Genomic DNA, 53,514 nt, shown 5'->3' on the forward strand with positions numbered 1-53,514 from the left:
AGACAAGGCGGGTGGCTATGGCATTCAGGGGCTAGGCGCGGTGTTCGTCGCCGGCCTAAATGGCAGCTACTCGGCGGTCGTCGGCTTGCCGGTGTGTGAAAGCGCAGAACTGCTCGGCCATTTCGGCATACCCTGTTGGCAAACCCTGAACGCGCAATGAGCGTCGAACGGACAAGATGCGGCCATTATCGTGAACATGCCTGAACGAGACCCTGCCATGAGTGAAGAGATTCTGATCAACATCACGCCGATGGAATCGCGCGTGGCGGTGGTCGAAAACGGTGTGCTGCAAGAAGTGCACGTCGAGCGTACGCAAAAACGCGGGATCGTCGGCAACATCTACAAAGGCAAGGTGGTCCGGGTGCTGCCGGGCATGCAGGCGGCGTTCGTCGACATCGGCCTGGATCGCGCAGCCTTCATTCATGCCTCGGAAATTTCCCTGCGCGAAGGCCCAGCGGTGGAAAGCATCAGTTCCCTCGTTCACGAAGGCCAGAGTCTCGTGGTGCAAGTCACCAAGGACCCCATCGGCTCCAAGGGCGCTCGCCTGACCACGCAACTGTCGATCCCGTCGCGCTATCTGGTGTACATGCCGCGCACGGCTCACGTCGGCATTTCTCTGAAGATCGAAGACGAAGCCGAGCGCGAACGCCTCAAGCAGGTGGTCAGCGATTGCGTGGCCAAAGAAGGTATCAAGGAGGCAGGCGGCTTCATTTTGCGTACCGCCGCCGAAGGTGCCGGGGCCGATGAGATCCTGATGGACATCCGCTATCTGCGCCGCCTGTGGGATCAGATCAACGAACAGATCAAGACCATCGGTGCACCGAGCGTCATCTACGAAGACCTCGGCCTGGCGCTGCGCACCCTGCGCGATCTGGTCAGCCCGAAGATCGAGAAGATCCGCATCGATTCCCGGGAAACCTTCCAGAAAACCACGCAGTTCGTCGCCGAACTGATGCCGGAAATCGCCGATCGTCTGGAACACTACCCCGGCGAACGACCGATCTTCGACCTGTACGGCGTCGAAGACGAAATCCAGAAAGCCCTGGAGCGCAAGGTGCCGCTGAAGTCCGGCGGTTATCTGGTGATCGATCCGGCGGAAGCCATGACCACCATCGACGTGAACACCGGGGCGTTCGTCGGTCATCGCAACCTCGAAGAAACCATCTTCAAGACCAACCTCGAAGCCGCGACCGCGATTGCCCGGCAGATGCGCCTGCGCAATCTGGGTGGGATCATCATCATCGACTTCATCGACATGGAAGATGAAGAGCACCAGCGTCAGGTGCTGCGTACCCTGGAGAAACAACTGGAGCGTGATCACGCCAAGACCAACATCATCGGCATCACCGAGTTGGGCCTGGTGCAGATGACGCGCAAGCGCACCCGCGAAAGCCTCGAACAAGTGCTGTGCGAACCGTGCAGCAGCTGTCAGGGCCGGGGCAAGCTGAAAACCCCGGAAACCATTTGCTACGAGATTTTCCGCGAGATCCTGCGCGAAGCCCGAGCCTATCAGGCCGAGGGTTATCGGGTGTTGGCGAACCAGAAAGTCGTGGATCGCTTGCTCGATGAAGAGTCCGGTAACGTTGCCGAACTTGAAGGTTTCATCGGGCGCACCATACGCTTCCAGGTAGAAACCATGTATTCCCAGGAACAATATGACGTGGTGCTGCTCTGAACCCCTGCGTCACCCTTTTCCTGAAACGGCTGGCCTCAGCTTTTTGCAGTATTTTTGCCATGGGAGCCAACTGACATGGAACGTCTGACACGCATTTTGGCCACACTGACCCGCTGGGGTTTGGGCCTGTGCGCGTTGGTTCTGGTATTGATGGCGTTGTACGTCAGTCTCGGCCGGGAACTGACGCCGCTGGTGGCCGAATACCGCGCCGACATTGAAGACAAGGCCGGTGCGGCTCTGGGAATGCCACTGCAGATCGGCGAACTGGAAGGCAACTGGAACGGATTCGCCCCGATCCTGCTGGCTCACGACGTGATGGTCGGTGATGGCGCCAATGCCTTGCGTCTGGATCGAGTGCGTGCGGTGCCGGATCTGTGGGCCAGTTTGCTGGCCCGTGAAGTGCGCATCGCCCATCTTGAACTCAACGGCCTGAAGATCAGCCTCAAGGAAGGGGAAGACGGAAAGTGGGCGCTGGAAGGGTTGCCGGTGCAACAGGATCAGCCCATGGATCCGGAGCAACTGTTCAACCGCATGCAAATGATTCAACAACTGTCGGTGCTCGACAGTCAGGTGACCTTGCAACCGCTGGAGCAGAAGCCGCTTACCCTCACGTATGTCGGCCTCAATCTCAAGACCGGCACCAGCCGCCAGCGCCTCGATGCACGGTTGACCCTGCCTGACGGCCAGCCCGTGGCGCTGAGCCTGCGCACGCGGATTCGCCCAAGTCAGTGGCAGGACAGCGAAGTGGAAGGTTATGTCAGCCTGCCGCAGAGCGACTGGTCGAAATGGCTGCCCGAGCGCCTGACGCAGCAATGGAATTTCTCCGAGATCAAGGCCGGTGGCGAGCTGTGGGTCAACTGGCGCGAGGGGGCGTTGCAGAGTGCTGCGATCCGTCTCAACGCGCCGCAATTGACCGGCGCCTACGCTGAACGCAAGCCGATCCAGATCAACAATCTGGCGCTCAACGGCTATTTCCAGCGCGGTCCCGAGGGGGCCACTGTCACCCTTGATTCGCTGGCGATGAATTTTGGCGAAACCCGCTGGGAATCGCATGTCCAGATCAAACAGACTGCCGCCACCGACAAGACCGAAGAGCTCTGGCATCTGCAGGCCGACCGGCTCGACCTGACCCCGATCACTCCCTTGCTCAATGCCCTCGGCCCGTTGCCCCAAGGCTTCGCCACCGTGGTCGAGCGCCTGAAAGTGACCGGCGGTCTGCGTAACGTGCTGCTGGATTTACGGCCGAACGCCACCGACGACAGCAAATTCAGCTTCGCCGCCAACCTCGATCAGGTCGGTTTCGACGCCTATCACGGCGCTCCGGCCGCGCGGAATGTCAGCGGCAGTCTCAGCGGCAACCTCGGCGGCGGCGAGCTGCGCATGGACAGCAAGGATTTCGTCCTGCACCTCGATCCGATTTTCGCCAAGCCGTGGCAATACATTCAGGCCAACGCCCGGTTGACCTGGAAGCTCGATAAAGAAGGTTTCACCCTGATCGCGCCGTACCTCAAGGTGCTCGGCGAGGAGGGCAAGATTGCTGGCGACTTCCTGATCCGCCTGCATTTCGATCACAGCCAGGAAGACTACATGGACCTGCGGGTCGGCCTGGTGGACGGCGACGGTCGCTACACCGCCAAGTACCTGCCGGAAGTCCTGAGCCCGGCCCTCGACGAATGGCTGCGCACGGCGATTCTCAAGGGCGCGGTGGATCAGGGCTTCTTCCAGTATCAGGGCTCCCTGAACAAGAACGCCGGGGAAGCGGATCGCAGCATCAGTCTGTTCTTCAAGGTGCACGACGCCGAGTTGGCGTTCCAGCCGGGCTGGCCGCACGTGAGCAAGGTCAGCGGTGACGTGTTCATCGAAGACAGCGGCGTGCGGATTCTCGCCAGCAAGGGTCAGTTGCTCGACACTCAGGTCAGCGATGTCTTCGTCAATATTCCTCATGTGCCGAGCGGTGAACACAGCCATATGTTCCTCGACGGCAGCTTTGCCGGCGGGCTGGGCGATGGCCTGAAGATTCTTCAGGAGGCGCCGATCGGCACCGCCGATACCTTTGCCGGCTGGGAAGGCGAGGGTGATCTGCAAGGCAAGCTCAAACTCGATGTGCCATTGGCCAAGGGCGATCAGCCGAAAATCCTCGTCGACTTCAAAACCGCCAATGCGCGATTGAAGCTGGCCGAGCCGAAACTCGAACTGAGCCAGCTCAAGGGTGATTTCCGCTTCGACAGCGCCAAGGGCCTGAGCGGGCAGAACATCAGTGCCCGGGCCTTCGATAAACCGGTCACCGCGCAGATCTTCGCTGATGGTGGCCCCGGCAAGCTCAAGACCCGAGTGGCGGCGTCAGGGCAGGTCGAGGTCAAGAAACTCACTGACTGGCTGGGTGTCACTCAGCCGTTGCCGGTGTCCGGGACCATTCCCTATCAGCTGCAGGTAAATCTGGACGGGGCCGACAGCCAATTGATGGTCAGTTCCAGCATGAAGGGCGTGGCGGTGGATCTGCCGGCGCCGTTCGGCATGGCGGCCGATGTCGGGCGTGATACGGTGTTCCGCATGACATTGCAGGGACAGGAGCGGCGTTACTGGGTCACTTACGATCAGCTGGCGAACTTCACTTTCGCCGCGCCGCCGACCAGTTTTGCCGAGGGGCGTGGAGAACTGTTCCTGGGTACGGGTGAGGCGGTTTTGCCCGGCACCAAGGGCCTGCGAGTACGCGGCGCACTGTCCGAGCTGGACGTCAAACCCTGGCAGGATCTGGTGGATAAGTACGCCGGCCAGGATCCGGGCGGCAACGCCAAACAGTTGCTCAGCAGTGCGGACGTCAAGGTCGGCAAGCTTACGGCATTCGGCACCACACTGGATCAGGCGGCGGTGCAACTCAATCGCAAGCCGGGGGCCTGGACACTGGCCCTCGACAGTCAGCAAGCCAAAGGGATCGTAGGGATTCCCGACGCCAAAGCTGCGCCAATAGCGGTCAACCTTCAATATGTGCGCCTGCCGGCGCCAGACCCGACGGTGCAGGCCGACGAAAACGCGCCCGATCCTCTGGCCTCGGTCGATCCGACGAAAATTCCGGCGCTGGATATCAGCATCAATCAATTGTTCCAGGGACAGGATCTGGTCGGTGGCTGGTCGCTCAAAGTGCGCCCGACCGCCAAGGGGATCGCCCTGAACAATCTCGATCTCGGCCTCAAGGGCATTCTCTTGCAGGGCAGTGGCGGTTGGGAAGGCACGCCGGGCGCCAGCAGCAGTTGGTACAAGGGGCGGATCGGCGGCAAGAATCTCGCTGATGTGCTCAAGGGCTGGGGGTTTGCTCCGAGCGTGACCAGCGAAGAGTTTCATATGGACGTGGATGGCCGCTGGCCCGGCTCGCCGGCATGGTTGGCGACCAAGCGCTTCTCCGGCACGCTTGATGCCTCGCTCAATAAAGGTCAGTTCGTCGAGGTCGAGGGTGGAGCTCAGGCGTTGCGGGTGTTCGGACTGCTCAACTTCAACTCTATAGGCCGGCGTCTGCGTCTGGACTTCTCGGACCTGTTTGGCAAAGGGCTGAGCTACGACCGGGTCAAAGGCTTGCTGGCAGCGACCAACGGCGTTTACGTGACGAAAGAACCGATCAAACTGACCGGACCGTCGAGCAATATCGAGCTGGACGGTACGTTGAATCTCGTCGGCGATCAGGTCGATGCGAAATTGCTGGTGACCTTGCCGGTGACCAACAACCTGCCGATTGCCGCGCTGATTGTCGGCGCGCCGGCGGTCGGCGGGGCGCTGTTCCTGATCGACAAGCTGATCGGCGATCGCGTGGCACGGTTCGCCAGCGTCAAATACACCGTCAAAGGGCCGTGGAAAGAGCCGAAAATCACCTTCGACAAGCCTTTTTGAACAGCCAGTCCCTGAACCGATGGAGTAGCATGGCCGCATACCTCTTGCGGAGTACGCCATGTCTTTAGCGGTGATTCAAATGGTCAGCCAGAGCGATGTGCTGGCCAACCTGCGCGATGCCCGACGCTTGCTCGAACAGGCGGCCAATGCCGGTGCGAAGCTGGCCGTGCTGCCGGAAAACTTCGCGGCCATGGGCCGTCGCGACATCGCCGATATAGGCCGCGCCGAAGCGCTCGGCGCAGGCCCGATCCTTCCGTGGTTGAAACAAACCGCCCGCGACCTCAAGTTATGGATTGTGGCCGGCACCTTGCCGTTGCCGCCGGTGGGGCAGCCTGAGGCCAAGTCCCATGCCTGCTCGCTGCTGGTGAGCGATCAGGGCGAAATCGTTGCACGCTATGACAAGTTGCACCTGTTCGATGTCGACGTAGCGGACAATCGCGGCCGTTACCGCGAATCCGATGACTATGCTTACGGCAGTGGTGTGGTGGTCGCGGACACCCCGGTCGGGCGATTGGGCCTGACGGTGTGCTACGACCTGCGCTTCCCGGAGCTGTACAGCGAATTGCGCGCTGCCGGGGCTGAACTGATTACCGCACCGTCGGCCTTCACCGCGGTGACGGGAGCGGCGCACTGGGATGTACTGATCCGCGCGCGGGCCATTGAAACCCAGTGCTACGTGTTGGCAGCAGCCCAGGGCGGGACGCATCCGGGACCGCGAGAAACTTTTGGCCACGGGGCGATTGTCGACCCGTGGGGCCGCGTGCTGGCGCAGCAGGAGCAAGGCGAAGCCGTGTTGCTGGCCGAGCGCGACAGCAAAGAACAGGCGTCCATCCGGGCGCGAATGCCGGTGACGGGTCATCGGCGGTTTTTTTCGCAGGGCGCACAGCGACCTGCTTCAGAACACGAATTTAAGGCGTAAAACCTATGAGCGAGTTGTTGTCCTCAGTCAGTGATCACCTGTTGGCGCCCGGCGGCGTGACGATCGAGAGCCTGCAAGGCGTGCTCGGTGATCTGGCGGGTCCAGGCATCGATGCGGCCGACCTGTATTTCCAGGGGCAGATTTCCGAGTCCTGGTCGCTGGAAGACGGCATCGTCAAGGAAGGCAGTTTCAACCTCGACCAGGGTGTCGGCGTGCGGGCGCAGTCCGGTGAGAAAACCGGTTTTGCCTACAGCAATGCGATCACCCTCGAAGCCCTTGGCGCAGCGGCCCGTGCGGCCCGTTCGATTTCCCGCGCCGGGCAGAACGGCACGGTGCAGGCGTTCAGCACCCAGGACGTCGCCCAGTTGTATGCGCCGGATAACCCGCTGGAAGTCCTGAGCCGCGCTGAAAAAGTCGAATTGCTCAAGCGCATCGACGTTGCCACTCGCGCCCTCGACCCGCGTATCCAGCAGGTCAGCGTGAGCATGGCCGGGGTATGGGAGCGGATTCTGGTGGCCTCGACCGACGGTGGCCTGGCTGCCGACGTGCGTCCTTTGGTGCGATTCAACGTCAGTGTGATCGTCGAGCAGAATGGCCGTCGCGAGCGCGGCGGTCACGGCGGAGGCGGGCGTACCGACTACCGTTATTTCCTCGCTGAAGACCGTGCCATGGGCTACGCCCGAGAGGCGCTGCGTCAGGCGCTGGTGAATCTGGAAGCGATTCCGGCACCGGCCGGCACCTTGCCGGTTGTTCTGGGTTCGGGTTGGTCCGGCGTGCTGCTGCACGAAGCGGTCGGCCACGGTCTGGAAGGCGACTTTAACCGCAAGGGCAGTTCGGCCTACAGCGGGCGCATGGGCGAAATGGTTGCATCGAAACTCTGCACCATCGTCGATGACGGCACCCTGAGCGGTCGTCGCGGTTCCCTGAGTGTCGACGACGAAGGTACCCCGACCGAGTGCACCACGCTGATCGAAAACGGCGTACTCAAGGGCTACATGCAGGACAAGCTCAATGCGCGTCTGATGGGCGTGGCCCGCACCGGCAACGGTCGTCGCGAATCCTACGCACACCTGCCGATGCCACGGATGACCAACACCTACATGCTTGGCGGCCAGAGCGATCCGGCGGAAATCATCGCGTCGGTGAAGAAGGGTATCTACTGCGCCAACCTCGGCGGCGGTCAGGTTGACATCACCAGCGGCAAGTTCGTGTTCTCCACCAGTGAGGCTTACCTGATCGAAGACGGCAAGATCACCGCGCCGGTCAAAGGCGCGACGTTGATCGGCAACGGTCCGGAGGCGATGAGCCGGGTGTCGATGGTCGGTAACGATCTGGCGCTGGACAGCGGTGTGGGGACTTGCGGCAAGGACGGGCAATCGGTGCCGGTGGGCGTGGGTCAGCCGACGCTGAAAATCGATGCGATCACCGTGGGTGGCACGGGCGCGTAAGAAGGGATGGAGCTTCGGGTGGCGCGCAGTGCGGCCACCCGGTGGCGAATATCAACGCAGACCGCGTTGAGTCTCGTCCAGCTCACGGATGTACTTGAAGATCTTCCGGCTCGAGGCAGGAGGCTTGTTTTGCGCAACCTCGTGCTGGGCCTGACGGATCAGAGAACGCAGTTGCTGGCGGTCGGCGTCCGGGTAGTCGACGACGAATTTTTCCAGCACGGCATCGTCACCGGCGATCAGCCGGTCACGCCAGCGTTCGAGGTTGTGGAAACGCTCGTTGTACTGACGGGTAGAGGCATCGAGTTGATCGAGCAGGGTGAGAATCGCGTCAGTGTCCTGATCGCGCATCAGTTTGCCGATGAACTGCAAATGCCGTTTACGCGCGATGTTCGCGGTGTGCTTGGGCGCATCGGCCAGGGCCCGGCGCAAAGCGTCGGTCAATGGCAGTTTTGCCTGCAAGTCGGGCTTGAGCGTTGTAAGGCGCTCGCCAAGGTCAACCAGAGCATGCAGCTCGCGTTTGACCTGGGATTTGCTTTTTTCTCCCGTATCGAGGGAGTCGTCGTAAGAATCAACCATGGTGGCAGTCCGCAAAGAAACGCCGCCATGATAACCAGTCGGGGGCCGCTTGTCCGGCCCGGTCGCTCGAAGGCCCCAGCCGAAAGCAGAATTTGAGTGGAGATGAGCATGAGTGCAGTTGAAAGCGTCGGCCCACAGGCATTGCCGGCACTGCAGGAACAGGTCGAGCAGATCATCGCCGAAGCCAAGCGTCAGGGTGCCAGTGCCTGCGAAGTAGCGGTGTCGCTGGAACAGGGCCTGTCTACGTCGGTGCGTCAACGTGAAGTCGAAACGGTCGAGTTCAACCGCGATCAGGGTTTTGGCATCACGTTGTATGTCGGCCAGCGCAAGGGTTCGGCCAGCACCTCTGCCACCGGACCGGATGCGATTCGCGAGACTGTCGCTGCGGCGCTGGCGATTGCCAAGCACACCTCTGAAGACGAAGCCTCGGGCTTGGCCGATGCCGCGCTGATGGCCCGGGATATTCAGGATTTCGACCTGTTCCACCAGTGGGACATCACTCCGGAGCAGGCCATTGAAAAGGCATTGCTCTGCGAAGCCGCCGCGTTCGATGCCGATGCCCGCATCAAGAATGCCGATGGCACCACGTTGAGCACCCATCAGGGTTGCCGCGTGTATGGCAACAGTCATGGTTTTATCGGGGGTTACGCTTCGACCCGGCACAGCCTGAGCTGCGTGATGATTGCCGAGGCTGATGGCCAGATGCAGCGCGATTACTGGTATGACGTCAACCGCCAGGGCAGCTTGCTGGCGGATCCGGTGAGCATCGGGCAGCGTGCCGCACAACGGGCGGCGAGCCGTCTGGGTGCGCGTCCGGTGCCGACCTGCGAAGTGCCAGTGCTGTTCTCGGCAGAGCTGGCGGGTGGGCTGTTCGGCAGTTTCCTGTCGGCGATTTCCGGCGGCAGTCTGTACCGCAAGTCGTCGTTCCTCGAAGGCACCCTGGGGCAGAAGCTGTTCCCGGAATGGCTGACCATCGACGAGCGTCCGCACCTGATGCGTGCCATGGGCAGTGCGTCGTATGACGGTGACGGTCTGGCGACCTATGCCAAACCGTTCGTCGAAAAGGGCGAGCTGGTTTCGTACATCCTCGGCACCTATTCCGGTCGCAAACTCGGCATGCCAAGCACCGCCAACGCGGGCGGCGTGCATAACCTGTTCGTCACTCATGGCGATGAAGACCAGGCTGCGTTGCTGCGGCGCATGGGGCGTGGCCTGTTGGTCACCGAGTTGATGGGCCATGGTCTGAACATGGTGACCGGTGATTACTCGCGCGGTGCGGCGGGTTTCTGGGTCGAGAACGGTGAAATCCAGTTCGCGGTGCAGGAAGTGACCATCGCCGGCAACATGCGCGACATGTTCAAGCAGATCGTCGCGGTGGGTAACGATCTGGAGCTGCGCAGCAACATTCGCACCGGTTCGGTGTTGATCGAGAAGATGACTGTCGCGGGCAGTTAAGCCTCCGTCAGGTAAACAAAGGCGCGCCACCCGATTGGGGTGGCGCGCTTTTTTTGTGTCCAAAATTTTTTGGCTGATCAGGTCAGCTAAAAAGCCGCCCTTGTTTTGGTTCTTATTATCATCTAATAATAAATCTCATTATCGGATGAGCCCAGGATCATGAGTTCTGCCTTGCACGAGCAGTCGTACCTCGAAAGCTGGCGCTGGATGAGTCGCCAGATCCGTTGCGCGATGGATCCCGACGAACCGCGCCTGATCGAGCATTACCTGGCTGAAGGTCGATACCTGGCCTGCTGCACGGCGACCTCGCCCTGGACGGTCGCCGAAACTTCTTTCCGTCTGCTGCTCGACACGGCCACCGACATCGCGTTGCCGTGGCACTGGCGCAGCCTCTGTCTCGATCAAGCCTGGCGCCCGCTGCGTGAAATGGAGCGCCTGTCACTGTGCAAATGCCGGCTCAAACGCTGGCAAAGCTACACCTGGCAATTGGCGACCCGCGAGTTGCTTCCCTCGATTCCTCTCATAGAACTGGTGCAAGGATTTTCAGATGACCAAGACACGTATTGAGCGCGACAGCATGGGCGAACTGCAGGTGCCGGTGGACGCTCTCTACGGCGCGCAGACCCAGCGTGCAGTGGATAACTTCCCGATCAGCGGCAAGCCGATGCCGACCCAGTTCATCCGCGCCCTGATTCTGGCGAAAGCGGCAGCCGCCCGCGCCAACGTCGAACTCAACCAGCTCAGCACCGCGCAAGGCAAAGCCATCAGCGATGCCGCCCAAGGTCTGCTGGAAGGCGACTTCATGCAGTATTTCCCGGTGGATATCTTCCAGACCGGTTCCGGCACCAGCTCCAACATGAACGCCAACGAAGTGATTGCCACCCTGGCCAGCCGCCTGCTCGAAGAACCGGTGAACCCCAACGATCACGTCAACTGCGGGCAGAGCAGCAACGACATCATCCCGACCACCATCCACGTCAGCGCCGCGCTGGCGCTACACGAACAATTGCTGCCGGCGCTGCTGCACCTGGTGCAAGTGATCGAGCGCAAGTCCGAACAAGTTCATCACCACGTCAAGACCGGCCGCACTCACTTGATGGATGCCATGCCGGTGCGCATGAGTCAGGTGCTCAACGGTTGGGCGCAGCAGCTCAAGGCCAATATCGGACACCTGCAGGATTTGCTGCCAAGCCTGCAATCCCTGGCTCAGGGCGGCACGGCGGTCGGCACCGGGATCAATGCACATCCGGAATTTGCTGCGCGTTTCAGTCGTCAGCTCAGTCAGTTGACCAACGTCCAGTTCACGCCGGGCAAGAATCTGTTCGCGCTGATCGGTTCGCAGGACACTGCCGTGGCCGTTTCCGGCCAGCTCAAGGCTACCGCCGTGTCGTTGATGAAAATCGCCAACGACCTGCGCTGGATGAACTCCGGCCCGCTCGCCGGCCTTGGTGAAATCGAACTGGAAGGCCTGCAACCTGGCTCGTCGATCATGCCGGGCAAGGTCAATCCGGTGATTCCGGAAGCCACCGCCATGGTGGCCGCGCAGGTGATCGGCAACGACTCTGTGATCACCATCGCCGGTCAGTCGGGCAATTTCGAACTGAACGTGATGTTGCCGATCATCGCCCAGAACCTGCTGAGCAGCATCGAGTTGCTGGCCAACTCCAGCCGTCTGCTGGGCGACAAGGCCATCGCCAGCTTCAAGGTCAACGAATCGAGGCTCAAGGAAGCGCTTTCGCGCAATCCGATTCTGGTGACCGCACTCAACCCGATCATCGGTTACCAGAAGGCCGCCGAGATCGCCAAACAGGCCTACAAACAGGGGCGCCCGGTGATCGACGTTGCGCTGGAGCACACCGACCTGTCGCGCAGCCAGCTGGAAGAGTTGCTCAATCCCGAGAAACTCACCGCCGGCGGCGTGTAAGCACCGCAACCGCTTTGGAGGTTCACCATGGAGCACTGGAAACGCACGATCGAACGGGCCAATCGCTGCTTCATCCTGGGCGAGCTGATCGATGCCCGCGAGGCCTACCTGCAAGCCCTGGCTTTGGCGCAGGTGTTGTTCGAGCGCTGGGCCGATGCCGACGAAGCGGTGGCGGCCTGCGTCATCTCCCACCACAACCTCGCGGATCTGCATCTGCGCCTGAATCAGCCGGAGGAGAGCGCCGAGTACCTGTGCGCGATCCATCAACGGCTGCTGCAGACCATGCAGGACGAGCGCCTGCGCCCGGCGCTGCGTGAAGCGGCGCTGCGACAGAGCAGCAAGACCTACGTCGAGCTGCTCAATTTCATCAGCGAACACGGCGAATACCCGCGCACCCAGCGTTTGCTGCACCCGGATACCGGCAATGCGCGCCGCGCGCCTGCCCCACATCACCATGGAGTTCATTGAAATGGCTTTTACCCTGCCAGCCTTGCCTTACGCCTACGACGCACTGGAACCGCACATCGATGCGCAAACCATGGAGATCCACTACACCAAGCATCATCAAACCTACATCAATAACCTGAACGCTGCGGTCGAGGGCACCGAATTTGCGGAATGGCCGGTGGAAAAACTGGTCGCCAGCGTCCAGCAACTGCCGGAAAAACTCCGTGCGGCAGTCATCAACCAGGGCGGCGGTCACGCCAACCATTCGCTGTTCTGGGAAGTGATGGTGCCCAACGGTGGCGGTAAGCCGGACGGTGCGCTGGCCAAGGCGATCGATGAGCAACTGGGTGGACTCGACAGTTTCAAGGAAGCCTTCACCAAAGCCGCGCTGACCCGTTTCGGCAGTGGCTGGGCGTGGCTCAGCGTGACGCCAGACAAGAAACTGGTGGTGGAAAGCAGCGGTAACCAGGACAGCCCGTTGATGAACGGCAACACGCCGATTCTCGGGCTCGACGTGTGGGAGCACGCTTACTACCTGCAGTATCAGAACCGTCGGCCGGAATACATCAGCGCGTTCTACAACGTGATCAACTGGCCGGAAGTTGCTGCGCGCTATCAGGCCGCGCTGGTTTAAGTCTCCTATAAAAACAATCCAAGGCTGACTATGGGCACTGAAACACTGGCGATCGGAAGTGGGCGTATGTTTCGTTACGCAATCGGTTCGCTGCTGCTGTTGGCGGGCATGACCTTGCTGGTCGCTCACGGCCTGGAATGGCTGAATCTGGAGCCGAGGCTGTCGCGGGCGTTGCAGGGCGGCGCGATCTGCGCCCTCGGCACCGCACTTGGAGCGGTTCCGGTGCTGGTGATCCGCAACATGCCTCAGGCGCTGGGCGATACGCTGCTGGGTTTTGGCGCGGGTGTGATGCTGGCGGCGACAGCTTTTTCACTGATCGTACCGGGGATTGCTTCCGCAGAAAGCCTGGGCCTGAGCCCGTGGGGTGCCAGCGGTCTGATCTGTTTCGGCATCATGCTTGGTGCATTCGGGCTGTATCTGGTTGATCGCCGGGTGTCGGGCGCCTCGCCGGAAATGCTCGTCGGCACTGTCGAGCATCCGGTGATTCCGCCACGGATCTGGTTGTTCGTGTTCGCCATCATTGCCCATAACATCCCGGAAGGCATGGCGGTCGGCGTATCTGCCGGTGGTGGAATGCAGGATGCAGACAGTTTGGCGATGGGCATTGCCTTGCAGGATGTGCCGGAAGGGCTGGTCATTGCTCTGGTGCTGGCTGGTGCGGGGATGTCGCGGGTCAAAGCGTTTTTGATTGGTGCAGCATCAGGTCTGGTCGAGCCGGTGTTCGCGCTGCTCTGCGCGTGGCTGGTCAGTCTTGCCGAATTGTTGCTGCCTTTGGGATTGGCGTTGGCGGCGGGCGCGATGCTGCTGGTGGTGACCCACGAAGTCATCCCTGAGTCGCGCCGCAATGGTCACGAGAAGCTGGCAAGTCTGGGATTGTTGATCGGCTTCTGTCTGATGATGGTGATGGATACGGCGTTGGGCTGAAGCGGGAGGAGGGAGCGCGCTCCCTCGCCTCGAGCGTTTTCAACCACCTTCGTCGAAGTAGTTATTGATCAGGGTCACCAGCGCGTCCATGGCTTCCTGCTCCTGGTGGCCTTCGGTACTCAGGTGGATTTTGGTGCCCTTGCCCGCAGCGAGCATCATCATCGCCATGATGCTTTTACCGTCAACCGTGGTTTCCGGGGTGCGGCCCACTCTGATCGTGCAATCGGGAAACTGACCCGCCACTCCGACGAATTTTGCTGATGCGCGGGCGTGCAGGCCCAGCTTGTTGATGATTTCGATTTCACGAGCAGGCATCGCGGTGTGAATCCTTTAGCTGAGGTCGCGGTGGCGAACCTGGACGTTCTTCAGGGTCTTCTGCAGCGCCTGGCCAAGACGTTCGGTCAGGTAAACGGAGCGGTGATGCCCGCCAGTGCAGCCGATGGCAATGGTGACGTAAGCGCGGTTGCTCGCCGCAAAGCGCGGCAACCATTTGTACAGATACGCATAAATATCCTGGTACATCTCCTCGACCTCAGGCTGCGCCGCGAGATACTCGGCGACCGGCTGATCGAGACCGGATTGCGCACGCAACTCCGGTTTCCAGTACGGGTTCGGCAGGCAGCGTACATCGAACACCAGATCCGCATCCACCGGCATGCCGCGTTTGAAACCGAACGACTCCACCAGAAACGCGGTGCCCGGCTCCGGCTGGTTCAGCAGGCGCAACTTGATCGTGTCGCGTAGCTGATACAGGTTGAGATTGGTGGTGTTGATTTTCAGGTCGGCCAGATCGGCGATCGGACCGAGCAGCGCGGTTTCATCCTGAATGGCTTCGGCCAGCGAGCGGTTGGCGTTGCTCAGCGGGTGACGACGGCGGGTTTCGGAAAAGCGCTTGAGCAGTGTTTCTTCGTCGGCGTCCAGGTAAAGAACGTCGCACTGGATGTGTTTGTTTCGGGCGTCCTCAAGCAGTTCTGGAAAACGTGACAGATGGCTTGGCAGGTTGCGTGCATCGATTGATACCGCCACCAACGGTTGCGCCAGCTCGGTGTGAATCAATGCGCGCTCGGCCAGTTCCGGCAGAAGGCCGGCAGGCAGGTTGTCGATGCAGTAGTAGCCGTTGTCTTCGAGGACATCCAGGGCGGTACTTTTACCCGAGCCGGAACGGCCACTGACGATGATCAAGCGCATGATTACGGCCTGTTCTGTTCTTCCAGTACAACCTGGTACAAGGCTTCGTTGCTTGGCGCGCTGCGCAGTCTATCGCGCACGTCCTTGCGGTCGAGCATGCTGGCGATCTGGCGTAACAGCTCCAGGTGCGCATCGGTGGCGGCTTCCGGCACCAGCAGGACGAACAGCAGGTCCACAGGCGCGCCGTCGATAGCGTCGAAATCGATAGGGGCATCAAGGTGCATCAGCGCACTGATCGGCGCTTCGCAGCCCTTGAGGCGGCAGTGAGGAATGGCGATGCCGTTGCCAAAACCGGTAGAGCCCAGTTTTTCACGGGCAATCAACGCCTCGAAGACATCTTGCATCTCCAGATCCGGGACTTCCCGGGCGATCAGGTTGGCAATTTGTTCGAGGGCTTTCTTTTTACTGCCGCCCGGCACGTTCACCAGGGAACGGCCGGGGGTCAGGATACTTTCAAGTCGGATCATGGGGGTGGGGGTTATCGACCGGTAGCGCCCTGAAGAAGGCTCTGGGTCTTTTCCTTATGCTTTTTGAGTTGTTTATCAAGCTTGTCGGTCAGCGCGTCGATCGCTGCGTACATATCGGTATGCTCCGCGTTTGCGACGACTTCGTTGCCGGGAATATGCAGCGTGGCTTCGATTTTCTGCTTCAGCTTTTCGACGCACATCGTGACTTGCACGTTGGTGATCTTGTCGAAATGTCCCTCAAGCCTCTTGAGCTTTTGCTCAACGTACTCACGGAGAGGTTGGGTAACTTCCAGTTGGTGTCCACTGATGTTGACTTGCATACAGCTTCTCCTTCGTTGCCAGTGCATAAAGCGGCAGGCCGAAGAGCCTGCCACTGGAACGCTGTAACGTGGCTTACATCAACCGCTTGCGTTCGCTCGAAGGCGCGATCCCGAGGGATTCACGGTACTTGGCGACGGTGCGGCGAGCCACCTGAATGCCTTGTGCCTCCAGTAAACCAGCGATCTTGCTGTCACTCAACGGCTTTTTCTGATTTTCCGCGGCAACCAGTTTCTTGATGATCGCGCGGATCGCCGTGGACGAGCATTCGCCGCCCTCGGAGGTGCTCACATGGCTGGAGAAAAAGTATTTCAGTTCATATATGCCCCGGGGGGTATGCATGAATTTTTGCGTGGTTACTCGGGAAATCGTCGACTCGTGCATGCCCACCGCTTCGGCGATGTCATGCAGGACCAGCGGCTTCATGGCTTCGTCGCCGTATTCCAGGAAGCCGCGCTGGTGCTCGACGATCTGGGTGGCCACTTTCATCAGGGTTTCGTTGCGGCTCTGCAGGCTCTTGATGAACCAGCGGGCTTCCTGCAACTGATTGCGCATGAAAGTGTTGTCGGCACTGGTGTCGGCGCGGCGCACGAAACCGGCGTACTGGGCGTTGACCCGCAGGCGCGGCACCGATTCCTGGTTCAGTTCGACCAGCCAGCGCTCGTTGTCCTTGCGCACGATCACGTCAGGCACCACGTATTCGGCTTCGGTAGATTCGATCTGCGAGCCGGGGCGCGGGTTGAGGCTCTGCACCAGTTCGATGACCTGGCGCAGTTCATCTTCCTTGAGCTTCATGCGGCGCATCAGCTGGCTGTAGTCGCGGCTGCCGAGCAAGTCGATGTAATCGGTGACCAGGCGCTTGGCCTCGGCCAGCCAAGGCGTTTTGGCCGAGAGCTGGCGCAATTGCAGCAGCAGGCATTCGCCCAGGTTGCGTGCACCGATGCCGGCGGGTTCGAACTGCTGGATGCGGTGCAGGACGGCTTCGATCTCGTCCAGCTCGATGTCAAGTTCCGGATCAAAGGCGTCGAGGATTTCTTCGAGGGTTTCGTCGAGATAGCCCTGATTGTTGATGCAATCGATCAGGGTGACGGCGATCAGGCGATCGGTGTCGGACATCGGTGCCAGGTTCAACTGCCAAAGCAAATGGCTTTGCAGGCTCTCGCCGGCGGAGGTGCGGGTGGTGAAGTCCCACTCGTCGTCATCGCTGCTTGGCAGGCTGCTGGCGCTGGTCTGGTAGACGTCTTCCCAGGCGGTGTCGACGGGTAGTTCGTTGGGGATTCGCTCGTTCCATTCGCCGTCTTCGAGGTTATCGACTGTCGGCGCGGTCTCCTGATAGGAGGGTTCCTGGATTTCGGTATTGGGCTTCTGTTCGGCGTTGTCGGCCATGGGATCGGAGTTGTCGAAGTCGTCGCCGTCTTCCTGGCGTTCGAGCATCGGATTGGATTCCAGAGCCTCCTGGATTTCCTGTTGCAGATCCAGGGTCGACAATTGGAGCAGGCGGATGGCCTGTTGCAGCTGCGGTGTCATCGTCAGCTGCTGGCCCATTCTCAAGACTAGCGATGGTTTCATGGCAGGGGCTTAACACCTTATTCGCCGGCGCTATGCGCCATCCACTACAGGGCGCCGAAGCGCCAAACTTAAGCAAATTATATGCCCGAAACTGAAGTGTTTGCCTAGAGCGCTGTAACAATAAAACCCTATAAAAAGCCGTTTCATCCACACAGCGCCCGGCGTCCGGCCATGCAGCACAATGCTTACAGGCGGAACTCGTGACCCAGATAGACTTCCTTCACCAGATTGTTGGCGAGGATGGTTTCCGAGTCGCCTTCTGCGATCAGTTGGCCGTCGTTGACGATGTAGGCAGTTTCGCAGATATCCAGCGTCTCGCGGACGTTGTGGTCGGTGATCAATACACCGATGCCCTTGGCCTTGAGGTGGTGGATGATCTGTTTGATGTCGCCCACGGAAATCGGGTCGACACCGGCGAACGGTTCGTCGAGCAGGATGAACTTCGGAGCGGTAGCCAGTGCGCGGGCGATTTCTACCCGGCGGCGCTCGCCACCGGACAGGCTCATGCCGAGGTTGTCGCGGATGTGGCTGATGTGGAATTCCTGCAGCAGGCTTTCCAGTTCCTTTTTGCGGCCGGCCTTGTCGAGTTCCTGGCGCGTTTCTAGGATGGCCATGATGTTGTCGGCCACCGACAGTTTGCGGAAGATCGACGCTTCTTGCGGCAAATAGCCGATACCGGCCTTGGCGCGACCGTGCATCGGCTGGTGGCTGACGTCCAGATCGTCGATCAGTACGCGGCCCTGATCCGCCTGAACCAGACCTACGATCATGTAGAAGCACGTAGTCTTGCCGGCGCCGTTCGGGCCGAGCAGGCCGACGATCTGGCCACTGTCGATCGACAGGCTGACGTCGCGCACAACCTGGCGGCTTTTATAGGCCTTGGCCAGGTGCTGAGCTTTCAGAGTTGCCATTACTGGGTTTTCTCGTCGGTTTTCTTCTTCGGCTGGATCACCATGTCGATGCGCGGACGCGACTCGGTGACCTTGTTGCCGGTAGCGCGACCGGCGCTGGCCAGTTTCTTCACCGTGTCATAGACGATTTTTTCGCCTTGAGTGGTGTTGTTGTCCTTGTCGACGACTTTTGCCTTGTCGATCAGCACAACGCGGTTTTGCTGCGCGTGGTACTGAATGGTCACGCCCCAGCCCTGCACGGGTTTGGCGTCACCCTGGGTTTGCAACTGTTCGAAATAGGCGAGGTTGCCCACCGAAGTCACAACGTCGATGTCGCCGTTCGGCGCCCGGGTCATGGTCACGGTGTTGCCTTTAACAATCATGGAGCCCTGGGTGATGATCACATCGCCCTTGTAGGTCGCCACGCCGTTCTTGTCGTCGAGCTGGGCATCGTCGGCCTGGATGCGGATCGGTTGCTGGCTATCGTTCGGCAGAGCCCAGGCGCTCACGCTTCCCAGTGCTGCGCCCAGACTGAGCAAAATAGGGAGGGTTTTAACGAGCCTCATACTGTCCTCTTACGTTCGATAGCAGGTGTATCCTGCTTTCCTTCAAATACGCTTTCATTCCTACGCCAGTCGATACACCGCCAGCGCCGTCGATTCTAACGGGTTGCTGGGTCTGCGCATATTGTTGCTGCGGGAATACTGTCATACGCGTGGAGGTGATCAGCGTATCGCGGTTCTTTTCATCAGTGCGTTTGACCCGAACCGAGTCGATCAGCTCGACTTCGGTGCCGCCTGAGTTCACTTCACCGCGCTCGCTGGTCACGTGCCACGGAAAATCGGTGCCGCGAAACATGTTCAGGTCAGGCTTGGTGACCAATGTGATGTCGGTCGCCTTGACGTGTTCCGCCTTGTCCGACGTCATTTCGTACTGCACTTTGCCGTCTTCGAGGTACTGGATCGTGTGGGTATTGGTCGCGTACCAGTCGATCGGGCTCTCTTCCGCCGAGACAGGCGGCTTGTCGAGAAAGCGCTCCGGGCTGATGTTCCAGTAACCGACAGCGCCGAAAATCGCCGCGATGCAGCCGAACAGCAGGATGTTGCGAAACTTTTTGCTAAACATGGTTTGACTCACAGGTACGCGTTGTTGGCGGCGTCGAGGCTGCCTTGGGCGCGCAGGATCAGTTCGCAGAATTCGCGGGCGGCACCTTCACCGCCACGGGCCTGGGTGACACCGTGAGCATGCTCGCGCACGAAAGCGGCGGCGTTGGCCACGGCCATGCCCAGTCCGACACGACGGATCACCGGCAGGTCCGGCAGGTCGTCACCCAGATACGCCACTTGTTCATAGCTTAGGCCCAGTTGCTCCAGAAGACCGTCGAGAACGACCAGTTTGTCTTCGCGGCCCTGAAACAGGTGCGGGATGCCCAGGTTTTTTGCCCGGCGCTCGACCACCGGGGTCTTGCGCCCGCTGATGATGGCGGTCTGTACGCCGGCGTTCATCAGCATCTTGATGCCTTGGCCATCGAGTGTGTTGAAAGTCTTGAACTCGCTGCCGTCTTCAAGGAAGTACAGGCGCCCGTCGGTGAGGACGCCGTCGACGTCGAAAACCGCCAGCTTGATGGCTTTGCCGCGTTGCAGCAGATCGGTGCTCATTTACATCACTCCTGCGCGCAGCAGGTCGGAGAGGTTGAAGGCGCCGATCGGGCGATCTTCTTCATCCACGACAACCAGTGCGTTGATTCGGTGGTCTTCCATGATTTTCAGGGCTTCGGCGGCGAGCATCTCGGCGCGGGCGGTCTTGCCGTGCACGGTCATCACCTGGTCGATGGTGGCGCTGTGGATATCAATGCTGCGATCCAGGGTGCGGCGCAGGTCACCGTCAGTGAAGATCCCGGCCAGTTTGCCATCGGCTTCAAGAATGACGGTCATGCCCAGACCCTTGCGAGTCATTTCCATCAACGCGTCCTTGAGCAGGGTGCCGCGCTGTACCTGCGGCAGTTCCTGGCCGGCGTGCATGACATTTTCCACTTTCAGCAGCAGGCGTCGGCCCAGTGCGCCGCCCGGGTGGGAAAAGGCGAAATCTTCGGCAGTAAAACCGCGCGCTTCCAGCAGCGCCACGGCCAGGGCGTCGCCCATGACCAGTGCGGCGGTGGTCGAGGAGGTCGGTGCCAGATTCAGCGGGCAGGCTTCGTGCTCGACGTGAACGTTGAGGTTGACCTCGGCGGCCTTGGCCAGCGGCGATTGCGGGTTGCCGGTGACGCTGATCAACTGGATGCCCAAGCGCTTGATCAGCGGCAGCAGGGTAACGATCTCGTTGGTGGAGCCGGAGTTCGACAGGGCCAGAATCACGTCGTCACGGGTGATCATGCCCATGTCACCGTGGCTCGCCTCGGCCGGGTGCACGAAAAACGCCGGAGTGCCGGTACTGGCCAGGGTCGCCGCAATCTTGTTGCCGATGTGCCCGGACTTGCCCATGCCGACCACGACAACACGGCCCTTGCTGGCCAGAATCATCTCGCAAGCGCGTACGAAATCGGCGTCGATATGGGGCAACAAGCCTTGTACGGCTTCCACTTCGAGGCGGATGGTGCGTTGTGCCGATTGAATCAGGTCGCTGGTTTGGCTCATGTCAGAAATCGTATAGCCCGATGAAAAGGCGGCGATTATAGCGGTTATGTTGAAAAGCCTCACGCAAGTTCGTCGTGCTTTGTCATTCCTCGTTACCAAAACCCTCCAAATAACCCGTGGAGCCCTTCATATCGCAGAATGCGGGGCGGTGCAGGCCTTGGGCGCTTGCCCTTTGCAGTGATATAGTTCGCCGCCAGTTCGGCCTGCCCGGGATGTAGGGGCTTTCCTCAGAAAGCCAGGCATCCGAGTGAGAGGCTGCATCGCAAGGAGTTTAGATGAGTGCCGATAACGCCTACGCGGTCGAGCTGAAGGGAGTCTCCTTCAAGCGCGGTGCGCGGAGCATTTTCAATAACGTCGATATCCGCATCCCGCGCGGCAAGGTCACCGGCATCATGGGGCCTTCCGGGTGTGGCAAGACCACGCTGTTGCGCCTGATGGGCGCCCAGTTGCGGCCATCGAAAGGCGAGGTCTGGGTCAACGGCCAGAACCTGCCGAAGCTGTCGCGCAGCGATCTGTTCGATGCGCGCAAGCACATGGGCGTGCTGTTTCAGAGCGGTGCGCTGTTCACCGATCTCGATGTGTTCGAGAACGTCGCCTTCCCGCTGCGTGTTCATACCGACCTGCCGGACGAGATGATCCGCGATATCGTCCTGATGAAATTACAGGCTGTCGGGCTGCGCGGAGCCATCGAATTGATGCCCGACGAGTTGTCCGGTGGCATGAAACGCCGTGTCGCCCTGGCCCGGGCCATTGCCCTCGATCCGCAGATTCTCATGTACGACGAACCGTTCGTCGGCCAGGATCCGATCGCGATGGGCGTTCTGGTTCGCCTGATCCGTCTGCTCAACGATGCCCTGGGAATCACCAGTATCGTGGTCTCCCACGATCTCGCCGAAACCGCGAGCATCGCCGACTACATCTATGTGGTCGGTGATGGCCAGGTATTGGGGCAGGGCACGCCGGACGAGCTGATGAACTCGGATGATCCGCGTATCCGTCAGTTCATGACCGGTGAGCCTGATGGCCCGGTGCCGTATCACTTTCCAGCGCCGGATTACCGCGCCGATCTTCTGGGGAAGCGCCGCTGATGCGCAGAATTACATTAATGGAGCGTGTGCGTCGTTTCGGCCTCGCCGGAATCGACAGCGTCGCAGTGTTCGGGCGTTCGACCCTGTTTCTGTTTCATGCCTTGCTCGGGCGTGGCGGTATCGGCGGCGGTTTTGGCCTGCTGGTCAAACAGCTGCATTCCGTCGGTGTGATGTCGCTGGTGATCATCGTGGTGTCCGGGATCTTCATCGGCATGGTGCTGGCGCTGCAGGGCTTCAACATCCTGTCGAGCTATGGCTCGGAGCAGGCTGTCGGGCAGATGGTGGCGCTGACCCTGTTGCGTGAGTTGGGGCCGGTGGTGACGGCGCTGTTGTTCGCCGGTCGTGCCGGTTCGGCGCTGACGGCGGAAATCGGCAACATGAAATCCACCGAACAGCTGTCCAGCCTGGAAATGATCGGGGTCGACCCGCTCAAGTACATCATCGCCCCGCGTCTGTGGGCCGGCTTCATTTCCCTGCCGGTGCTGGCGATGATCTTCAGCGTGGTCGGCATCTGGGGCGGTTCGTGGGTCGCTGTCGACTGGCTGGGCGTCTACGAAGGTTCCTACTGGTCGAACATGCAGAACAGCGTGAGCTTCGGTGACGATGTGCTCAACGGCATCATCAAAAGTGCAGTGTTCGCTTTTGTCGTCACCTGGATCGCCGTATTTCAAGGCTATGACTGCGAACCCACTTCCGAGGGGATCAGCCGTGCCACCACCAAGACCGTGGTTTATGCCTCGCTGGCAGTACTCGGCCTGGACTTTATTCTGACCGCTTTGATGTTTGGAGATTTCTGATGCAAAACCGCACCCTGGAAATCGGTGTCGGCCTGTTCCTGCTGGCAGGGATCCTGGCCTTGTTGCTGCTTGCCCTGCGGGTCAGTGGCCTGTCTCCGACTTCGACCACCGATACCTACAAGCTTTACGCATATTTCGACAATATCGCCGGTTTGACGGTCAGAGCCAAAGTGACCATGGCGGGTGTGACGATCGGCAAGGTCACCGCAATCGATCTGGATCGCGACAGCTTCACCGGTCGGGTGACCCTGCAAGTGGATAAAAGCGTCGACAATCTGCCGACCGACTCCACAGCATCTATCCTGACTGCGGGTCTGCTGGGCGAGAAATACATCGGTATCAGCGTGGGCGGGGAAGACACCCGGCTCAAGGATGGTGGAACCATCCACGACACGCAGTCGTCTCTGGTACTGGAAGATCTGATCGGTAAATTCCTGCTCAATACCGTTAGCAAAGACGCCAAATGAGGAGCTTTTGAATGATCTCTACCTTGCGACGTGGCCTGTTGGTGTTGCTTGCGGCACTGCCGCTGGTGGCTAACGCCGTGGCGGCACAATCGGCGCACGATCTGGTTCAGGACACCACGAACCGGATGCTCGCCGACCTGGCGGCCAATAAAGAGAAGTACAAGCAGGATCCGCAGGATTTCTATACGGCGCTGAACACCATCGTCGGCCCTGTGGTCGATGCCGAAGGTATTTCCAAGAGCATCATGACGGTCAAGTATTCGCGCAAGGCAACCCCGGCGCAGATGAAGACCTTCGAGGAAAACTTCAAGCGCGGTCTGTTCCAGTTCTACGGCAACGCCTTGCTCGAGTACAACAACCAGGGCATCACCGTCGATGCGCCCAAGGATGAGTCGGGCGACCGCACCAGTGTCGGAATGACCGTCAAAGGCAACAATGGCGCGATCTACCCTGTGCAGTACACCCTGGAGAAGATCAACGGCGAGTGGAAACTGCGCAATGTGATCATCAACGGCATCAACATCGGCAAGCTGTTCCGTGACCAGTTCGCCGACGCGATGCAGCGCAACGGCAACGACCTGGACAAGACCATCAACGGCTGGGCCGGTGAAGTCGCCAAGGCCAAACAGTCGGCCGAACAGAACGAGAAGCCAGCCCAATGACCGAGTCGGCCATTCGTCTGGACGAAGCCAGCGAGCTGCAGCTCAGCGGCGTGCTGGATTACCGCACCGGTCCCGACCTGCGCGAGCAGGGCCGGGCGCTGATCAAGTCGTGCAATGCCCCGGCATTGGTGATCGATTGTTCGGCGGTGGAGAAGTCCAGCAGCGTCGGTCTGTCGCTGCTGCTGTGCTTCATTCGCGATGCCAAGGCTGCCGGCAAGGCGGTCAGCATCCGCGGGATGCCCGAAGACATGCGCGAAATTGCTCAGGTCAGCGAGCTGACCGAGCTGTTGGCGCAACCCTGAACCCGCATCAATAGAGAAGCCCCCCGTCAGAGTCCTGCGCAGCGGGGTTCGCAGGCGCGGGGCTTTTTTGTATGATGTCCGACCCGTGCGCACAGGGCGCCGATTGAGGTTGAGCATGCAGGCCGTAGAAGTGAAGAGCTTCCTTGAAGGAAAGCTGCCAGGAACGCTGGTGGAAGTTGAAGGCGAAGGCTGCAACTTTCAGCTGAACGTGATTAGTGATGAACTGGCGGCGTTGAGCCCGGTCAAGCGTCAGCAAAGCATCTATGCCCATTTGAACCCTTGGATCGCCGATGGCAGCATCCACGCGGTCACTATGAAATTTTTCAGCAGCGCGGCCTGGGCCGAGCGCACCTGAGCCCTAGGGCGTCGAGATTCTTATGGATAAATTGATTATTACCGGTGGCGCTCGTCTTGATGGCGAGATCCGCATCTCCGGGGCGAAGAACTCCGCCCTGCCGATCCTGGCCGCCACCCTGCTGTGCGATGGCCCGGTTACCGTCGGCAACCTGCCGCACCTGCACGACATCACCACCATGATCGAGCTGTTCGGTCGCATGGGCATCGAGCCTGTGATCGACGAGAAGCTCAGCGTCGAAATCGACCCGCGCACCATCAAGACTCTGGTCGCTCCGTACGAACTGGTGAAAACCATGCGTGCCTCGATCCTGGTACTGGGCCCGATGGTTGCGCGTTTCGGCGAGGCCGAAGTCGCGTTGCCTGGTGGTTGCGCCATCGGTTCGCGTCCGGTCGACCTGCACATCCGTGGCCTGGAAGCCATGGGCGCAGTGATCGACGTCGAGGGCGGCTACATCAAGGCCAAGGCGCCAGAAGGCGGCCTGCGTGGCGCGCACTTCTTCTTCGATACCGTCAGCGTGACCGGCACCGAGAACATCATGATGGCTGCCGCTCTGGCCAAGGGCCGCAGCGTGTTGCAGAACGCCGCTCGCGAACCTGAAGTGGTCGACCTGGCGAACTTCCTCAACGCCATGGGCGCCAAGGTTTCCGGCGCCGGCACCGACACCATCACCATCGATGGCGTCGAGCGTCTGGGTTCGGCTTTCTACAAGGTCATGCCTGACCGTATTGAAACCGGCACCTATCTGGTGGCCGCTGCGGTCACCGGCGGCCGCGTGAAGGTCAAGGACACCGATCCGACCATCCTCGAAGCCGTCCTGGAAAAACTCCGTGAGTCCGGCGCCGAGATCACCACCGGTGAAGACTGGATCGAGCTGAACATGCACGGCAAGCGCCCGAAAGCGGTCAACGTGCGCACTGCGCCGTACCCGGCGTTCCCGACCGACATGCAGGCGCAGTTCATCTCGCTGAACGCCATTGCCGAAGGCACCGGTGCGGTCATCGAGACGATCTTCGAAAACCGCTTCATGCACGTGTACGAACTGCACCGCATGGGCGCGCACATCCAGGTCGAAGGCAACACCGCCATCGTGACCGGCATCGAAACACTCAAGGGCGCGCCAGTGATGGCAACCGACCTGCGTGCTTCGGCGAGCCTGGTGATTTCGGCACTGGTGGCACAGGGCGATACCCTGATCGACCGCATCTACCACATCGACCGTGGTTACGAGTGCATCGAGGAAAAACTGCAGATGCTGGGCGCCAAGATCCGTCGCGTTCCGGGCTGATCGCTGCATCTGGACACAGGGAAGTGTCCGTTGAATTCGTTTTGATCGGGGGTGGCAACGCCCTCGATGTATGTCCGGCGCCGATTGCGACCGGGCATGAGTACCTTGATAAGGACTGACGTTTCCCATGTTGACCATCGCACTGTCCAAGGGCCGCATCCTTGACGACACCCTGCCGCTTCTCGCCGAAGCGGGCATCGTGCCGACCGAGAATCCGGACAAGAGCCGCAAGCTGATCATTCCCACGACCCAGGAAGACGTTCGCCTGTTGATCGTGCGGGCCACCGACGTGCCGACTTATGTCGAGCATGGTGCGGCCGACCTCGGCGTTGCCGGTAAAGATGTGCTGATGGAATACACCGGCCAAGGCCTTTACGAGCCTCTGGACCTGCAGATTGCCCAGTGCAAGCTGATGACCGCCGGCAAGGTCGGCGCGGTCGAGCCCAAGGGCCGCCTGCGTGTCGCCACCAAATTCGTCAACGTCGCCAAGCGTTACTACGCCGAGCAGGGCCGTCAGGTCGACATCATCAAGCTGTACGGCTCGATGGAACTGGCACCGCTGATCGGTCTGGCCGACAAGATCATCGACGTGGTCGACACCGGCAACACCCTGCGCGCCAACGGCCTGGAACCCCAGGAACTGATCGCCACGATCAGCTCGCGTCTGGTGGTCAATAAAGCTTCGATGAAAATGCAACACGCCCGAATCCAGGCGTTGATCGACACCCTGCGCAAGGCAGTGGAGTCTCGACACCGCGGCTGATGTACCTGCGCGACGTTAAGTCGCGCCCGTCTATCCGCCTCATAGCCAGAATCTCAGGTGCCCAAGCGGAAACGACTGCTAAGTTAGGGCGCCTGAGTTTTTGCCATTCCTATGAGGCTCTCGCTATGACCGCACCGACTGCAATTCGCCGACTCAACGCTGCTGACCCGGATTTCGCGCATCATCTGGATCATCTGCTGAGCTGGGAAAGTGTGTCTGACGACTCGGTCAATCAGCGGGTGCTGGACATCATCAAGGCTGTGCGCGAGCGCGGTGACGCGGCGCTGGTCGAGTTCACCCAGAAATTCGATGGCCTGGAAGTCGCTTCGATGGCGGACCTGATCCTGCCGCGCGAGCGTCTGGAACTGGCCCTGACCCGCATCACTGTCCCACAACGCGAAGCGCTGGAAAAAGCCGCCGCTCGCGTGCGCAGCTATCACGAAAAACAGAAGCAGGATTCCTGGAGCTACACCGAAGCCGACGGCACGGTGCTGGGCCAGAAGGTCACGCCACTGGATCGCGCCGGTCTGTACGTGCCGGGCGGTAAGGCGTCGTACCCGTCGTCGGTGTTGATGAACGCGATTCCGGCCAAAGTCGCCGGCGTGACCGAAGTGGTCATGGTGGTGCCGACCCCGCGCGGTGAAGTCAACGAACTGGTGCTGGCGGCGGCGTGCATCGCCGGCGTTGATCGGGTGTTCACCATCGGTGGCGCACAAGCCGTTGCCGCGTTGGCCTATGGCACCGAAAGCGTGCCGCAGGTGGACAAGGTCGTCGGCCCGGGCAACATCTATGTCGCCACTGCCAAGCGTCACGTGTTCGGTCAGGTCGGCATCGACATGATCGCCGGCCCGTCGGAAATCCTCGTGGTATGTGACGGCCAGACCGATCCGGACTGGATCGCCATGGACCTGTTCTCCCAGGCCGAGCACGACGAAGACGCCCAGGCGATTCTGGTCAGCCCGGACGCCGAATTCCTCGACAAGGTCGCCGCGAGCATCGACAAACTGCTGCCGACCATGGATCGCGCGACCATTATTGAAACCTCGATCAATGGCCGTGGAGCCCTGATCCACGTGCGTGACATGGCCCAGGCCATCGAAGTTGCCAACCGCATCGCCCCGGAACACCTTGAGCTGTCGGTCGCCGACCCGCAGGCCTGGCTGCCGCAGATCCGCCACGCCGGCGCTATCTTCATGGGCCGCCACACCTCCGAAGCGCTGGGCGACTACTGCGCAGGTCCGAACCACGTTTTGCCGACCTCCGGCACCGCGCGTTTCTCCTCGCCGCTGGGCGTGTATGACTTCCAGAAGCGTTCGTCGATCATCTTCTGCTCCGAGGCCGGTGCTTCGGAGCTCGGCAAGACCGCATCGATCCTGGCCCGTGGCGAATCGCTGAGCGCCCACGCGCGCAGCGCCGAATACCGCATCAAAGACGAAGTGAAGGGGAACTGAACATGAGCAAATTCTGGAGCCCGTTCGTCAAGGATCTGGTGCCGTATGTACCGGGCGAGCAGCCGAAGCTGACCCGTCTGGTCAAACTCAACACCAACGAAAACCCGTACGGCCCGTCGCCAAAAGCCCTGGCGGCGATGCAGACCGAACTCAACGACAACCTGCGTCTGTATCCGGATCCGAACAGCGACCTGTTGAAAAACGCCGTCGCCAAGTACTACGGAGTGCTGAGTAACCAAGTGTTCCTCGGCAACGGTTCGGATGAAGTGCTGGCGCACATCTTCCACGGCCTGTTGCAACACGATCAGCCGATCCTGTTCCCGGACATCAGTTACAGCTTCTATCCGGTCTACTGCGGCCTGTACGGCATCAAGTTCGATGCGGTGCCGCTGGACGCGCAGTTCCGGATCAACCCGGCCGACTACACCAAGCCGAACGGCGGGATCATCTTCCCTAACCCGAACGCTCCGACCGGTTGCCTGCTGGCGCTGGAAGCGGTCGAGCAGATTCTCAAGGCCAGCCCGGATTCGGTCGTGGTGGTCGACGAGGCCTACATCGACTTCGGCGGCGAAACCGCGATCAGCCTGGTCGACCGTTATCCGAACCTGCTGGTGACTCAGACCCTGTCCAAGTCCCGTTCGCTGGCGGGCCTGCGGGTCGGTCTGGCGGTCGGCCATCCGGATCTGATCGAGGCGCTGGAGCGGATCAAGAACAGCTTCAACTCCTACCCGATCGATCGCATGGCGAATGTCGGCGCGGCGGCGGCGTTCGAAGATCGCGAATACTTCGACAAGACCTGCGCACTGGTCATCGAGAGTCGCGAATGGGTGGTTGCGCAGTTGCAGGCCAAGGGCTTTGAAGTGTTGCCGTCAGCGGCGAACTTCATCTTCGCCCGGCATCCCCAACACGATGCGGCGGGGCTGGCAGCCAAACTGCGTGAACAGGGCGTGATCGTGCGCCACTTCAAACAGGAAAGGATTGCTCAGTTCCTGCGGATCTCGATCGGCACGCCGGAGCAGAATCAGGCGTTGATCGATGGGCTCGGCGATCTCTGATACACCGCCGATGCTGTGGGAGCGAGCCTGCTCGCGATAGCGGACGGACAGTCGCATCTGTGCTGGCTGACTCGACGCAATCGCGAGCAGGCTCGCTCCCACATCAATCTGTATTGATTACTCGTGATGTGGCTCGCCCAAAAACGTCAACGAGCTGAACAGCCCTCGACTATTAACGTCCGGGCTGTCCTTCACCGGCACTTCCACCTGCGCCGCAATTACATTCAATCCCTCATTACGCACCAGCACCCGCGCGCGGCCTTCCTTGTCGGTTACAGTGGTCAAGGTATTCGGCGCGCTGCGGTAATCACCGATCAACTTTACGCCCGCCGCCGGTTTGCCATCCAGCAACACCCGCACCGGCAATGATTTCCCCGGCCCGACGGTCAGAGGATCGACCTCCGGCAAAATCAGCAATTTGATCTGATCCAGTTTGGGCAGCTTCGCTCCCGGCTGATAAATCGCCAGGCTGTACTTGAGTGTCTCGGTCGACTCGATGGCGCCCGGGACTTTGCTGCGCCCCTCGTTGATCCATTTCTTGTCGGCGGTTTGCGACCACATGCCGTTGTTCAGGGCCACGGCCAACACCGCCGGCGGTTTCAACGGTTGCAGGCGGGCGTGATCCGCCAGGCGCTGCACACTGACGGGAATCATCTTGCCGCTCGCGTCAAAGGCCCACGCCCCGCTGACTTTTTGTGGTTTGAACGCATTGTCCTCGGCACCGTGGCCGTAGACGACTTCGATATTGCCGCGCCGTTGTTCGGTCCACAAACCATGGGCCGAGGCGTGAGTGGCGAACAGGGCGGCGATGAGCAGCAGGGATTTGCCGTATTGCATGGTGACGTCCTTTTACAGGTTGAGTGTCAGGCTAACCGTGAAATTGCGCGGCTCGCCGGGGTTGACCCAGTAGTTGCTGTACGAGCGCTCGTAATACTTTTCGTCGAACAGGTTGTTCAGGTTCAGGCCGAGAGTGACGGTGTCGCTGGCCTTGTAATGGGCCAGCAGGTCGACGGTGTGATAGGCCGGCAGCTCGAAATCGCTGCCGGAATCACCTGAGCGGTCACCGACGTAGGTGAACGCCGCGCCGATATCCGAGCCGCGCAAGCGGCCGTCCTGAAACTCGTAGACACCCAGCAGGCTGCCGCTGCGTTTGGCCACCCCGAGGATGCGGCTACCGGCAGGAATCGCGGCATCACCCTTGGTGACTTCGGCGTCGATCCAGGCGAAGGCGCCGATCACCCTGACGGCGTCGGTGACTTGCCCGGTGACTTGCAGATCGAAACCCCGGCTGCGGGCCTTACCCATGGCGCGGCTGGTGTCGGTGCCCGGGTCGAGGGCGAGGACGTTTTCCTTGTCGATATGGAAGAAGGCGAGGGTGCTGCTTAACCGTTCGTCGAACAGCTCGTTCTTGACGCCGATTTCGTAACCCACGCCTTCTTCCGGATCGAAGGATTTGCCAGCCGCATCGAGGCCGTTGTTCGGTTTGAATGAGGTCGAGGCGTTGGCGAACAGGCCGGTGTCCGGGGTCAGTTGATAGAGCAGGCCGGCACGTTGGGTGAGCGCGTCGTGGGTCTGGCGGCTGGTGGTGTTTCGGCTGTGGTCATCGATGTCTTGCTCAAAGTGCTCGAAGCGCGCCCCGATCATCCCGCGCAGTTTTTCGCTGAAGACGATTTGATCCTGCAGGTTCAGCGCATGGCTTTCGACGTGTTCGAAGAAGTCTGTGCCGGAGCGTGCACCGTTGGGCTTCGGTTGGCCGTACACCGGGTTATAGATATCGATGGCGTAAGGCCCGCCGGCGATGGTGGTGATGCGCTCGTTCTTGCGGAAATTCTCGTACTCGCTGCCGATCAGCAGTTCGTGCTGCCAGGTGCCGAGGTCGAACAGGCCGCGCAGTTCCAGCTGGGTGATGCTGTCGTGCCAGTTGGTATCGCGTTCGCGATAGCGGCGGTTGACTGTGTGGCCATTGGCATTCAAAGGGCGGTTTTCGGAGGCGAATCCCCAGAGTTTGCCTTCCTTGTAATGGCTGGCCAGGCGCAGTTTCCAGGCATCGTTGAGGTGGTGCTCAAGCGTGGCTTGCAGTCTGTTGTTGTGATTGTCGATGTTGCCGTCGTTCGGCTCACCGAGGAATGTCGAGCGCGAGACGCCGCTCCATTTATTGTTTGGCGCAACGATGCCGCGGTCGAAGGTTGAGCTATGACGCACGAATTCGCTCTCCACCAGCAGGCTGGTGTCCGGGGTCAACTGCCAACTGAAAGAGGGGGCGACGAAGACGCGTTTGCTGTCGACGTGATCGCGAAAGCTGTTGTTGTCCTCGACCGCGAGGTTGATCCGCGACAGCACATCACCCTGATCATCCAGCGGCGTGTTGACGTCCAGCGCGGTGCGATAACGATCCCAACTGCCGGCACTGGTTTGCAGGGTAGTGAATGTTCCGGGCAGCGGTTTTTTGGTGACGATGTTCACCGTGCCACCCGGATCGCCTCGCCCGTACAGGCTGGCGGCTGGTCCTTTGAGCACTTCGATGCGCTCGATGTTGGCGGCGTCCGGTGTGCTCGGATAACCACGGTTGGCGCTGAAACCGTCCTGGTAAAACTCAGAGGTGGTGAAGCCGCGCACGCTGTATTCGTAAAGCGTCAGGCCGCCGAAGTTGTTTTGCTTCGACACGCCACCGGCGAAATCCAGCGCGCGTTCTACGCTGGTGCTGCCCAGATCCTTGAGCACGCTGGCGGGCACCACGCTGATGGCCTGCGGAATATCGCGGATCGCGGTGTCGGTTTTGGTGGCGCTGGACGAGCGGGTAGCGCGATAGCCTTTGACCGGGCCGGCAGGGGATTCGTAATCGGAGATGACGCTGATGGCGTCGAGTTCAAGCGTTTGCGGTTCATCTGCAAACGCGGGATCGCCAAGCAGGCCAAGGGTCAGGCCGAGGAGGGAGGCCTTTTTTCGAGACGACATGTTATGTTGTTCCAATGTGCTAATTGAAACAATATAACATGCCTGTTGAGAATGTCTGTTATTCGCGCCAATAACGCGAGCAAAGTCTTACTCTTCTTTTTCCTTCATCGGTTCCGGTGGCGGACGCAGGCCGATCTCGGCAGTCAGCTTCAACTCCTTGCCATTGCGCATCACCTGAATCGTGACCTTGTCGGTCGGTTTGATCCGCGCTACCTGGTTTATCGACTTGCGGCCATCGCCGGCCGGTTCGCCGTCGATGCTCAGAATCACGCCACCCAGTTGCAGGCCAAGGGCTTCGAAGTGCTGCCGTCAGCGGCCAACTTCATCTTCGCTCGGCATCCGCAACACGATGCGGCAGGGGTGGCGGCCAAACTGAGTGAACAGGGCGTGATCGTGCGCCACTTCAAGCAGGAGCGGATTGCCCAGTTCCTGAGGATCTCGATCGTTACGCCGGAGCAGAATCAGTCGTTGATCGATGGGCTCGGCGATTTGTGATTGTTGAATGAACACAGTTCCCGGTATATGACCGGGAACTGTTGTTCGGCAGTGACCATCAACCCTGTAGGGGTGGAGTAACTAGGTTCTTTTTCTGGCCTTGAATGTTATTTCGGCCACCGACTTGTCGGCGAAAATCATGTGAATTGTCGCCTCGATACTTGCGTACCCTGTTGTGAACTTTCCAGTAACTGTGCCCGTTTCTGGATAGTGCATAACATCCGCATAATTGAGTGCCCACTGAAAATGTTGTTCAGTAACGCCTCGTTCATAGAACTGTTGAAAGTCGTAAGGTGTGCCGTTCAGCAGCGATACAACAAAGGTGTCGTGCTCTGTTCCGCCCTTAGACTTCGAAGTGCTAGCCGACTTCAAGTAACTTGCAGTAATCAAGCCCGGCCTGAAAAATACGATTGTTGAAGTAAGCGTGATCCCTCTCCAGTTGATTGTTACATTACCATCGTCGAAGTCTGGTTGAGGCTCGAATTTATACATTTTCTGAGTCGTCATGGCTTTCCCTTGTAGAAACCAGGTTTTATCGACAACTCGGTTTCTAATGGCGTGGCTGAGGAAGCTCAACATTAATCTACAGACGAACTGAGCTCACCTGTCATATCTGACAGGTGAGCTAGATTCATTGGTTTGGTGAGTTATCGCGAATCCAATCAAATGGGCTTTCAGACATATTGCATGTCTGGGTGAGCGAGCGGCGTGAACGTCGCCGCTCTCATAGTCATTTGTGGCGAGTCTTACTCTTCTTTTTCCTTGACTGGCGCCGGCGGCGGACGCAGACCGATTTCAGCAGTCAGCTTCAACTCCTTGCCATTGCGCATCACCTGAATCGTGACCTTGTCGGTTGGTTTGATCCGCGCTACCTGGTTCATCGACTTGCGGCCATCACCAGCAGGTTCGCCGTCGATGCTCAGGATCACGTCGCCCAGTTGCAGGCCGGCTTTCTGGGCCGGGCCGTCGCGGAAAATCCCCGCCACCACGATCCCCGGACGCCCGGACAGGCCAAACGACTCGGCCAGTTCCTGGGTCAGCGGCTGCACTTCAATGCCGAGCCAGCCGCGAATCACCTGGCCATGTTCGATGATCGACTTCATCACCTCCATCGCCAGTTTCACCGGGATCGCAAAACCGATCCCTTGTGAACCCCCGGACTTGGAGAAAATCGCAGTGTTGATGCCAGTCAGGTTGCCGTTGGCATCCACCAGCGCGCCGCCGGAGTTGCCCGGGTTGATCGCCGCGTCGGTCTGGATGAAGTCTTCGTAGTTGTTCAGGCCCAGCTGGTTGCGGCCGGTGGCGCTGATGATGCCCATGGTCACGGTCTGCCCGACGCCGAACGGGTTACCGATGGCCAGTGCGACGTCGCCGATGCGGATGTTGTCGGAGCGGCCGACGGTGATCGATGGCAGCGTCTTCAGGTCGATCTTCAGGACCGCGAGGTCGGTTTCCGGGTCGCTGCCGATCACCCGAGCCAGGGTTTCGCGACCGTCCTTTAGCGCCACGACGATCTGGTCGGCGCCGCTGGTGACGTGATTATTGGTCAGGATGTAGCCTTCCGGGCTCATGATCACGCCGGAGCCGAGGCTCGATTCCATGCGTTTCTGTTTCGGCGAGTTGTCACCGAAGAAGCGGCGGAACTGCGGATCCTCGAACAGCGGATGGCTCGGCTTGTTGATGACTTTGGTGGTGTAGAGGTTCACCACCGACGGCGCAGCGATGGTCACCGCGTCCGCATAGGACACCGGCCCCTGCTGCACGCTGGTGGTCTGCGGGGCCTGTTGCAGGTTGACGTCGAGGCTCGGAAGCCCGACCCACTGCGGGTAACGCTGAATAATCAACAGAGCGATAAGCACGCCGGCCAACAGCGGCCAGCCGAAAAAACGCAGCGCCTTGAGCATTAAGCACGTCCTGGAAAAGTTGCAGGCGGGGTCAGACCGCCCATAATGTCGCGCATTATACGAGGCCGCGCGTGCCTCTGAACGGGATTTTCAGGAGTCTTTCATGGCCGTAGCCCTCACTACCCTGGTCGAAGAAGCCGACCGTTACCTCGCCAGTGCGAAAATTGCCGATTATTGCCCCAACGGCCTACAGGTCGAGGGCCGTCCGCAGGTGATGCGCATTGTAAGTGGCGTCACCGCCAGCCAGGCGTTGCTCGATGCCGCTGTCGAAGCCGAAGCCGATCTGGTGCTGGTGCATCACGGTTATTTCTGGAAGGGCGAGAACCCGTGCATCACCGGCATGAAGCAGCGCCGTTTGAAGACGCTGCTCAAGCACGATATCAGTCTGCTGGCCTATCACTTGCCGCTGGATCTGCACCCGGACGTCGGCAACAACGTGCAGCTTGCGCGTCAGCTTGACATCACCGTCGAAGGGCCGCTGGATCCGGACAACCTGAAAATCGTCGGTCTGGTCGGTTCACTGAGCGAGCCGATGACCCCGCGTGACTTTGCCCGCAAAGTGCAGGAAGTCATGGGCCGCGAGCCGCTGCTGGTCGAAGGCAGCGCGATGATCCGCCGGGTCGGCTGGTGCACCGGCGGCGGTCAGGGCTATATCGACAATGCCATCGCTGCCGGCGTCGATCTGTTCCTCAGCGGTGAAGCCTCCGAGCAGACATTCCACAGCGCCCGGGAAAACGACATCAGCTTCATCGCCGCTGGCCACCACGCCACTGAACGCTACGGCGCGCAGGCGCTGGGCGACTATCTGGCGAAGCGGTTTGCCCTGGAGCACATCTTCATCGACTGCCCGAATCCGATCTGAGATTACCTTCATATTTGTGGGAGCGAGCTTGCTCGCGAAGGAGTCTGTTAGCCGACTTTTTCATCGGATGGCAGACCGCTTTCGCGAGCAAGCTCGCTCCCACAGGGTCCGTATTGGCCGAACCAGCAGGCATATTCATATGCCCTTTCGATCTAGTTGGCGTCCTGATTAGAAGAGGTCGCTGTGCTAGGATTCCCCGCTCGAACACGGCCCGCTGGCCGTTCATAAGAAAGCTTTCGTGAGTAGCCATGGTCGACAAACTGACGCATCTGAAACAGCTGGAGGCGGAAAGCATCCACATCATCCGCGAGGTGGCCGCCGAGTTCGACAACCCGGTGATGCTGTACTCCATCGGTAAAGACTCCGCCGTGATGCTGCATCTGGCACGCAAGGCGTTCTTCCCGGGCAAACTGCCGTTTCCGGTGATGCACGTCGACACCCGCTGGAAATTCCAGGAGATGTACAAGTTCCGCGACAAGATGGTCGAAGAGCTGGGCCTGGACCTGATCACCCACGTCAACCCGGATGGCGTTGCGCAGGGCATCAACCCGTTCACCCACGGCAGCGCCAAGCACACCGACATCATGAAGACCGAGGGCCTGAAGCAGGCACTCGACAAGCATGGTTTCGACGCCGCTTTCGGCGGTGCCCGTCGCGATGAAGAGAAGTCCCGTGCCAAGGAGCGCGTCTACTCGTTCCGCGACAGCAAGCACCGCTGGGACCCGAAGAACCAGCGTCCCGAGCTGTGGAACGTCTACAACGGCAAGGTCAACAAGGGCGAATCCATTCGTGTGTTCCCGTTGTCGAACTGGACCGAGCTGGACATCTGGCAGTACATCTATCTCGAAGGCATCCCGATCGTACCGCTGTACTTTGCGGCCGAACGCGAAGTGATCGAGAAGAACGGCACGCTGATCATGATCGACGACGAGCGCATCCTCGAGCACCTGTCTGATGAAGACAAGGCGCGCATCGTCAAAAAGAAAGTGCGTTTCCGTACCCTTGGCTGCTACCCGTTGACGGGCGCGGTGGAGTCCGAGGCCGAAAGCCTGACGGACATCATTCAGGAAATGCTCCTGACGCGAACTTCCGAGCGCCAGGGCCGGGTCATCGACCACGATGGCGCAGGCTCGATGGAAGACAAGAAACGTCAGGGTTATTTCTAAGGGGTTGTCATGTCGCACGCATCTGATTTGATCAGCGAGGACATCCTCGCCTACCTGGGCCAGCACGAACGTAAAGAGCTGCTGCGCTTTTTGACCTGCGGTAACGTCGATGACGGCAAGAGCACTCTGATCGGGCGCCTGCTGCACGACTCGAAGATGATCTACGAAGATCACCTCGAAGCCATCACCCGCGATTCGAAGAAAGTCGGTACAACCGGTGACGACATCGACCTGGCGTTGCTGGTCGACGGCCTGCAGGCCGAGCGCGAGCAGGGCATCACCATCGATGTCGCCTACCGCTATTTCTCCACCGCCAAACGCAAATTCATCATCGCCGACACCCCCGGCCATGAGCAGTACACCCGCAACATGGCCACCGGTGCATCCACCTGTGACCTGGCGATCATCCTGGTCGATGCCCGTTACGGCGTGCAGACCCAGACCCGTCGCCACAGCTTTATCGCCTCGTTGCTTGGCATCAAGCACATCGTTGTCGCCATCAACAAGATGGACCTCAAGGGCTTCGATCAGGGCGTGTTCGAGTCGATCAAGGCCGACTACCTGAAGTTCGCCGAAGGCTTGAAGATGAAGCCGACGAGCATGCACTTCGTGCCGATGTCCGCTCTGAAGGGCGACAACGTGGTGAACAAGTCCGAGCGTTCGCCGTGGTACACCGGCCAGTCGCTGATGGACATCCTCGAGACCGTGGAAGTGGCAGGCGACCGCAACTTCACCGATCTGCGTTTCCCGGTGCAGTACGTCAACCGTCCGAACCTGAACTTCCGCGGTTTCGCCGGCACCCTGGCCAGCGGCATCGTGAAGAAGGGCGACGAAGTCGTGGTCCTGCCGTCGGGCAAGAGCAGCCGCGTGAAATCCATCGTCACCTTCGAAGGTGAACTGGAGCATGCCGGCCCTGGCCAAGCAGTAACGCTGACCATGGAAGACGAAATCGACATCTCCCGTGGCGACCTGCTGGTCCACGCCGACAACGTTCCGCCGGTGACCGACAGCTTCGAAGCGATGCTGGTGTGGATGGCTGAAGAGCCGATGCTGCCGGGCAAGAAATACGACATCAAGCGCGCTACCAGTTACGTGCCTGGCTCCATTGCCAGCATCGTCAACAAGGTTGACGTCAACACCCTCGAAGAAGGCCCGGCGAGCGCGTTGCAGCTCAACGAAATCGGCAAGGTGAAGATCGCGCTCGACGCGCCGATCGCCCTCGACGGTTACGACAGCAACCGCACCACCGGCGCGTTCATCGTCATCGACCGTTTGACCAACGGCACCGTCGGCGCCGGCATGATCGTCGCTCAGCCAGTGACCCACGGTACGGCTACGCACCACGGCAAACTGGCCCATGTAGCGACCGAAGAACGCGCTCAGCGTTTCGGTCAGCAACCGGCTACCGTGCTGTTCAGCGGCCTGTCGGGCGCGGGCAAGAGCACGTTGGCGTACGCGGTCGAGCGCAAGCTGTTCGATCTGGGTCGTGCGGTGTTTGTGCTGGATGGCCAGAACCTGCGTCATGACCTCAACAAGGGTCTGCCGCAGGATCGCGCGGGTCGCACCGAGAACTGGAGCCGTGCGGCGCATGTTGCCCGTCAGTTCAACGAAGCCGGTCTGCTGACGCTGGCGGCATTCGTGGCGCCGAGTGCGGAAGGTCGCGAGAAGGCCAAGGATCTGATTGGCAAGGATCGTTTGCTGACGGTCTATGTTCAGGCTTCGCCGACTGTGTGTGCCGAGCGTGATCCGCAAGGTTTGTATGCTGCGGGTGGCGATAATATTCCGGGTGAGTCGTTCCCGTATGACGTGCCGCTGGATGCAGATCTGGTGATTGATACCCAGTCGTTGTCGCTGGATGAAAGCGTGAAGCAGGTGCTGGATCTGTTGCGTAAGCGTGGCGCGATTTAAGCGTTAGCTGCTGATAAAAGGCCCGCCGATGAGTGAATCGGCGGGCTTTTTATTTCGGGCCAATTCGGTCGATTGTGGGAGCTAGCCTGCTAGCGATGACGGCCTTTGGGCCGATCAGGCTCTTGGAGTTTTGGGTGAATATCCGTTTCTGCGGGTGTTGCCGCTGGCGGTTCCGCTCTTACAGCGGGTCACTTTTTCAAACGCCAAAAAGTAACCAAAAGGCTGGGCCCCGGCGTTCGGCACCTCGCTTTGGCTCGGTGTTCCTTCGTTACGGGATTCATCCGGGGGCATCGCCTACGGTTTGCTTCGCTGCACCTCCTCTCGATGTGTTTGGCTTCGCCAAACGGCGCTGCGCGCCCACCCCCGGATGAATCCCTCCACTCAGCCGGCCGAAGGGGCCGGCACGTCAAAAGCGGTACTCGAGCTAACGCTCATTGTGTTGAGTGGTGGGAAGCGAAAAGCCAAAAGCTAGAAGCGAACTGCTTTCCTGTGGGAGCCAGCCTGCTGGCGATGGCGGCCTGACAGGCGATCAATTTCTTTCAGGTGTTCCCACAGGGGGGATCAGCGTCGGTTGGGATATTCGCGGTGCATCTGCTCAAGCAACGCATCCTTGTCCTGCCACAGCTGGTTGATCCAGCCTTGGAATTGCAGGCGGTATTCGCCGTCCTGGTCGTAGTTTTTGCCGATGAACTGTGGTGGGATTTTCAGTTCTTCGAAGTGCACCACTACGTCTCGCACATTGCCGCACAGCAGATCCCAGAAGCCAGGGCGTCCGCCGGGATAGTGAATGGTCACGTTGACGATCGATTCCAGCTGTTCGCCCATCGCATCCAGTACGAAGGCAATGCCGCCGGCCTTGGGTTTGAGCAGGTATTTGAACGGTGATTGCTGCTGCGCGTGTTTGCCTTCGGTGAAGCGTGTGCCTTCGACGAAGTTGAAGATGCCTACCGGGTTGTCGCGGAATTTCGCGCAGGTCTTGCGGGTGGTTTCCAGGTCTTTGCCTTTCTTTTCCGGGTGTTTTTCCAGATAGGCTTTCGAATAGCGCTTCATGAACGGGAAGCCCAGTGTCCACCACGCCAGACCGATGACCGGGACCCAGATCAGTTCCTGCTTGAGGAAGAACTTTAGCGGCTGGATGCGTCGGTTGAGCACGTATTGCAGCACCAGGATGTCGACCCAGCTCTGGTGGTTGCTGGTGATCAGGTACGAGTGTTGATAGTCCAGGCCTTGCAGGCCGCTGAGGTGCCAGCGGGTGCGGCGGACCAGGTTCATCCAGCCCTTGTTGTTGCTGATCCAGGCTTCGTGGGTGTGGCTCATCAGCCAGCGCGAGGCGCGGCGTGCGAGGTCGAACGGCAGCACTTTGATCAGTGCCACGAGAAACAGGAACGAGCACAGCAGGATCGTGTTCAGCGCCAACAGCAGCGCGGCGATTACGCCGCGCAGGGTGGCAGGGAGAAAAGCCAGCATCGGGTCAGATATCCAGAGGTCGGTTGGCAGCCTGAATCGCGGTCAGGGCGATGGTGTAGACGATGTCGTCGACCTGCGCGCCGCGCGGCAGATCGTTCACCGGTTTGCGCAGGCCTTGCAGCATCGGGCCGAGGCTGACGCAGTCGGCGCTGCGCTGCACGGCTTTGTGGGTGGTGTTGCCGGTGTTCAGGTCGGGGAACACGAACACCGTGGCGCGACCGGCCACCTGGCTGTTCGGCGCCAGTTGCCGGGCCACGGTTTCGTTGGCGGCGGCGTCGTACTGCAGCGGCCCGTCGATCAGCAGCGAGTGCTGTTGTTCGTGAGCGAGCAGGGTGGCTTCGCGGACTTTCTCGACTTCTTCGCCGGTGGCCGATTCGCCGCTGGAGTAGCTGATCATCGCCACGCGCGGGGTGATGCCGAACGCGGCGGCCGAGTCGGCGCTTTGCAGGGCGATTTCGGCCAGTTCACTGGCGCTCGGATGCGGGTTCATCACGCAGTCGCCGTAGACCAGCACTTCTTCAGGGAACAGCATGAAGAACACCGAGGACACCAGCGTGCAGCCCGGCGCCGTCTTGATCAGCTGCAAGGCCGGGCGGATGGTGTTGGCGGTGGTGTTGATGATGCCGGAGACCAGGCCGTCGACTTCATCCAGCGCCAGCATCATGGTGCCGATCACCACGGTGTCTTCCAGTTGCTGCTCGGCCATCGGCGCATTGAGGCTTTTGCTCTTGCGCAAGGCGACCATCGGCTCGACATAGCGCTCGCGGATCAGATCCGGATCGAGAATTTCCAACCCTGGCGGCAGCACGATGCCCTGGGCACGGGCGACGGCTTCGACGTCTGCCGGTTTGGCCAGCAACACGCAACGGGCAATTCCACGCTCCTGACAGATTGCCGCCGCTTGCACGGTGAACGGCTCGCTGCCTTCGGGCAGAACGATGCGTTTGTTGGCGGCCTGGGCGCGTTGAATCAATTGATAGCGGAACACCGCCGGCGACAGGCGCATTTCCCGTGGCGTGCCGCAACGTTGGTGCAGCCAGTTGGCATCCAGATGACTGGCAACGAAATCGGTGATGATCTCCGCACGCTCGCGGTCATCGACGGGGATTTCCTTGTTCAGGCCGTTGAGCAGGTTGGCGGTGTCGTAGGAACCGGTGCTCACCGACAGTACCGGCAGACCGGCCTGCAACGCGCCACGGCACAAATCCATGATGCGCGGATCGGGCAGGGTGTCGCTGGTCAGCAGCAGGCCGGCCAGCGGTACGCCGTTGATGGCCGCGAGGCTGACGGCGAGGATGATGTCGTCGCGATCGCCGGGGGTCACCACCAGCACGCCGGGCTTGAGCAGGTCCACGGTGTTGCGCATGGTGCGCGCGCAAATGATGGTTTTGGTCATGCGCCGGGTTTCGTAGTCGCCGGCGTTGAGCACCTGGGCGCCCATCAGGTCGGCGACGTCGCGGGTGCGCGGGGCGTTGAGTTCGGGCTGGAACGGAATGCAGCCAAGCAGACGGAAATCACCGGTGCGCAGCAAGGGCGAATGCTCTTTCAGGCGCGCAGCGAAGGCGTCCATGCTCTCGTCGGTCTTGACCTTGTTGAGGATCACGCCGAGGACTTTCGGGTCTTTCGGCCCGCCGAACAACTGCGCCTGCAACTCGACGCGGCCGGACAGTTCGGTCAGCACTTCGTTTTCCGGCGCCGAGACCAGAATCACCTCGGCATCCAGGCTCTTGGCCAGGTGCAGGTTGACCCGCGCGGCGTAGCTGGCGCTGCGGGTCGGCACCATGCCTTCGACGACCAGCACGTCTTTGCCTATGGCGGCTTGCTGGTAGAGAGCAATGATTTCTTCGAGCAGTTCGTCGAGCTGACCATCGCCAAGCATCCGCTCGACGTGGGCCAGGCCCAGTGGCTGCGGCGGTTTCAGGCCATGGGTGCGGGCCACTAGTTCAGTGGAACGCTCAGGGCCGGTGTCGCCCGGATGCGGCTGGGCAATCGGTTTGAAGAAGCCGACTTTCAGCCCGGCCCGCTCCAGCGTACGCACCAGCCCGAGGCTGATGGAGGTCAGACCCACACCAAAGTCGGTGGGCGCGATAAAAAAAGTTTGCATGCGGATTCTCTAAGGGTGCATGGCAATGGCGATCGTCTCTGTGTGCCGATCTGCCTGAATTCAGTCGCCAAGGTTATCGCTAACCGAGCCTTGAGCGCACCAACCGCAAGCAAAGGGTTGGCCTATTTTTTCAATACGTTGCGCGGCGTCCAGGACCCATGCCCGGGACTGCCAGGGCGGGAGGTGGCGCAAGTGCTGGGTGTGGCCGCAGGACAGCTTGGCGACCCAGTGGCCGTCCTCGTCCTGATGGAATCCGGTGACGGTCACGGGCGCCAATCCGTCCCGTCTGTCCGGGTTCTGTTCGCTTTCGGGCAAATCCTTGTTTAGACTTGTCCGTTCTTCATTCTTATGCAAAAGGTCTCGCCCCATGCTGATCGCCGCCAATAAGGCTGTCTCCATCGACTATACCCTGACCAACGACGCTGGTGAGGTCATCGACAGCTCCGCCGGCGGCGCTCCGCTGGTCTACCTGCATGGCGCAGGCAACATCATCCCGGGTCTGGAAAAAGCCCTGGAAGGTAAAGAAGTCGGCAACGATCTGGAAGTGTCCGTCGAGCCGGAAGATGCCTACGGCGAATACGCCGCTGAGCTGGTCAGCACCCTGAGCCGCAGCATGTTCGAAGGCGTTGACGAGCTGGAAGTCGGCATGCAGTTCCACGCTTCGGCGCCGGACGGCCAGATGCAGATCGTCACCATCCGTGACCTGGACGGCGACGACGTCACCGTCGACGGCAACCACCCACTGGCCGGTCAGCGCCTGAACTTCAAAGTGAAGGTCGTTGCCATCCGTGACGCCAGCCAGGAAGAAATCGCTCATGGTCACGTCCATGGCGAAGGTGGCCATCACCACTGATTTTCTGCGCTAAGCTTTCGAGTACTGGAGAGGCGCCCGAGGGCGCCTTTTTAGTCCGCGGCTGTCCTTGGTGCCCTCGCCAAGTGGCTGTTTCGAGTAGAACACGGAAATCTGGAGTTCGTCATGAGTGCTTTTCACGACCTTAAGTTGACAGCCCTGGATGGTCAGGAGCTACCGCTGGCACCCTTCAAGGGCCAAGTCGTGCTGGTGGTCAACGTCGCCTCCAAATGCGGCTTGACCCCACAGTACGCGGCGCTGGAAAACCTTTATCAGCAATACAAAGGCAAAGGCTTCAGTGTGCTGGGCCTGCCGTGCAACCAGTTTGCCGGTCAGGAGCCGGGCAGTGAGCAGGAGATCCAGGAATTCTGCAGCCTCAACTATGGCGTGAGTTTTCCGTTGTCGAAAAAGCTCGAAGTCAACGGTCACGACCGTCATCAGCTGTACCGTCTGCTGGCGGGCGAGGGCGCGGAGTTTCCCGGTGACATCACCTGGAATTTCGAGAAATTCCTGCTCGGCAAGGACGGTCGGGTACTGGCCCGCTTCTCGCCGCGCACGGCGCCGGATGATCCTTCGGTGATTACGGCGATTGAAAAAGCCCTGAGTTGAAGCACGAAAATCGCAGCCATTGAGCTGCGATTTTTTTCGCCTGCCTTTTGACCCTTAATCATTCAGATCAATAGTGCTATCGGGCGTTTGAAACTCCGCATATTATCGCCGTCATATGAATTGCGTGCCCGTCGATCAATTTTTCGTGGAGCTTCCCATGCCCGTGCAAGCCCTGTTCAAACCGTTCCAGCTCGGTGCTCTCGAACTGCCGACCCGCGTGGTCATGGCGCCGATGACCCGTTCGTTCTCCCCGGGCGGCGTGCCCAATTCCAAAGTGATCGAATACTACCGTCGTCGCGCGGCGGCCGGTGTCGGCCTGATCATCACCGAAGGCACCACCGTCGGTCACCAGGCTTCCAACGGTTACCCGAACGTGCCGCACTTCTACGGTGAAGCCGCGCTGGCCGGCTGGAAGAAAGTCGTGGACGCGGTACACGCCGAAGGCGGCAAGATCGTTCCGCAACTCTGGCACGTCGGCAATGTACGCCGTCTGGGCACCGATCCGGACGCGAGCGTGCCGGGTTATGGCCCGTCTGAAAAACTTAAAGACGGTCAGGTCGTGGTGCACGGCATGACCAGACAGGACATTCAGGACGTGATCGCAGCCTTCGCCCAAGCGGCGAAAGATGCCCAAAGCATCGGCATGGACGGCGTGGAAATCCACGGCGCCCACGGTTACCTGATCGACCAGTTCTTCTGGGAAGGCAGCAACCAGCGCACCGACGAATACGGTGGCAGCCTGGCCAACCGTTCGCGTTTCGCCATCGAGCTGATTCAGGCTGTGCGTGCGGCGGTGGGCGAAGGCTTCCCGATCATCTTCCGTTTCTCGCAGTGGAAACAGCAGGACTACACCGCGCGTCTGGTGCAAACCTCTGAGGCACTGGGTGAATTCCTCAAGCCGTTGTCCGACGCCGGGGTGGATATTTTCCACTGCTCGACGCGCCGTTTCTGGGAGCCTGAGTTTGACGGCTCCGACCTGAATCTGGCCGGCTGGACACGCAAGCTGACCGGCAAACCGACCATCACCGTCGGCAGCGTCGGCCTCGATGGCGAGTTCCTGCAGTTCATGGTCAACACCGACAAGGTCGCGCAACCGGCCAGTCTGGAGAAACTGCTGGAGCGTCTGAACAACGACGAGTTCGATCTGGTGGCAGTGGGGCGTGCGCTGTTGGTCGATCCGGACTGGGCGCAGAAAGTGCGCGAAGGCCGCGAGCAGGACATTCTGCCGTTCAGCCGTGAGGCGTTGATGACGCTGGTTTGATCGCCGTGGGTGGCTTGTCGCGCAGGTCGCGGCAAGCTCCCAGCAAATGATTTTCAAACTGTTCGACGATGGCCGCCCAACCCTGGCGGCTGGCGTGCTGGCGTGCGTTCAGGCGTACGCAGCGCAACCTTTCGTCCTCCTCCAGCAGCCACGCGGCTGCCTCGCAGAACGCCTCTTCATCCCCGGGCATCGCCAGCACGCCGTTGTAGCCATGGCGGATATGCTGGGCCGCAGCCGCCTGATCGTAAGCCACCACCCCAAGGCCTGAGGCCAGCGCTTCCAGCACGACGTTGCCGAAGGTTTCGGTCAGGCTCGGAAACAGAAACACATCCCCCGACGCATAGTGCGCCGCCAGCGCTTCGCCGCGTTGCGAGCCGCAGAAAATGGCCTCGGGCAGTTCCTTTTCCAGTGCCATTCGTTGCGGCCCGTCGCCGACCACGATCAGCTTCAGGTTGCGCTGTGGATAAGTGCCGGCGAGCTTTTCGAAACTGCGCTTGAGCAGGCCGAGGTTCTTCTCCGGCGCCAGGCGTCCTACGTGAATGACAGCAATGTCCCGCTCGCCGAGACCCCATTGCTCACGCAAGGCATTCAGGCGTTTGGCCGGGTGAAACAACTGACTGTCGACACCCCGGGACAGCAGCGCCAAGCGTTCGAAATGCCGACGCTCCAGTTCCAGGCGCTGGCTGACGCTCGGCACCAGCGTCAGGGCCGAGCGATTGTGAAACCAGCGCAGATAGTGGGTGAGCAAACGCGTCAGCAAACCCAGCCCGTACTGGTGGGTGTATTGCTGAAAATTGGTGTGAAAGCCGCTGACCACGGCAATTCCCAGACGCCGTGCTGCGCGCAACGCCGACAGCCCGAGCGGACCTTCGGTGGCAATATAGAGCACGTCCGGGCGCTGGCGCGTCCAGCGTCGCAACAGTTTGTGCATCGACGACTGCCCCCATTGCAACCCCGGATAACCCGGCAACGGCCAGCCTCGGCACAGCAGTAGCGAGTCGTCTTCAGTGCGCTGCGGATCGTCAGCCTGACGCGGTCGCACCAGTTCCACCCGATGCCCGCGTGCGCGCAAGCCGTCGCACAAGCGGCCAAGGGTATTGGCCACGCCGTTGATTTCCGGTGGGAAGGTTTCGCTGATGAGGGTGATATGTAGAGCTGTCGTCATGACCTCAGTGTCGGCTGAGGCTATGTCGTCATTGTGTCGGGTTGATGATGGATTGATGACAGGCTTTTTTGGCAGGGCCTCAACATTTTGAGGAGGCGGTCGTTAGCCTTTCGAATACTTCAATCAGGGAAAGAGTCATGACTGAAAATGCTTATGCGCCGCCTGAGGCGAATCTTTTGAGCGAGGATGTACAAGCGAGCGGGTTTTACGTGGTCGCCCGCTGGAAGTTCATTTTGCTGTCGGTGCTCAGTTTCGGTTTGTACTTCTACTACTGGTCTTACAAGAACTGGAGTCTGTACAAGCAGCGGACCCAGGAAGAATCGTGGCCGCTGGCCCGAGGACTGTTTTACATCTTCTTCGTCCACCGGCTTTTCCGTCAGGCCGACAAGGCCATCCACGACAGCGGGCGCAAGTCAGATTGGGACCTCGAACAGTGGGCGACAGTCTTTGTTGTATTGACGCTGGCTGCTGCGGTACTCGAAAAGCTATCCGGTCAATTCGAGAACCTGGCTTATCTGGCGGCATATGCTGTAGCCCTTTTGCCTGTCAGAGCCTATGTGGCCAGTGAAGGCCAGCGTCTGATCAACCTGGCCGCCAATGACCCTGAAGGTCAGAGCAACAATCGCCTCAACGTCTGGAACTTCCTGATCATCGTGCCAGGTCTTGTGTTATGGGCGCTGGTGCTGTTGGGCTTGTGGGTCATTTATCGCTGAGGCGATACGAATCCGGGGCGGGGTTCAGGCCTTTTCCTGAACCAGCGCCTCGGCCCCGCGCTCGCGCACCCAGAACAACGTAGCGCCCGCCACGGCCGCTGGCATCATCAGGATGTTGACCAGCGGAATCAGCAACACCAGATAGACGATTCCGCCGAAACTCATGCTCTGCCAGCGCTTCTGGCGCAGCCAGGCGAGCATCTCGTTCCAGCCCAGTTTGTGGTTGTCCGCCGGGTAGTCGATGTACTGGATTGCCATCATCCACACTCCGAACAGCAACCACAGCGGTGCGGCGACGAGGTTCACCACCGGGATGAACGAAAGGATGAACAGGCCGATCGCCCGGGGCAGGAAGTAACCGAGTTTGCGCATTTCCCGGGCCAGTGTGCGCGGGATCATGGCGATCAGTTCGCCCCAGCTGAAGGCCGGGAAGTCGTCGGTGCCACGCACCACCACTTCAACCTTTTCCGCGAGGAAGCCGTTGAACGGCGCGGCGATCACGTTGGCCAGCATCGTGAAGGTGAAGAACACCATCAGCGCCACCAGCACCACGAACAGCGGCCACAGGATGTAGCTGAGGAAACTCAGCCATTCGGGCAGCGACGGCATCAGCGTGTCGACCCACAGGCTGAACTGGTGGCCGGCCAGATAGATCAATCCGACGAACAGCACCAGGTTGATGGCCAGCGGCAGCAGCACGAACAGGCGCAGGCCCGGACTCAAGACCAGTTTGAGGCCTTCGCGCAGGTATTGCGGGCCGGACAGAACAGGGGCGGGCATAAGGTGCTCCGAGCAAGGGAAAACGCGCCGACCTTACCGACTTTGCAGAACCTGTGAAAGCGCGGCAGTGGGATCGACATTCACTGTAACAAAGACGTCCATCTCGTCAGTGTGTCGGCATAGAGACCACCTATGAGCTGGATTGTTAAACCGTATTTCCTTAATCTTGCCCCCCTCGATACGCTGCACCCAACTTTTTACAGGACTGTCGAGCTCACGCCTTCCCCAAGGTTATCCACAGTCCTTTTTTATTCCCGCCGGCAGTCCGGCGTCCGGCCAGGTGTCTTGGCCGGTCAACAGGAGCAGGTTCATGTCTGAAGTCCGTCATTCGCGAGTGATCATCCTCGGTTCCGGCCCTGCCGGTTACAGCGCTGCTGTCTACGCTGCCCGTGCCAACCTCAAGCCGCTGCTGATCACCGGCATGCAGGCCGGCGGTCAACTGACCACCACCACCGAAGTCGACAACTGGCCGGGCGACGTCCACGGTCTGACCGGCCCGGTGCTGATGGAGCGCATGCGCGAGCACGCCGAGCGTTTTGAAACCGAGATCGTCTTCGATCACATCAACGCCGTGGACTTTGCTTCCAAGCCGTACAGCCTGACCGGCGACAGCGGCACCTACACCTGCGACGCGCTGATCATCGCCACCGGTGCCAGCGCTCGTTACCTGGGCCTGCCGTCGGAAGAAGCGTTCATGGGCAAAGGCGTTTCGGCCTGCGCGACCTGCGACGGTTTCTTCTATCGCAACAAGCCGGTGGCCGTGGTCGGTGGCGGTAACACCGCTGTCGAAGAAGCCCTGTACCTGGCCAACATCGCCAGCAAGGTCACCCTGATCCACCGTCGCGAAACCTTCCGCGCCGAGAAGATCCTGATCGACAAGCTCAACGCCCGCGTGGCCGAAGGCAAGATCGAGCTGAAACTGAACGCGACCCTGGACGAAGTGCTGGGCGACAACATGGGCGTGACCGGTGCGCGTCTGAAGAACAACGACGGCAGCTTCGACGAAATCAAGGTCGACGGCGTGTTCATCGCCATCGGCCACACCCCGAATACCTCGCTGTTCGAAGGTCAGCTGGAATTGAAGGACGGCTACCTCGTCGTTCAGGGCGGCCGTGAAGGCAACGCCACCGCGACCAGCGTCGAAGGCATCTTTGCCGCCGGCGACGTGGCCGACCACGTTTACCGTCAGGCCATCACCTCGGCCGGCGCCGGCTGCATGGCGGCACTGGACACCGAGCGTTACCTGGACGGTCTGCAGAACGCTTCGTTCTAAGATCGCAGAAACAAAAAAACCGGCCAATTGGCCGGTTTTTTGTGCCCGATTTTCAGAAACCACACAGTTCCAGTGTGGGAGCGGGCTTGCTCGCGAATGCGTCGTGTCAGGCAGTATTTTGGGTGACTGACACACGGCTTTCGCGAGCAAGCTCGCTCCCACAGGGGATTGTGATTGGCTTTGGAATCAGCGGCGGGTCAGCGGTTGCGCATCGAATTTCACGCCCGCCAGACCGTGCTGGATCAGGGCACGGATATTGCCGTGATCGCTGCCTTCAGGCGTTGCCACGACCGAGCGGTAGTGTTCGCCGAACGCCAGCAGCGCTTCTTCATCGCTCAAGCCTTCCAGCAGCGCCAGACCCAGGGTCTTGCACGAACCTTCGTTCTGCCCGGCCGCGTTTTCCACGCCGCCATTGTTGAACGCCTGAGGCTGGTAGTCGTAACCGGCGGCGATGAAGGCCAGGGTGTCGGCAAAAACGTGTTCGCCGCTCTTGAGGCTGGCGCGCAGGGTGTTCAGATCACTCATGGGGTTTTCCTTTGGCGAACGCCGCTTGTTGTTCGGCGCTGGCTTCTTGCTGATATTGGGCTTTCCAGTCGGCGTACGGCATGCCGTAAACCACTTCGCGGGCGTCGTCGAGGCTGACCTCGATCCGGCGCTCGTCAGCCTCGGCCTTGTACCACTTGGACAGGCAGTTGCGGCAGAACCCGGCGAGGTTCATCAGGTCGATGTTCTGCACGTCCTTGCGGCTGTCCAGGTGGGCGACCAGCCGGCGGAAGGCGGCGGCTTCGAGTTCGAGGCGTTGTTGCTCGGTCATGATGGGCTCTGTGCAGTCAAATCGTGGCGCGGATGATAAAAGTCTGACGCCCGGAGCGCCAGACACGTTCAGCGGCTGGCGGCGAGGGTGATCGACACCGATTCGGCAAAACGCAAGGCATGCGGCTTGTCGACTTCGACTTCGGCGTACAGCACCGATTCGTTGGCCATCACCAGATCCAGCAGCTCCTGAGTGAGACGTTCGAGCAGCGCGAAGCGATTGCCTTCCACGTGGGCGATGATCGCTTTGGTGATGGTGCGGTAGTTCAGCGCGTGGTCGATGTCGTTGTCACGCACCGCTTCCTGCGCGGCGTACAGGATGGTCAGGTTGATCAGCACATCCTGCTTGTTGAGGATTTCGTCCTCGTTGATCCCGATAAAGGTACGCAAGCGCAGATCCTTGACCCGGATGCGCGCCATTCCCGGTTGAAGTTGTGGCATTTACTTGCTCCGTCCAATCAATTGCAGGAACTCCTGGCGGGTGTTGCTCGACTCGCGGAAGGCGCCGAGCATGACCGAGGTGTTCATGGTCGAATTCTGTTTCTCGACACCGCGCATCATCATGCACATGTGCCGGGCTTCGATGACCACCGCGACACCGGCGGCATCGGTGACTTGCTGGACCGCCTCGGCGATCTGGCGGGTGAGATTTTCCTGGATCTGCAGGCGGCGGGCGAACATGTCCACCAGTCGCGCGATCTTCGACAACCCCAGCACCTTGCCCGTCGGAATATAAGCCACATGGGCCTTGCCGATGAAGGGCAGCAGGTGATGTTCGCACAACGAATAGAGCTCGATGTCGGCGACGATGATCATCTCGTCGGTGTCGGAGGCAAACAGCGCGCCATTGACGATCTCGTCGACGCTCTGTTCGTAGCCGTGACACAGATACTGCATGGCCTTGGCCGCCCGCACCGGCGTGTCGAGCAGTCCTTCGCGGTCAGGGTTTTCACCGAGACCGATCAGGATCTCACGGTAATTCTCTGGCAGGGAACGGGTCATGGAGCATCCTCGCGGGGGCGTGTTACTTGACGTGCCGCCCGCCGTTGACGGTCAGGGTCGTGCCGGTGACATACGGGTTGTCGAGCAGATAGCGCAGGCTCTGATAGATCACTTCGCTGCCGGGTTCGATGCCCAGCGCGGACTTGGCCAGCGCCTTGGCGCGGTACGCCGCGTCGTCGTCGGGATTGAACAATAGCAGGGCCGGTGCGATGCCGTTGACCTTGATTGACGGCGCGTACCGCGCGGCGAAGGACAACGTGAGGCTGTCGAGCCCGGCCTTGCTGGCGCAATAGCCAATGTGTTTGCTGCTGCCCTTGCGGGTGACGTCATCGCTGATGTGGATGATGTCGGCAGGGTTCGAACGTCGCAGCAATTCGGCGCAATGCAGGTTGATCAGGTACGGCGCCAGCATGTGAATGTTGAACATCCGGCTGAAGGCTTCGGCTTCGCCGTCACCGTTTTCCGCCAGCCACTCCGAGGCGTTGTGGACGATGGCGCGCAGGCTGTCGGTGTGGGTCTTCAGTTCGGTGATGAACGCGAGGATCGAGGCTTCGCTGGAAAAGTCCGCGTGCAACCCGAGGGCGCCCAGGTCCCGCAACGTCTTCACACCCGGTCGTTCGCTGCGGTAGGTGAAGATCACCCGATGACCGTCTTCCAGCAGACGCTGCGCGCAATGCAGGCCGACCCGCTGGCCGGCGCCGGTGATGAGGATGGGAGCTGTGGGAGAGGTCATGTACGGCTCGCGTCGAAGTCAGAGCAAAAACTATAACAGCGACGCGAGCGACGGCTTCAGCGATTTTGCGTGGAGGGCGCGGCAGGCAACGGGCGTGCGGGCACCGGATTGAGCCAGCCGGCCAGCAGGCGGGTCGACAGCGGAATGAAGAAGTAGACCATCAACGGGGTCAGGCACAGCGTGCTGACGAAGACTCGGGGAACCAGGCTCATTTCAGCGAGCAGCGGACCCAGCACGAAATTGAACAGCAGCGACACCGGAAAGAACGCCAGCCAGATCGCCACGGCCTGTTTCCAGCGCGGGGGGCGATGACCGGCGGCACCGAACCAGCCTTCGATCCCGCTGACCCGATGTTCCGTCGGATGGGCAAACAGATCGCTGCCACGAGCCAGCCATGCGGTGCGCGATGCCGAATGTTCCCAGGCGTGCAGGGTCTGTTCGTCGACGAAGCGGAAAATGATCTGGAATTCATCGTCGCCCGGAGGCGGGGCCAGTACGCCGGAACCAAGGTAACCAGGGAAGTCGGTGGCCAGTTGTTCGCCTTCGCGCAGCCAGGCGATCAGATCCTGATAACGACCATTGGCGACACGACGCGCGACCATCAGCGTGACGGGGGAAGTAGACATTGTGTATCTCCGTATTGCATGTGCGTCGCTCCGGGTAGGAGTTTCGCCTGACGCAGCGCCGGGGTAGAGGGCTGCGTTTTTCGACAAGCAAGGATTATTCCTCATTTTCGTGACGAACCAGAGACTTTCGTCCCACTTCATCGCTTGAACCGGTCGGGGGCATCAGGAGTAGAATGGGATCCAACTACGCCAACTGGGACGTACCCGCATACATGCCTGTCATGACAGACGTTCGCCCTGCTTCGCAGGCATCTGTTGCGCTGGAGCGCGAAGAGCTTTTTCCGATACGTGAAGTGGCGCGTCTGACCGGGGTCAACCCGGTCACGCTGCGCGCATGGGAACGCCGCTATGGATTGATCCAGCCGACACGCACCGAAAGTGGGCATCGGCTGTATTCGATGACCGATATCGAGCGCGTTCGCAGCATCGTCGACTGGATTGATCGCGGTGTCGCGGTGAGCAAGGTCGGCAAGATCCTGGCCAAGACCGAGCCGATGAAAGCGCTGGCGCACATCATTCCCGATGATCTGGTTCAGGCGGACTATCTCCAGTGGCAGGAACAAGTCCAGCGAGCAGTCAGCTCATTCGACGATCAGTTGCTCGATCGCGTCTATGGCCAGATTTTCTCGTCGTATGCCTTGCCTGTCGTTTTTCAGGACATCCTGATGCCGCTGTGGCTGCAAATGCTGCAGCGCCAGGACGCGTTCGGACAGACCAGCGAGTGGCTGTTCTTCGACGGTTTTCTGAGAGCGAAGGTGCTTCAGCGCATCGTCGTGCTGCGCGGCTCGCAACCGCGCAAAGTCATCGTCAGCGCGCTGGCCGGTCAATGTCGTGAGCTGGAATTGCTGGTGGCGGCGCTGTTTCTCAGTGGCAATGACGCGGGCGTTCGTGTACTCACCACCGGGCAGCCATTTGATGAGCTGACACTGGTGTGCGAGAAAATCAAACCACAGGCACTGGTGCTGTTTTCCAATCACGCGCCTGCACCCGAGCTGCCCCGGCGCCTGAACCGTCTGGCGCTGAGTCTTGATTGTCAGTTGTTGCTGGCGGGCGATGCTGCCGATCTGGCGCAGGACAGCCTGGCCGGATCATCGGTCGGCTGTCTGGGCAATGAGGGGGCGACCATGCGCCAGCGCATGAATCAGTTTCTGGCGGGGACGCTGGATACCTGAGACTCAGGTGTGCAGGGCAGGGTGGGTCAGACGATGCTGTTGCAGGATGAACTGGCGCAGACGCTCGGTTTCGTCGGCATCGCTCTGGCTTAGTTCGTAAGCATAAAAGCCGCTCTCGGTTTCCCGCTCGAACGTCCCGCGCAGGGAAATCCGCTCGTAGCCCGACGGGCTGAACCACAAGGCAAAATGCTTCGGCGGTTTGGTTTTGTTGCGCACTTCCAGCAGCACACCTTTGTGCGAAACCTCGTGAACCCACAGCGTGCCCGGCTGGCCCTTGGCATTTTCCAGTGCCACAGGCTCTTGCAGGGTCAGGCGCCATGGACGCACCATTGGCCCGTCTTCATAGATGCTCGGCACCCCAAGACGCAAATGCAGGGCGTGAAACTCGTCTTCCACCAGATGCAGCGGGAAGGTCATCTGCTGATTTTCGAAGTTGGCCTGGATGGTGACTTGCTCATGGGCCGCCAGGCGCGTGAGCAGAT

Annotated in this window: 57 protein-coding genes and 2 pseudogenes (2 of these 59 only partly in view); 31 read left to right on the plus strand and 28 right to left on the minus strand. The window is 60.3% G+C overall.

Annotated features, from left to right (window positions below):
- The 5 genes from CAF63_RS14080 to tldD form a co-directional block, all read left to right on the plus strand.
- A protein-coding gene (locus CAF63_RS14080) for a nucleoside triphosphate pyrophosphatase (RefSeq protein WP_085685709.1) crosses the window boundary here: on the plus strand, window positions 1-160 show its final stretch. 437 nt of this gene lie to the left of the window's left edge; the window shows 160 of its 597 coding nt (coding positions 438-597); its start codon lies beyond the left edge, outside the window; the stop codon is at window positions 158-160.
- Window positions 161-217: 57 nt separating this feature from the next.
- Window positions 218-1,675 (plus strand): ribonuclease G, encoded by a 1,458-nt coding sequence (gene rng / locus CAF63_RS14085; RefSeq protein WP_085685711.1) that lies wholly within the window; start codon window positions 218-220, stop codon window positions 1,673-1,675.
- Window positions 1,676-1,750: 75 nt separating this feature from the next.
- Window positions 1,751-5,554, plus strand: coding sequence for a YhdP family protein (locus CAF63_RS14090; protein WP_085685713.1), 3,804 nt, complete (start codon window positions 1,751-1,753; stop codon window positions 5,552-5,554).
- A gap of 58 nt (window positions 5,555-5,612) precedes the next feature.
- Window positions 5,613-6,473, plus strand: coding sequence for a carbon-nitrogen hydrolase family protein (locus CAF63_RS14095; RefSeq protein WP_085685715.1), 861 nt, complete (start codon window positions 5,613-5,615; stop codon window positions 6,471-6,473).
- Between the two features lie 5 nt (window positions 6,474-6,478).
- The gene (tldD, locus tag CAF63_RS14100; RefSeq protein WP_007953601.1) at window positions 6,479-7,921 is read left to right on the plus strand and encodes a metalloprotease TldD; all 1,443 of its coding nucleotides are present in this window, start codon (window positions 6,479-6,481) and stop codon (window positions 7,919-7,921) included.
- 51 nt (window positions 7,922-7,972) lie between these two features.
- Here the strand turns inward: tldD and yjgA are convergent, their stop codons facing one another.
- Window positions 7,973-8,497 (minus strand): ribosome biogenesis factor YjgA, encoded by a 525-nt coding sequence (yjgA, locus tag CAF63_RS14105; protein WP_007953598.1) that lies wholly within the window; start codon window positions 8,495-8,497, stop codon window positions 7,973-7,975.
- Window positions 8,498-8,605: 108 nt separating this feature from the next.
- Between yjgA and pmbA the strand changes: the two genes are divergently transcribed.
- From pmbA to CAF63_RS14135, 6 genes are all read left to right on the plus strand, one after another.
- Window positions 8,606-9,952, plus strand: a complete 1,347-nt coding sequence (pmbA, locus tag CAF63_RS14110; protein ID WP_039769277.1) for a metalloprotease PmbA — start codon at window positions 8,606-8,608, stop codon at window positions 9,950-9,952.
- Window positions 9,953-10,111: 159 nt separating this feature from the next.
- On the plus strand, window positions 10,112-10,519 hold the full coding sequence (locus tag CAF63_RS14115) for a FagA protein (RefSeq protein ID WP_085685718.1): 408 nt from the start codon (window positions 10,112-10,114) through the stop codon (window positions 10,517-10,519).
- Window positions 10,500-11,876 carry an aspartate ammonia-lyase gene (locus CAF63_RS14120; RefSeq protein ID WP_085685720.1) on the plus strand — a complete coding sequence of 459 codons (1,377 nt, stop codon included), beginning with the start codon at window positions 10,500-10,502 and terminating at the stop codon, window positions 11,874-11,876. Before CAF63_RS14115 ends, CAF63_RS14120 begins: the two co-directional genes overlap by 20 nt.
- A gap of 27 nt (window positions 11,877-11,903) precedes the next feature.
- Window positions 11,904-12,344, plus strand: coding sequence for a hypothetical protein (locus tag CAF63_RS14125; protein ID WP_064593392.1), 441 nt, complete (start codon window positions 11,904-11,906; stop codon window positions 12,342-12,344).
- A 1-nt stretch (window position 12,345) separates the two neighbouring features.
- Window positions 12,346-12,957 carry a superoxide dismutase gene (locus CAF63_RS14130; RefSeq protein WP_085685847.1) on the plus strand — a complete coding sequence of 204 codons (612 nt, stop codon included), beginning with the start codon at window positions 12,346-12,348 and terminating at the stop codon, window positions 12,955-12,957.
- Window positions 12,958-12,987: 30 nt separating this feature from the next.
- Window positions 12,988-13,881 carry a ZIP family metal transporter gene (locus CAF63_RS14135; RefSeq protein ID WP_085685722.1) on the plus strand — a complete coding sequence of 298 codons (894 nt, stop codon included), beginning with the start codon at window positions 12,988-12,990 and terminating at the stop codon, window positions 13,879-13,881.
- Between the two features lie 39 nt (window positions 13,882-13,920).
- Here the strand turns inward: CAF63_RS14135 and CAF63_RS14140 are convergent, their stop codons facing one another.
- From CAF63_RS14140 to CAF63_RS14185, 10 genes are all read right to left on the minus strand, one after another.
- Complete coding sequence (locus CAF63_RS14140; protein ID WP_085611337.1) at window positions 13,921-14,196, minus strand: HPr family phosphocarrier protein; 276 nt, start codon at window positions 14,194-14,196, stop codon at window positions 13,921-13,923.
- A 15-nt stretch (window positions 14,197-14,211) separates the two neighbouring features.
- Complete coding sequence (gene rapZ / locus CAF63_RS14145; protein WP_085685724.1) at window positions 14,212-15,069, minus strand: RNase adapter RapZ; 858 nt, start codon at window positions 15,067-15,069, stop codon at window positions 14,212-14,214.
- Between the two features lie 2 nt (window positions 15,070-15,071).
- Window positions 15,072-15,536: a PTS IIA-like nitrogen regulatory protein PtsN gene (gene ptsN / locus CAF63_RS14150; protein ID WP_007953580.1), complete on the minus strand. Its 465-nt coding sequence runs from the start codon at window positions 15,534-15,536 to the stop codon at window positions 15,072-15,074.
- A gap of 11 nt (window positions 15,537-15,547) precedes the next feature.
- Window positions 15,548-15,856 (minus strand): ribosome hibernation-promoting factor, HPF/YfiA family, encoded by a 309-nt coding sequence (gene hpf / locus CAF63_RS14155; protein ID WP_007953578.1) that lies wholly within the window; start codon window positions 15,854-15,856, stop codon window positions 15,548-15,550.
- Window positions 15,857-15,929: 73 nt separating this feature from the next.
- Window positions 15,930-17,423, minus strand: a complete 1,494-nt coding sequence (locus tag CAF63_RS14160; RefSeq protein WP_011332472.1) for an RNA polymerase factor sigma-54 — start codon at window positions 17,421-17,423, stop codon at window positions 15,930-15,932.
- Between the two features lie 185 nt (window positions 17,424-17,608).
- A complete protein-coding gene (gene lptB, locus CAF63_RS14165; RefSeq protein ID WP_085685726.1) occupies window positions 17,609-18,334 on the minus strand; it encodes an LPS export ABC transporter ATP-binding protein in 726 nt (241 codons plus the stop codon).
- A complete protein-coding gene (lptA, locus tag CAF63_RS14170) occupies window positions 18,334-18,879 on the minus strand; it encodes a lipopolysaccharide transport periplasmic protein LptA (RefSeq protein ID WP_085685728.1) in 546 nt (181 codons plus the stop codon). The genes lptB and lptA overlap by 1 nt, the downstream gene beginning before the upstream one ends.
- Complete coding sequence (gene lptC / locus CAF63_RS14175) at window positions 18,866-19,438, minus strand: LPS export ABC transporter periplasmic protein LptC (RefSeq protein WP_007953568.1); 573 nt, start codon at window positions 19,436-19,438, stop codon at window positions 18,866-18,868. The genes lptA and lptC overlap by 14 nt, the downstream gene beginning before the upstream one ends.
- Before the next feature lie 8 nt (window positions 19,439-19,446).
- Window positions 19,447-19,971, minus strand: coding sequence for an HAD family hydrolase (locus tag CAF63_RS14180; protein WP_011332476.1), 525 nt, complete (start codon window positions 19,969-19,971; stop codon window positions 19,447-19,449).
- The gene (locus CAF63_RS14185) at window positions 19,972-20,946 is read right to left on the minus strand and encodes a KpsF/GutQ family sugar-phosphate isomerase (RefSeq protein ID WP_011332477.1); all 975 of its coding nucleotides are present in this window, start codon (window positions 20,944-20,946) and stop codon (window positions 19,972-19,974) included.
- Between the two features lie 275 nt (window positions 20,947-21,221).
- Between CAF63_RS14185 and CAF63_RS14190 the strand changes: the two genes are divergently transcribed.
- From CAF63_RS14190 to hisC, 10 genes are all read left to right on the plus strand, one after another.
- On the plus strand, window positions 21,222-22,034 hold the full coding sequence (locus tag CAF63_RS14190; RefSeq protein WP_085685731.1) for an ATP-binding cassette domain-containing protein: 813 nt from the start codon (window positions 21,222-21,224) through the stop codon (window positions 22,032-22,034).
- Window positions 22,034-22,831, plus strand: coding sequence for a lipid asymmetry maintenance ABC transporter permease subunit MlaE (gene mlaE, locus CAF63_RS14195; protein ID WP_007953561.1), 798 nt, complete (start codon window positions 22,034-22,036; stop codon window positions 22,829-22,831). Before CAF63_RS14190 ends, mlaE begins: the two co-directional genes overlap by 1 nt.
- Entirely contained in the window at window positions 22,831-23,298 is a 468-nt protein-coding gene (gene mlaD / locus CAF63_RS14200; RefSeq protein WP_007953559.1) for an outer membrane lipid asymmetry maintenance protein MlaD, read from the plus strand. Before mlaE ends, mlaD begins: the two co-directional genes overlap by 1 nt.
- An 11-nt stretch (window positions 23,299-23,309) precedes the next feature.
- Window positions 23,310-23,960 (plus strand): phospholipid-binding protein MlaC, encoded by a 651-nt coding sequence (locus tag CAF63_RS14205; RefSeq protein WP_039769300.1) that lies wholly within the window; start codon window positions 23,310-23,312, stop codon window positions 23,958-23,960.
- A complete protein-coding gene (locus CAF63_RS14210) occupies window positions 23,957-24,262 on the plus strand; it encodes a lipid asymmetry maintenance protein MlaB (protein WP_007953557.1) in 306 nt (101 codons plus the stop codon). Before CAF63_RS14205 ends, CAF63_RS14210 begins: the two co-directional genes overlap by 4 nt.
- 115 nt (window positions 24,263-24,377) lie before the next feature.
- The gene (locus tag CAF63_RS14215; protein WP_039769303.1) at window positions 24,378-24,617 is read left to right on the plus strand and encodes a BolA family protein; all 240 of its coding nucleotides are present in this window, start codon (window positions 24,378-24,380) and stop codon (window positions 24,615-24,617) included.
- A gap of 22 nt (window positions 24,618-24,639) precedes the next feature.
- Window positions 24,640-25,905: a UDP-N-acetylglucosamine 1-carboxyvinyltransferase gene (murA, locus tag CAF63_RS14220; RefSeq protein WP_085685733.1), complete on the plus strand. Its 1,266-nt coding sequence runs from the start codon at window positions 24,640-24,642 to the stop codon at window positions 25,903-25,905.
- A 127-nt stretch (window positions 25,906-26,032) separates the two neighbouring features.
- A complete protein-coding gene (hisG, locus tag CAF63_RS14225; protein WP_007953554.1) occupies window positions 26,033-26,668 on the plus strand; it encodes an ATP phosphoribosyltransferase in 636 nt (211 codons plus the stop codon).
- 125 nt (window positions 26,669-26,793) lie between these two features.
- On the plus strand, window positions 26,794-28,119 hold the full coding sequence (gene hisD, locus CAF63_RS14230) for a histidinol dehydrogenase (RefSeq protein ID WP_007953552.1): 1,326 nt from the start codon (window positions 26,794-26,796) through the stop codon (window positions 28,117-28,119).
- Window positions 28,120-28,121: 2 nt separating this feature from the next.
- Window positions 28,122-29,174 carry a histidinol-phosphate transaminase gene (gene hisC, locus CAF63_RS14235; protein ID WP_085685735.1) on the plus strand — a complete coding sequence of 351 codons (1,053 nt, stop codon included), beginning with the start codon at window positions 28,122-28,124 and terminating at the stop codon, window positions 29,172-29,174.
- 117 nt (window positions 29,175-29,291) lie between these two features.
- Here the strand turns inward: hisC and CAF63_RS14240 are convergent, their stop codons facing one another.
- The 3 genes and pseudogenes from CAF63_RS14240 to CAF63_RS14250 all read right to left on the minus strand — a co-directional run.
- On the minus strand, window positions 29,292-30,011 hold the full coding sequence (locus CAF63_RS14240) for a DUF4198 domain-containing protein (RefSeq protein WP_085685737.1): 720 nt from the start codon (window positions 30,009-30,011) through the stop codon (window positions 29,292-29,294).
- 12 nt (window positions 30,012-30,023) lie between these two features.
- Window positions 30,024-32,129 (minus strand): TonB-dependent siderophore receptor, encoded by a 2,106-nt coding sequence (locus CAF63_RS14245; RefSeq protein WP_085685739.1) that lies wholly within the window; start codon window positions 32,127-32,129, stop codon window positions 30,024-30,026.
- 87 nt (window positions 32,130-32,216) lie between these two features.
- A pseudogene (locus CAF63_RS14250) lies at window positions 32,217-32,417 on the minus strand (PDZ domain-containing protein); the annotation flags it as partial.
- Between CAF63_RS14250 and CAF63_RS14255 the strand changes: the two are divergent.
- Window positions 32,406-32,624 (plus strand): annotated as a pseudogene (locus tag CAF63_RS14255) (aminotransferase class I/II-fold pyridoxal phosphate-dependent enzyme); the annotation flags it as partial. The pseudogenes CAF63_RS14250 and CAF63_RS14255 overlap by 12 nt on opposite strands.
- Window positions 32,625-32,705: 81 nt before the next feature.
- Here the strand turns inward: CAF63_RS14255 and CAF63_RS14260 are convergent.
- Window positions 32,706-33,131: a hypothetical protein gene (locus tag CAF63_RS14260; RefSeq protein WP_143492456.1), complete on the minus strand. Its 426-nt coding sequence runs from the start codon at window positions 33,129-33,131 to the stop codon at window positions 32,706-32,708.
- A gap of 239 nt (window positions 33,132-33,370) precedes the next feature.
- Window positions 33,371-34,528, minus strand: coding sequence for a Do family serine endopeptidase AlgW (gene algW / locus CAF63_RS14265; protein WP_007953548.1), 1,158 nt, complete (start codon window positions 34,526-34,528; stop codon window positions 33,371-33,373).
- Between the two features lie 103 nt (window positions 34,529-34,631).
- Here algW and CAF63_RS14270 point away from each other — a divergent pair, with 103 nt between their 5' ends.
- The 3 genes from CAF63_RS14270 to cysN all read left to right on the plus strand — a co-directional run bounded on the left by CAF63_RS14270 (window position 34,632) and on the right by cysN (window position 38,464).
- Window positions 34,632-35,390, plus strand: a complete 759-nt coding sequence (locus CAF63_RS14270; RefSeq protein WP_085685743.1) for a Nif3-like dinuclear metal center hexameric protein — start codon at window positions 34,632-34,634, stop codon at window positions 35,388-35,390.
- Between the two features lie 248 nt (window positions 35,391-35,638).
- Window positions 35,639-36,556 carry a sulfate adenylyltransferase subunit CysD gene (gene cysD, locus CAF63_RS14275; RefSeq protein ID WP_007953546.1) on the plus strand — a complete coding sequence of 306 codons (918 nt, stop codon included), beginning with the start codon at window positions 35,639-35,641 and terminating at the stop codon, window positions 36,554-36,556.
- A 9-nt stretch (window positions 36,557-36,565) separates the two neighbouring features.
- Complete coding sequence (gene cysN / locus CAF63_RS14280; protein WP_085685745.1) at window positions 36,566-38,464, plus strand: sulfate adenylyltransferase subunit CysN; 1,899 nt, start codon at window positions 36,566-36,568, stop codon at window positions 38,462-38,464.
- A gap of 561 nt (window positions 38,465-39,025) precedes the next feature.
- Here cysN and CAF63_RS14285 read toward each other — a convergent pair.
- From CAF63_RS14285 to CAF63_RS14295, 3 genes are read right to left on the minus strand one after another with little or no spacing between them, the layout of a single operon-like run.
- Window positions 39,026-39,931: an acyltransferase gene (locus CAF63_RS14285; RefSeq protein ID WP_085685747.1), complete on the minus strand. Its 906-nt coding sequence runs from the start codon at window positions 39,929-39,931 to the stop codon at window positions 39,026-39,028.
- 4 nt (window positions 39,932-39,935) lie between these two features.
- The gene (gene pta / locus CAF63_RS14290; RefSeq protein ID WP_085685749.1) at window positions 39,936-42,035 is read right to left on the minus strand and encodes a phosphate acetyltransferase; all 2,100 of its coding nucleotides are present in this window, start codon (window positions 42,033-42,035) and stop codon (window positions 39,936-39,938) included.
- Between the two features lie 60 nt (window positions 42,036-42,095).
- Complete coding sequence (locus CAF63_RS14295; protein ID WP_085685751.1) at window positions 42,096-42,434, minus strand: DUF3565 domain-containing protein; 339 nt, start codon at window positions 42,432-42,434, stop codon at window positions 42,096-42,098.
- Here CAF63_RS14295 and CAF63_RS14300 point away from each other — a divergent pair.
- From CAF63_RS14300 to CAF63_RS14310, 3 genes are all read left to right on the plus strand, one after another.
- Window positions 42,403-42,888, plus strand: a complete 486-nt coding sequence (locus tag CAF63_RS14300; RefSeq protein ID WP_011332490.1) for a peptidylprolyl isomerase — start codon at window positions 42,403-42,405, stop codon at window positions 42,886-42,888. The genes CAF63_RS14295 and CAF63_RS14300 overlap by 32 nt on opposite strands.
- Window positions 42,889-43,011: 123 nt before the next feature.
- Window positions 43,012-43,494: a glutathione peroxidase gene (locus CAF63_RS14305; RefSeq protein WP_007959082.1), complete on the plus strand. Its 483-nt coding sequence runs from the start codon at window positions 43,012-43,014 to the stop codon at window positions 43,492-43,494.
- 157 nt (window positions 43,495-43,651) lie between these two features.
- Window positions 43,652-44,755: an NADH:flavin oxidoreductase gene (locus CAF63_RS14310; RefSeq protein ID WP_085685753.1), complete on the plus strand. Its 1,104-nt coding sequence runs from the start codon at window positions 43,652-43,654 to the stop codon at window positions 44,753-44,755.
- Here the strand turns inward: CAF63_RS14310 and CAF63_RS14315 are convergent.
- Window positions 44,724-45,944 carry a glycosyltransferase family 1 protein gene (locus CAF63_RS14315; protein WP_085685755.1) on the minus strand — a complete coding sequence of 407 codons (1,221 nt, stop codon included), beginning with the start codon at window positions 45,942-45,944 and terminating at the stop codon, window positions 44,724-44,726. The two genes, CAF63_RS14310 and CAF63_RS14315, sit on opposite strands and share 32 nt — an antisense overlap.
- Before the next feature lie 113 nt (window positions 45,945-46,057).
- On the opposite strand from CAF63_RS14315, the gene CAF63_RS14320 reads away from it, so the two are divergent.
- Window positions 46,058-46,633 carry a hypothetical protein gene (locus tag CAF63_RS14320; RefSeq protein WP_085685757.1) on the plus strand — a complete coding sequence of 192 codons (576 nt, stop codon included), beginning with the start codon at window positions 46,058-46,060 and terminating at the stop codon, window positions 46,631-46,633.
- A 24-nt stretch (window positions 46,634-46,657) separates the two neighbouring features.
- On the opposite strand, the gene cysZ is transcribed toward CAF63_RS14320, so the two are convergent.
- Complete coding sequence (gene cysZ / locus CAF63_RS14325; RefSeq protein ID WP_085685759.1) at window positions 46,658-47,413, minus strand: sulfate transporter CysZ; 756 nt, start codon at window positions 47,411-47,413, stop codon at window positions 46,658-46,660.
- 310 nt (window positions 47,414-47,723) lie between these two features.
- Between cysZ and trxB the strand changes: the two genes are divergently transcribed.
- Complete coding sequence (gene trxB / locus CAF63_RS14335; protein ID WP_039769336.1) at window positions 47,724-48,686, plus strand: thioredoxin-disulfide reductase; 963 nt, start codon at window positions 47,724-47,726, stop codon at window positions 48,684-48,686.
- Between the two features lie 186 nt (window positions 48,687-48,872).
- Here the strand turns inward: trxB and CAF63_RS14340 are convergent, their stop codons facing one another.
- The 6 genes from CAF63_RS14340 to CAF63_RS14365 form a co-directional block, all read right to left on the minus strand.
- Complete coding sequence (locus tag CAF63_RS14340; protein ID WP_085685761.1) at window positions 48,873-49,211, minus strand: HopJ type III effector protein; 339 nt, start codon at window positions 49,209-49,211, stop codon at window positions 48,873-48,875.
- Window positions 49,204-49,500: a DUF1244 domain-containing protein gene (locus CAF63_RS14345; protein WP_064593416.1), complete on the minus strand. Its 297-nt coding sequence runs from the start codon at window positions 49,498-49,500 to the stop codon at window positions 49,204-49,206. The genes CAF63_RS14340 and CAF63_RS14345 overlap by 8 nt, the downstream gene beginning before the upstream one ends.
- Before the next feature lie 68 nt (window positions 49,501-49,568).
- Window positions 49,569-49,940, minus strand: a complete 372-nt coding sequence (gene folX, locus CAF63_RS14350) for a dihydroneopterin triphosphate 2'-epimerase (protein ID WP_007957207.1) — start codon at window positions 49,938-49,940, stop codon at window positions 49,569-49,571.
- A complete protein-coding gene (gene folE / locus CAF63_RS14355; RefSeq protein WP_007957209.1) occupies window positions 49,941-50,501 on the minus strand; it encodes a GTP cyclohydrolase I FolE in 561 nt (186 codons plus the stop codon).
- Window positions 50,502-50,523: 22 nt separating this feature from the next.
- The gene (folM, locus tag CAF63_RS14360) at window positions 50,524-51,234 is read right to left on the minus strand and encodes a dihydromonapterin reductase (RefSeq protein ID WP_085685763.1); all 711 of its coding nucleotides are present in this window, start codon (window positions 51,232-51,234) and stop codon (window positions 50,524-50,526) included.
- A gap of 56 nt (window positions 51,235-51,290) precedes the next feature.
- Window positions 51,291-51,860, minus strand: a complete 570-nt coding sequence (locus CAF63_RS14365; RefSeq protein WP_085685765.1) for an antibiotic biosynthesis monooxygenase — start codon at window positions 51,858-51,860, stop codon at window positions 51,291-51,293.
- Between the two features lie 212 nt (window positions 51,861-52,072).
- Between CAF63_RS14365 and CAF63_RS14370 the strand changes: the two genes are divergently transcribed.
- Window positions 52,073-53,032 carry a MerR family transcriptional regulator gene (locus CAF63_RS14370; protein WP_085685849.1) on the plus strand — a complete coding sequence of 320 codons (960 nt, stop codon included), beginning with the start codon at window positions 52,073-52,075 and terminating at the stop codon, window positions 53,030-53,032.
- A 3-nt stretch (window positions 53,033-53,035) separates the two neighbouring features.
- Here CAF63_RS14370 and CAF63_RS14375 read toward each other — a convergent pair whose 3' ends face one another.
- On the minus strand, window positions 53,036-53,514 hold the 3' portion of the coding sequence (locus tag CAF63_RS14375; protein ID WP_085685767.1) for a hypothetical protein. The gene runs 127 nt beyond the window's last position; only the last 479 of its 606 coding nucleotides appear in the window; the start codon falls outside the window, past its right edge — the gene reads right to left on this strand; its stop codon occupies window positions 53,036-53,038.

The sequence above is a fragment of the Pseudomonas sp. B20(2017) genome (genome assembly GCF_002113125.1).
Taxonomy (GTDB): domain Bacteria; phylum Pseudomonadota; class Gammaproteobacteria; order Pseudomonadales; family Pseudomonadaceae; genus Aquipseudomonas.

What these genes read in the sequence shown, in the direction of transcription:
- tldD (WP_007953601.1), top strand. Translation starts at nt 6,479, where the DNA reads ATGAGCGAGTTGTTGTCCTCAGTCAGTGATCACCTGTTGGCGCCCGGC.
- CAF63_RS14125 (WP_064593392.1), top strand. Translation starts at nt 11,904, where the DNA reads ATGGAGCACTGGAAACGCACGATCGAACGGGCCAATCGCTGCTTCATC.
- cysN (WP_085685745.1), top strand. Translation starts at nt 36,566, where the DNA reads ATGTCGCACGCATCTGATTTGATCAGCGAGGACATCCTCGCCTACCTG.
- CAF63_RS14320 (WP_085685757.1), top strand. Translation starts at nt 46,058, where the DNA reads ATGACTGAAAATGCTTATGCGCCGCCTGAGGCGAATCTTTTGAGCGAG.
- folE (WP_007957209.1), bottom strand. Translation starts at nt 50,501, where the DNA reads ATGACCCGTTCCCTGCCAGAGAATTACCGTGAGATCCTGATCGGTCTC.
- CAF63_RS14240 (WP_085685737.1), bottom strand. Translation starts at nt 30,011, where the DNA reads ATGCAATACGGCAAATCCCTGCTGCTCATCGCCGCCCTGTTCGCCACT.
- folM (WP_085685763.1), bottom strand. Translation starts at nt 51,234, where the DNA reads ATGACCTCTCCCACAGCTCCCATCCTCATCACCGGCGCCGGCCAGCGG.
- yjgA (WP_007953598.1), bottom strand. Translation starts at nt 8,497, where the DNA reads ATGGTTGATTCTTACGACGACTCCCTCGATACGGGAGAAAAAAGCAAA.
- hpf (WP_007953578.1), bottom strand. Translation starts at nt 15,856, where the DNA reads ATGCAAGTCAACATCAGTGGACACCAACTGGAAGTTACCCAACCTCTC.
- CAF63_RS14205 (WP_039769300.1), top strand. Translation starts at nt 23,310, where the DNA reads ATGATCTCTACCTTGCGACGTGGCCTGTTGGTGTTGCTTGCGGCACTG.
- CAF63_RS14190 (WP_085685731.1), top strand. Translation starts at nt 21,222, where the DNA reads ATGAGTGCCGATAACGCCTACGCGGTCGAGCTGAAGGGAGTCTCCTTC.
- CAF63_RS14295 (WP_085685751.1), bottom strand. Translation starts at nt 42,434, where the DNA reads ATGGAGACAGCCTTATTGGCGGCGATCAGCATGGGGCGAGACCTTTTG.
- CAF63_RS14185 (WP_011332477.1), bottom strand. Translation starts at nt 20,946, where the DNA reads ATGAGCCAAACCAGCGACCTGATTCAATCGGCACAACGCACCATCCGC.
- mlaE (WP_007953561.1), top strand. Translation starts at nt 22,034, where the DNA reads ATGCGCAGAATTACATTAATGGAGCGTGTGCGTCGTTTCGGCCTCGCC.
- hisG (WP_007953554.1), top strand. Translation starts at nt 26,033, where the DNA reads ATGTTGACCATCGCACTGTCCAAGGGCCGCATCCTTGACGACACCCTG.
- folX (WP_007957207.1), bottom strand. Translation starts at nt 49,940, where the DNA reads ATGCCACAACTTCAACCGGGAATGGCGCGCATCCGGGTCAAGGATCTG.
- CAF63_RS14135 (WP_085685722.1), top strand. Translation starts at nt 12,988, where the DNA reads ATGGGCACTGAAACACTGGCGATCGGAAGTGGGCGTATGTTTCGTTAC.
- ptsN (WP_007953580.1), bottom strand. Translation starts at nt 15,536, where the DNA reads ATGATCCGACTTGAAAGTATCCTGACCCCCGGCCGTTCCCTGGTGAAC.
- CAF63_RS14115 (WP_085685718.1), top strand. Translation starts at nt 10,112, where the DNA reads ATGAGTTCTGCCTTGCACGAGCAGTCGTACCTCGAAAGCTGGCGCTGG.
- CAF63_RS14305 (WP_007959082.1), top strand. Translation starts at nt 43,012, where the DNA reads ATGAGTGCTTTTCACGACCTTAAGTTGACAGCCCTGGATGGTCAGGAG.
- CAF63_RS14180 (WP_011332476.1), bottom strand. Translation starts at nt 19,971, where the DNA reads ATGAGCACCGATCTGCTGCAACGCGGCAAAGCCATCAAGCTGGCGGTT.
- CAF63_RS14090 (WP_085685713.1), top strand. Translation starts at nt 1,751, where the DNA reads ATGGAACGTCTGACACGCATTTTGGCCACACTGACCCGCTGGGGTTTG.
- cysZ (WP_085685759.1), bottom strand. Translation starts at nt 47,413, where the DNA reads ATGCCCGCCCCTGTTCTGTCCGGCCCGCAATACCTGCGCGAAGGCCTC.
- pta (WP_085685749.1), bottom strand. Translation starts at nt 42,035, where the DNA reads ATGCAAACTTTTTTTATCGCGCCCACCGACTTTGGTGTGGGTCTGACC.
- CAF63_RS14210 (WP_007953557.1), top strand. Translation starts at nt 23,957, where the DNA reads ATGACCGAGTCGGCCATTCGTCTGGACGAAGCCAGCGAGCTGCAGCTC.
- CAF63_RS14285 (WP_085685747.1), bottom strand. Translation starts at nt 39,931, where the DNA reads ATGCTGGCTTTTCTCCCTGCCACCCTGCGCGGCGTAATCGCCGCGCTG.
- CAF63_RS14270 (WP_085685743.1), top strand. Translation starts at nt 34,632, where the DNA reads ATGGCCGTAGCCCTCACTACCCTGGTCGAAGAAGCCGACCGTTACCTC.
- trxB (WP_039769336.1), top strand. Translation starts at nt 47,724, where the DNA reads ATGTCTGAAGTCCGTCATTCGCGAGTGATCATCCTCGGTTCCGGCCCT.
- CAF63_RS14140 (WP_085611337.1), bottom strand. Translation starts at nt 14,196, where the DNA reads ATGCCTGCTCGTGAAATCGAAATCATCAACAAGCTGGGCCTGCACGCC.
- CAF63_RS14340 (WP_085685761.1), bottom strand. Translation starts at nt 49,211, where the DNA reads ATGAGTGATCTGAACACCCTGCGCGCCAGCCTCAAGAGCGGCGAACAC.
- hisD (WP_007953552.1), top strand. Translation starts at nt 26,794, where the DNA reads ATGACCGCACCGACTGCAATTCGCCGACTCAACGCTGCTGACCCGGAT.
- CAF63_RS14365 (WP_085685765.1), bottom strand. Translation starts at nt 51,860, where the DNA reads ATGTCTACTTCCCCCGTCACGCTGATGGTCGCGCGTCGTGTCGCCAAT.
- CAF63_RS14300 (WP_011332490.1), top strand. Translation starts at nt 42,403, where the DNA reads ATGCTGATCGCCGCCAATAAGGCTGTCTCCATCGACTATACCCTGACC.
- CAF63_RS14245 (WP_085685739.1), bottom strand. Translation starts at nt 32,129, where the DNA reads ATGTCGTCTCGAAAAAAGGCCTCCCTCCTCGGCCTGACCCTTGGCCTG.
- lptB (WP_085685726.1), bottom strand. Translation starts at nt 18,334, where the DNA reads ATGGCAACTCTGAAAGCTCAGCACCTGGCCAAGGCCTATAAAAGCCGC.
- CAF63_RS14095 (WP_085685715.1), top strand. Translation starts at nt 5,613, where the DNA reads ATGTCTTTAGCGGTGATTCAAATGGTCAGCCAGAGCGATGTGCTGGCC.
- rng (WP_085685711.1), top strand. Translation starts at nt 218, where the DNA reads ATGAGTGAAGAGATTCTGATCAACATCACGCCGATGGAATCGCGCGTG.
- hisC (WP_085685735.1), top strand. Translation starts at nt 28,122, where the DNA reads ATGAGCAAATTCTGGAGCCCGTTCGTCAAGGATCTGGTGCCGTATGTA.
- cysD (WP_007953546.1), top strand. Translation starts at nt 35,639, where the DNA reads ATGGTCGACAAACTGACGCATCTGAAACAGCTGGAGGCGGAAAGCATC.
- CAF63_RS14215 (WP_039769303.1), top strand. Translation starts at nt 24,378, where the DNA reads ATGCAGGCCGTAGAAGTGAAGAGCTTCCTTGAAGGAAAGCTGCCAGGA.
- CAF63_RS14120 (WP_085685720.1), top strand. Translation starts at nt 10,500, where the DNA reads ATGACCAAGACACGTATTGAGCGCGACAGCATGGGCGAACTGCAGGTG.
- algW (WP_007953548.1), bottom strand. Translation starts at nt 34,528, where the DNA reads ATGCTCAAGGCGCTGCGTTTTTTCGGCTGGCCGCTGTTGGCCGGCGTG.
- CAF63_RS14310 (WP_085685753.1), top strand. Translation starts at nt 43,652, where the DNA reads ATGCCCGTGCAAGCCCTGTTCAAACCGTTCCAGCTCGGTGCTCTCGAA.
- lptA (WP_085685728.1), bottom strand. Translation starts at nt 18,879, where the DNA reads ATGAGGCTCGTTAAAACCCTCCCTATTTTGCTCAGTCTGGGCGCAGCA.
- pmbA (WP_039769277.1), top strand. Translation starts at nt 8,606, where the DNA reads ATGAGTGCAGTTGAAAGCGTCGGCCCACAGGCATTGCCGGCACTGCAG.
- rapZ (WP_085685724.1), bottom strand. Translation starts at nt 15,069, where the DNA reads ATGCGCTTGATCATCGTCAGTGGCCGTTCCGGCTCGGGTAAAAGTACC.
- murA (WP_085685733.1), top strand. Translation starts at nt 24,640, where the DNA reads ATGGATAAATTGATTATTACCGGTGGCGCTCGTCTTGATGGCGAGATC.
- CAF63_RS14345 (WP_064593416.1), bottom strand. Translation starts at nt 49,500, where the DNA reads ATGACCGAGCAACAACGCCTCGAACTCGAAGCCGCCGCCTTCCGCCGG.
- CAF63_RS14260 (WP_143492456.1), bottom strand. Translation starts at nt 33,131, where the DNA reads ATGACGACTCAGAAAATGTATAAATTCGAGCCTCAACCAGACTTCGAC.
- CAF63_RS14130 (WP_085685847.1), top strand. Translation starts at nt 12,346, where the DNA reads ATGGCTTTTACCCTGCCAGCCTTGCCTTACGCCTACGACGCACTGGAA.
- mlaD (WP_007953559.1), top strand. Translation starts at nt 22,831, where the DNA reads ATGCAAAACCGCACCCTGGAAATCGGTGTCGGCCTGTTCCTGCTGGCA.
- lptC (WP_007953568.1), bottom strand. Translation starts at nt 19,438, where the DNA reads ATGTTTAGCAAAAAGTTTCGCAACATCCTGCTGTTCGGCTGCATCGCG.
- CAF63_RS14370 (WP_085685849.1), top strand. Translation starts at nt 52,073, where the DNA reads ATGCCTGTCATGACAGACGTTCGCCCTGCTTCGCAGGCATCTGTTGCG.
- CAF63_RS14160 (WP_011332472.1), bottom strand. Translation starts at nt 17,423, where the DNA reads ATGAAACCATCGCTAGTCTTGAGAATGGGCCAGCAGCTGACGATGACA.